We start from the raw sequence: 57,671 nt of genomic DNA, 5'->3' as shown, positions 1-57,671 counted from the left end.
ATTGGAATAAGAATACTACATTGTCAAAACAAGAAGAGCGAATTTGTACTAAATTAAAAAAGAATGGTAAATTATTTGTTTTTTTACGTATAAATAGACATTTAATATTTACTGAAGAAGTTCATAAAAAATTATTATCTATGTACAGTGACTATCCACGAGGAAAACCTGTTGTTTGTCCTTCATTACTCGCAATGGTTTCAATTTTACAGGCCTATGAACAACTATCTGATCACTCTGCTGTGCTTGAAACTGTCTTTGATCAACGATGGCAAATGGTACTTGGTTGTCTTGGAACTGAGGAATCAATATTTTCACAAGGAACTCTTTGTGATTTCAGACATCGTTTAGTCAAGCATAATTTAGACGTGATGTTGCTTGAATGTACAGTCAAAGTTGCGAAAGAGATTGGAGGTTTTTGTCATAAGCAGCTGAGAATTGCTTTAGATTCAGCCCCATTGGAAGGCGCTGGGCGTGTTGAAGATACATTTAATTTAATAGGGCATGCCTTAGAGTTGTTAGTTGATTGTGCGGCACAAATAAAACGCATCACTGAATCTGAAATTATAATGGAGTCTGGTGCTCGTATCATTGGTAAAAACAGTATAAAGGCCGCGTTAGATATTGATTGGTCAGATGCTCAAGAGAAAAACAAAGCCATTAATATATTACTTGAAGATGTTGCGGCCATACGGAAATGGTTAAAAAAGCAACCTGCATTTGTAACAGAGAATCAATATTTAAAAGAGGCATTATCCTTGTTAGAAACAGTATTAACTCAGAACATTGAACCAGATCCGAATGGTGGCGGCTCTAAAATTGTAGATGGCGTTTCAGCCGATAGACGTATTTCTATTACGGACGACTCCATGCGGCATGGGCGCAAATCAAGCTCGCCATTAATGGTTTTAAGCAACACATCGCTATCGACCTTGATCATAAATTGATATTAGCCACCACTGTTCGCCCGGCTAATGAACCTGAGCATGAAGCAACTCGATGGCTAAAACCAAAGGTAGAGAAATACGGAACGGTTGAGTCGAAAAGCATTGACCGCGGATATCTCGCTTCAGATTGGACTGCTGAATTATATGCACAAGGTAAGAGAATTGTAGCCAAACCATGGAACCCTGCAGCACACGGAAAATATGGTAAAAAAGATTTTAGCATAGATTTACATAACTCTGTTGTGACCTGTCCTGCCGGGAAAGTACAAAAAATTACCGGTAACCCCGGTAGCTTCAGAGCAAAATTTTCTGTTAAAGTTTGTGGTATTTGTCCAATAAAAAACAGTTGCAGTGACTCAAAAACTGGTAGAACTATAGCCATACATGATCAAGAAGCCATGCTTCAAACATTAAAATATTTTGTTGAAACACCAGAAGGACGAAATGAAGCCCGAGAACGTGTTAAAGTTGAACATGCTCTTGCATCTATTTGTAATCGAAAAGGTCCAAGAGCCAGGTATTTCGGATTAAGACTGAATGAGTTTGATTTAAATAGAACTGCTATGGTAACAAATTTACATATTGCTACAAAATTGGCTGCGTAAATTTAAATCATATGCTGCTCTAGGAGAGCGCACCGAAGAAGAGACAGAGTCCACTCTGGAAGCATTGCCTGCCAATTCCACGCAAGTTGGGTTTTATTCTTATGGCGAATTATGCCCTTACAGCTTTGGTGATTGCCAGTTACATAACCAAACCATGACATTAACAACCTATGCCGAATCATAAACCATGGAAATTCACAAGTTACTCAAACGACAACTTAATCGAGCCAATATCACAATAGATAAATTACCTGCGGATATAGAAAAGTGGCAGGAATTCATTTTACGCATTAACAAAACTTATCAAGAAGCAGACCAGGAACGCTATTTTCTTGATCGCTCAATGGCTATTTCATCACGGGAAATGATGATGTTAAATGAGAAACTTGAACGGGCTCAACATATTGCGCAGCTTTGCTATTGGCAGTATGACGATAAAACAGAACGGATTATTTGGTCAAAAGAATTCTATGAGCTGGTTGAATTAAGTCATGATGCTGCACATACCTTCGATGCGTTTCTACAATTGGTTCACCCTAAAGAACGTATCGATATGGAAAACCACATTAATAAAGCACTGCAAGAACATATCAGCTATGTGTATGAATTAAGATTAAAAAATTGTAAAGGCCAGTACAAATGGTATCGAATTGTTGCCCGCTATGAAAAAGAGGAAAAGGCATTATCAGGAGTTTTAATAGACATTGATCAGGATAAAAAAAATGAGGGGAAAATAAAGGAATTAAGTAAAAAATTATTAATTACAGCACATCAGGCAGGCATGTCAGAGATAGCAACCTCAATTTTGCATAATATCGGTAATATTTTAAATAGCTCGAATATCTCTATCAATTTGATTAAAGAAAGCTTTGAAAAGCCTTATTATCAAAAATTTTGCAGAATTATTGAAATGATTAAGGAGAATTTGGGTGAAATAAACCGTTATTTAACTGAAGATGAAAAAGGGAAGCTAATTCCTGAGTATCTTATTCATTTAAGCGATTTAATTGCTAACGAACATCAGGAAAATAAAAAAGAAATAGTAAGTCTTGATAGGGATCTGCAACACATAAAAGATATCGTCTCCATTCAAAATACGTTTAGTGGGATGTCGGGCATCCATGAGCGAGTTTTTATCCCGGAATTAATGGAAACCGCGTTGCAAATGTCAACAAACACCTTTGAAGATAAGCTTATTGAAATACATAAACATTGCATAGAGCCACATTTCGTTTTTACAGATAAATCAAAACTGCTGCAAATTCTTGTTAATTTAATTAAAAACGCTAAAGAAGCGGTATTAAAAAATGCAAAAAATAAAAGTAAAAAAATAGAAATTGTTGTGAAAGCAAAAAAAAATAAAATTAACATCTTAGTTAAGGACAATGGCGTTGGTATTCTTCCAGAGAATCTGGAACGTATTTTTTCTTTCGGCTTTACTACTAAACCTCAAGGACATGGATTTGGTTTACATAGCAGCGCCTTGTCCGCTAAAGAAATGGGGGGGGCTCTCGAAGCCCAAAGCCTCGGAATTGGACTTGGCTCCGTTTTTATCCTGACGCTACCGGCAAAGTCTGCTCAAAAAAGCAAAGGGGTATTCAATGAATGAAATAGAACTGCGTATTATCGTCATTGACGATAATCCATCCATTTTTCAGGATTTCATTAAAGTACTGACGACGACGCGTACCTCACAAGAATTTGACAAATTAGATGAACAATTGTTTGGCGAGGAAAATGATATCTCCCCTCATGAGGAAATTTTATTACCTAAATTTACAATAGATACTGCATCACAAGGACGCGAAGGGGTAGAAAAAATTAAAAAAGGCTTAAAGCAGGGAAGTCCTTACGCACTTGCCTTTGTCGATATCCGCATGCCACCAGGATGGGACGGCCTTGAGACAATTCAGCATATATGGAAAATTGATAAGGATATTCAAGTGGTTATTTGTACAGCCTACTCTGACTACACCTGGGAGGAAACCATACGAAAACTGGGGATGAGCGATAATCTTTTAGTCTTAAAAAAACCCTTCGATAAGGTGGCTGTCAGGCAGCTTGCATGTGCCTTAACCAGGAAGTGGCTACTAGCCAGGGAAGCAAAAAGCCATACTGAATCACTAAAAAGAATCGTTGCAGAAAGAACCGAATCTTTAAATCAGTCGCTTTCCTTACTAAGGGCGACTATTGAATCATCGACTGATGGCATCCTGGTTGTCGACTTAAAACGAAAAATAGTAGATTACAATAAGCAATTCACCAGAATGTGGGGAATCCCTCCCCCAATGCTGGAATTAAAAAACGAAAATCTATTACTGGAATACATGATAGACAAGATTCAGAACTCTCAGGATTTTTTAAATCAAATTAACTACCTCCATAAAAATATCGATGAGAGCAGTCTGGATGTTATTAAATTCAAGAAGGAGACAATTATTGAATGTTATTCCCAGCCTCATCGTATCAATACGGTAACCGTGGGCAGGGTCTGGAGCTTTCGTGACATTACCGAGCGTGCTGTTCTTGAACAGCAACTTGAACATCAGGCAACCCATGACTCCTTGACTGGTTTACCCAATCGAGTACTACTAAATGAGCGCATACAGCATGCCATTGACTCAGCAACCTACCGAAAAAATCATTTTGCCATTTTATTTCTTGATGTGGATCGTTTTAAGCTGGTCAATGATAGCTTGGGCCATGAGGTGGGGGATACCGTATTATGTGAAGTAGCCAGGCGCCTTTCTGCTTTATTACGCACGGAAGATACACTGGCAAGGATTGGAGGTGATGAGTTTGTAATGGTAATCCCTGGACTTAAAAAGATAGATCATATAGTTACCGTTGCACAAAAAATCCTTAATTCTTTCAATGAACCCATCACACTTGCACATCAGGAATTTATCTTAACAACCAGTGTCGGTATTAGTATTTATCCTTCTAATGGAAGGACTATTACTACATTATTAAAAAATGCAGATTTAGCAATGTACCAGGCTAAAGAACAGGGAAGAAATCAATTTAAATTATACACACCACGATTAAATCAAAAGACTAACAAGCAATTAAAACAGGAGTCAGAACTAAGACGAGCGCTTGCAAACAATGATTTTTTCTTGCTGTATCAGCCACAATTTGATTTAGAGACACACAGTTTACTGGGGGTGGAGGCCTTGATCCGCTGGCAACACCCTAAAAAAGGAATGATTTTACCCTTGGACTTTATTCCTGCCGCTGAAGAGTCAGGCCTTATCGTTCCTATTGGTGAATGGGTTATCCGGGAAGCTTGTAATCAAATTGTAACCTGGCATAAAAATGGTTTGCCTTATGTCAAGATTGCGGTCAACGTCGCCACAAAACAATTAAAACAAGCCAATTTTGCAGAAACTGTAAAAAATATTCTGCAAGAGTATGAAGTCTCTCCTGACTACCTTGAGCTTGAAATTACGGAAAACGTAATCATTACTAATACAGAAGTGCAGAAGATGATTCGTCGTCTTAAACAAATTGGTATCAAAATAGCCCTTGACGATTTTGGCACGGGTAACTCCAGCTTAAATTACCTCAAAACAATACAGGTTGACCGTTTGAAAATAGATGAATCATTCATAAGAAACATATCTCATTCACACACAGATGAAATTATCATTGAAGCGATTATTGCGATGGGCCGCAGCTTTAATTTCAAAGTTCTGGCTGAAGGCGTTGAGAATAAAAAACAAATCAAATTTTTAAAGAGCCGTCATTGTGATGAACTTCAGGGTTTTTTCTTTAGCAAGCCTTTATCAGCCGAAATTATTGCCAACATTATCAGAGAGACTGATATCGCAAAAAAATAAAGGCCCAATTTGGTGAATAACAGCGACATCAAGAAATTAAAGAAGGTTTTCCTGATATCAGAAAAACCTTCTTTTTAAACAATGTTGACTACCACAGCCTGGATAAACCGGCGTTTAGATATTGCCAACCCACTTAACGCCTGCATAAGGGCCATGCAGACCGAAATCAATGTCATTCCGGATTCTTTGAATTGTATCAAGAAGCAGATCACTTTGGTGAAAAGCATTAAAGTAGTTAACCACCATATAACCGGCATCCACAGTCAGATTGCCCTGTCCCATACCCCAGGTATATTTACCACCCAGTTTCGCTTCCAACTCAGGTACAAGGCTAGTGTAGGAGGAATGTACCGGCCTGTTTAATGCATTGACAGGAGCATTATTGGAATAGCGGTTCTGTCCTACCAGGAGTGCTGCTGCAACATTGCCATACAGGGAGAAACCGCTATTAAAGTCATAAGACAAATCTGCGCCAACCCGGGGGCCTAAGGCATTTTGCTCAAATTTGTCAGTAATAGCAACTGTACCATTACTGTCTGCCAGGAACCCTGTTGCTCCTGATGTTGTCCGCTCTAATGTCAGATGAGTGCCAAGTGCCGCATATTGAAGTCCTGCATGAAAACGGATATTTTTATGCTCGCCAAAATCCACATGCTGCCCCCATTCCAGATTTACAGCATCCAATTTGGCATCAGCATAAAGTCTGGTCAATAATGATGCAGTTAAATCAACAGCAGCCCGTGCTGCTGGCGGAGCCAATCTAAGGCTATTGTCGTCGCGCCAATGGGTCCAATTGAGATTCAAGTCACTGCCAGTGCCAAAATGGTAAGAGCCTTCAACTCGGAAACCCCATTCAAAATCGTAATTTAATGCATCAAAAATTCTGGTGCCGCTGGCACTGCCGATATTATAAGCGCTAAGATCATTGTTATTATATAGCGATTTTAAATAAAGAGCCTGAATGCCGAAATCCCAGGCTGTTGATTCACAAGGTACCGTCACATTACCCGGAGCACACACAGGCCCCATCGTTCCAGCAAAACCACATCCACTTCCTAATAGTAAAGTTGCAATCACCGTCTGCTTAAAACCAGTCATGTCTTTATCCTTAAACATAGTATTCTTGGGTACTCTCCTTAATGGAGAAACTAATCATGCTAAATCAAAAAGTTAATGTCAAACTTAATGAACTGCAGGAGGAACCTAAGCTAACTCACCCAATGCAGCCAACTCTTTTTTGATTATTATTCGCTTAAAATGAAAACATATTAATCAATAAATAAGGCCGGCATATTTTTTATGACCGAATTTCACATAAAATCAGCAATCCGCTTAATAAACTATTAAGCTTGGTCAATTACAATACCCTGAAATAAACCTGACTATTTATCATATCGTGGTAATTACTGACCTTGAGCAATTTGCGGCATATCTGAGAGGAGCCAGATCTCAATCTCTAAACAACCATATGAGTTATTATGATAATAAGAAAGACGAGCTTAAACGAAACTATCATTCAACAAAAATAAATTCTAATCCCCGAATTATCGCTAAGATTAATGTCCTGTTAAAAAATCTGAATATCCCTGAAAAAACATGGACTAATTACCATGACCTTACAATCTATGACTGTTTGCAGACACTGAAAAGTCAAGGCCATTCACAAATTGACTACATCCTCGAATTAATTGAGGAAAAGGCAGCTGCCGATAAATTTAACTTTATCTTGGGCGGCACCCTGGCAATAACTGTCGTTTCTTTCCTGCTAACCTTACCTGCCTTTTCTACTATTCTGGCTTTACTTGAAGGTTTCCTGATGTCGGTAACCGGCTTACCCATCCTGGGTTTGATTTATACGGTTGGAAGTGCCATCTACTATTTTCAAGATAATCAATTCGATAAAAAACGGACTTTATTTAACAGGCTGCGTGACAATTCCTTCCTCCTGGCAAATACAGCGCTTAATGTTACCGCTTACGGCCTATGGATAAGTGCCGCACTACCGATGACCCCTTTAGTAGGTGCTTTATTCATAATAGCCTCAACTGTCGATGTCGTTAAAGAAATATTTTCCCTGGCGCAACTGGCTTACCGATATTTTTATCCCCCTCTTCTTAATGAATCAGAGCCTTTGATTGTCCATCAAAATCATGCACGAAATGTATATGGGCTAAAGCAACACAGGAATGCCTTGTTAATAAACTTAGCCGCTTCCATTTTATTAGTAGGTATTATGGCTACCTGGTGTTTTGCCCCGGGTGGAATTTTCCTGGCAATTGCCGCTATTGCGGCAATCGGGATAGTTTATGGCGTAAAATCCAGGTTATTAAAATACAATGCATCAAGAATCAGAGAGCGGCTACAAAATGAATTGGCAACTCTGGAAACAAGCTACTCATCTCCTTGCGAGGTGACAGTCAGTAATGAACCATCCGAAAGCCCTGTAACAAGTCAGACTCTCTGTCAAACCAGTAATAAAAAAGACTTTCGCCATAAAAAGACTGTTCCGGCAGCTGAGCGTCCATTTTTCCGAAACTCAAATGACGTTGGTAAAACGGCAATAACACTCGATTCTGCCTTTCAACCCGATTAACAATAGCCATCCGACATGTTATTCTTTTCCTGAAGCGAATTATCTTAACCCCATATAACATAAATCGACCGGGTTCAATAACAGCCCGGAGACTTCAGGAGCAAGGAAGTCAGCGATACTTTAGAGGAGAGCCTGCCGTACTCCTAAGGACTAACATGTATGTTTTTCGGCGAATCGGCTTTCAAGCCCTCAAATGGGTTTATTCGATAACCTTAATTTTCCGTTTTGTTGGCCATTTATCTCATAGTCTGCAAGAGATTCTGTTTCGTCGGTTGTCTGTTTCGTGGTCAAGCATGATAGATATATTATTCCATGCAGGTGTCAAGCTGGTAATCCCTCTGCTCTTTATTTGCCTGCTCCTCGGATTGTCATTGGCGCAGACGATCTACCTAATCCTAAGTGGTTTTCATTTGCATCATCAAGTTTTACCCGTAGCACAAAATATTGTGACCCATGACATACTTCCTTTGCTGTTAGGTTTTTTATTATGCGTACAAGTGGCATTGCACTTGATTACCACCCGGATTAAGGAACTGCGGCGAACGCCTGAAGAAGTGATAGTAGACCACATATTACCGATTATAATCGGGATGAGTATTACTTCATTGCTTCTATACATTTACACCATAACCATAATTTTCGTTAGTTTTTACTTATCTTTCCGATTTACACTCCATTTAACAACCTATGAATTCCTTATCCATATCGCAAGTATAGAAACCATTTATGATTTAATTTATTCTGCTCTTAAGACCTTGTTGTTATGTACTGTGGTAAGCTTGGTTGCAGGCTATTATTATTATGAAGCGGCTGTTCACCACATCACATTAAGGAAAGCTGTCTCGCGAATTATGACCCGAGGCTCAATCTGGCTTATTGCAGTCAGTGTTTATATCAAATTTATGATCTAAGGACAGAAATGCGTCAGGAACGTTTATATACGCTGGTAGGTATTTTTGTTGTAGGGGCACTATGCCTGCTGCTTATTGGTGCAGCCTTCTATTATGAGGAATATAAACGCGCGCAGGTTCAGACCTTTGTCATGTTTTTTAGAGGCTCGCTCAAAGGTTTAGTCCCTTCCTCCTCAGTAACCTATCGAGGGGTTAAAATAGGTGAAATCAAACGGATAGAAGTTACAGAAAATAAAGCAAGAACACAGGTTAGAATCCCGGTTTATGTACAATTTTTTGTAGAAAAGACATTTGGCTTTCATCAAGATCCCATCCATCTTCTAATTAGCAGAGGCTACGTCGCGAATATAACTAAACCCAATTTATTAACCGGTGTTGCTGAAATTGAATTAATCCCCTCCCCTTCACCGCGAAAATTCAAGCAAACTTACTACCATAACTACCCTATCTTTCCTACAACGACGGCTATTGAAGAATATACCAGCATGGAGGATGCGCTAAGGGCTGCCAGGAAAACGTTTGAAGACATCAGCCGACTGGTTAGCTCCAAAGACGTGCAGAATACCATTAACTCTGCGAAGATTATGGCTGATAGCCTCGAACAGCTGGCCAACCGCTTGAATCAAAATGTTCCCACAGTGGCAGCCTATCTGAATCAGAGCTTAAAACAAATCGCTAATGCAGCCTACTCGGTTCAAAATTTAACGGATTATCTCTCCCGATATCCTGAATCATTATTGCGAGGCAAAAAGTGAACATATCCAGATGGCATATCATTTTATTAATCAGCTTCACACTCCTTGCCTGCAGCCGAAGCAAAGACACGCAGATGTATGTATTAGCCCCTATCCCGCCACAGAAACATTCTGTCAGCGAATATAAGAACTTAAGGATAGGAATAGATAGCGTTAATATTCCCGCTTATATTGAGAAGCCTCAATTGATGCTCCACACGACATCGCATCGCCTGGAGCCTGAAGAATACCACCAATGGGCTGAAGCGGTGGATAAGAATATCATGCGGGTCGTTGAAACTGATCTTTCCACATTATTACCCGGATCAATCGTAGAAAGCTCTCCCTGGGATAGTAAATTTAAGCCCAATTATCATTTGCAAATTGACATTTCACAGTTTGAAATGGACATTTGCGGCAGCAGCAAACTGCGCGCAGAATACCTCATCTACTACAAGGAAGCCCTGATTAAACGGGGAAAGGTTTATTATCATAGCCAGGTTCCCAAAGTAACTATCGAAGCCCTGGTTATGAGTATGAATGCAAACCTGACCCGCTTGACTCGCTCAATAGCAAAGGTTTTCTCTGGCTAAAACAGAGTTAGCTCGTTAATACCCGATTTACTTCTGATAATTCCTTACCTAAAAGCCTGGCTTGTGCCGCAGGATCGGCTTTTAGCCTAAGAACCTCACCCAGTTCCTTTGCTTTCATATCAACAAAGTGCTTATACTCCTTAAAAACTGTTTCATGGAGTGAGGTTTTGCTATATTTAACTGATTTTCCCGGCTTGGCTATTTCCTTTTGCACATCAACACTAAATGGTGAGATGACATGAACTGCCTCGATATTAAATTTCATCTCAGGAACTCGCTCACCCAAAATAACCAGGGCTGTCCATAAGTACTTCGCCCATTGTGCATTCTTGGCAGTGACTATCGCGGGCTTATCAGGAGACGGCGCCTTATCTGCACCAGCAAGAAGAGTACTTGCTATTGCCAGCGAATAACTCAACATGGAAAATGGGTTATTTTCATCAATCGAACCGTCTATGGCAGTAAGCTTAAAGCCAGAGTCTGTATGAGGAATTTTTTCCTGTACGAACATCACCTCGGTGTCTGTCCCTCGCTTTGAAGGCACATCATCGACATAATGAACCCGACAATGGCCGGAAGGAATGATTGGTGCTAAAAACTGGCTATCCTGAGTAACATCCGTTGAAATATGTACCGACTTATGAGCGGCAGGCTTACTATAATTTTTCAGGTTATTTTTTTCCTCCAGGGGAATATCCACATAACCGTCAACATAAGGAAGAAACTGAGGATGGTTCTCACGGACATACCGTACAGTCTCCTCTCTGGTATCTTTCGATTCTTCAATCGTTGCCTTTAGCGAATCCTGCAAGTGCTTACAAAGTGATAATCTTTTTTGCAAAAATTCTTTTGTCCTAGGTTCTGTACAATTAGCAATTTCTGCTTCTAACACTGCGATCCGTTCTTCTCCTACAGCCGCCTGCAGCTGTAATTTTCTTTCCTTATCCTTATTAGCAGGGTTTGCAAAAAACCCAGTCAGGCGAGTTAATTTAATAAAATTGAAGTGGGAAGAATGGCTAAAGTATTTCTCATTCTTTTTAGTCGTAATCACCTGACCCGTTAACGCCTTTGTGTGCCGGCCAACGCTATCATACCATTCATCCAAGGGCAGGTTCGTTTCGTGTTCTTTCCAATAGTTATAGGCTCTGGCTGTCATGCGAAGGAAATCGCTTCCTTGTTCCTTCCCTTCCAGGTTATCCTTATCACTGCACTCTATCCAGCCACCCTGCTCTTTTTTCAGATAGATCAGATCATTTATTACGGATAGAGTAAGCTTTTCGCGGCTGAATGACTTATAAAATTTCTTGAATAGTTTGGTTCCCTTCAATCCGTAGCCAAAGTACTTGGGCTGGTATATTTTTGATTCGCACCCCAGGTCGCGGTTATTCATCCTGATATCAGTTTCAATATTACCTTCACCAAATTTCTTGTAGCGCCAGGCTCTGGAGAAACCCATATTTTTCACTGAAGTTCTGAAACGCTCAAGGTATCCCTTTTCTGCTTTTACCTCACTGAATACTTGAAAATACTTCTTCTTCTCATAATCGCGAAATTCATCCTTTATAACCCTTGAGTCTTTGACAAGCTCAGGGATAAGCAGCTCAACAAAGGTATCAGGAATGACCAGGTGAAGATCCTTTTCTTTTAAAGCAGCATTTCGTACATATTGTTTTGCTTCTAAAGCCTTACTATGTTTATGTAAATCCTTAATGCCTTTATAGCCGGCTGCTAAGGCAAACTGCAGCACCATTTGCCGCATCTGCGATGTTTCCCGCTCAAAACTGCCATCGACTGAGACAACGGTGTTACCACCTACTTCCTGAGTCTTTTCCAGGATCTCGCTATCCAGTTTTTCAATAACCCCCTTGGCACCATAGGTTTTTCCTGAGCTTGAAGGCCCCCCAACCCATAAAACCAATTTCTTAGCCCATTTATTGCCATTAAAACGCTTTGAGGCTCGGAAAAATACCGCTTCCCGAAATGCCTTACTCCCATTTTCTTCTTCCGCAGCAGCCTGGTACTTGGCGAGTCCATCCTCACCCAAAAATTCAGCCAGTTTAATGGTTTTATTCTGCCTGGAAGCATCCCAGGTGAGATTTTGAAACTTATCGCCCAAAAAAGCGATAAAATCTTCTCTCGCATCTTTAGATTCTACATCATGAGTATTCTGGTAAAGTGCATCTCTTGCTGCTTTGGTTGGAAGATAAGCATTAATATCCAAGGCAGCGTCAGCAGCGATGCCCAATTGCTTTTTTAATTCTGTATCGGTATCCAGCTCATAATTACCAATTCGTCTTTTCCATTCATTTATAGTCGCTGCATCAATCATTTCAAGACCCTTAGAATACTTAATCTATCTAGGGTCACAGACCCTGGAAAATTCATTTCGTTCTTTATGGCATTATAGAACAGTTTAATAGGTGACTATTTGTTAATCACTTTAGCAAAGTTAAATTAGTGAAATATTAAGAAGTGCCTTCAGTCGATGGTAAAAATACGAAAAAGGATGCCGTCTGATAAGAGTCCGCAGAATAATTTTGCTGACCTCTACTTTTTCACCCTGATTAGCCGCCTCATGAAGGGTGATGTCTGGTCCAAAGTTGGCTTCAATGATGAGCCATTTCGTCTTATTAAACGATTGCCTGATATCCTCACAAAGCACATCAAAGCCAACAAGCTCCAATCCTGCCAGGCGAGCAGCACGACGCAAGTAATCCGCATTATGAGGATGGATGCTCCTGCCATGAGAATACAAATCGCCGCCATGGGCAGCATTAACGGTATAACCTAACGGAATAATCTGGGCAGGATGGGGAATACTATCCATTGACAATCCCTGCTCTTCCAGAGCCTGTCTGCATTCTTCATCAAACTCAAGCGGCGAGAGGGTCAACAGCGTTTCCTGCATTCTGTGCTGGTTACGCCTCTCGATCAGTTGCCTGATAGAAGATTTCCCATCCCCAATCACCTTGGCAGCAAAGCGTTCAACAACGCCAATGATCCGCTCATGAAAAACTAACACTCGATACTCTTTCAAGTCTTGATGAAATTCCTCTACCTGCATGAAGGGATACTTTTTGAATGCCCCCTTAAGGTAGGCGTTTAATGACTTCATGTCCTTAATGTTGCACAAAACATCTTTACCCCCATGAGTATCTTTCATAGGCTTGACAACGACAGGAAAATGAATCGGCTGTATCCGTTCCTCCAACGCATGCTCGTCCAAATCTGCTTTTTTAATGGCAACTGCTTTGGGTACAGGAAATCCTGAACGTTCAAGTAACTTATTTAACAGATACTTATTCTTGGCAATGCAGATGCTCATTGCATTATTAAAGGGGGTTATTGTTTGAAAAAAATGATAGTTATAACCAGCCAGGGTAATTTGCATGGTATCAATATTTGGCAAATAGCGAACTGGCAGATGCAAGGCTAATGCCCTTTGGTAATAAAGTCTAAGTGTTTTATCCATACCACCCGTATCGTAATTTTATTAAAGTCTGTTGACATTTCAATTTAAACTGCCCACTTCCCGCGCTTTATGCGCGGGATCCACGCAAACCACACGAAACTAACCATCCTCTTGACAAGGTTTGAGACTAGATTCCGCGCATAAAGCGCGGAAGGTAGACTCTGGTTCCAATTGTCAACAAACCCTATTAATAGCAGCCTATGCATTCACTTTGATGATAGGTCTAGGTTCTGTGTACTTATCGCTAGCTTGAGTCAAAAAGCCTTGATTGGCGAGCACCGAAGCGGAGCATACATAGAAGCATGTGAGCATCGGAGCGCAGAAAATCAAGGCTTCTTGGCCAAGATAGTAGATAAATACACAGAAGCTAATATTTTATTATAATCTTTTATATACAAAGTTCGCTGGAGAAAGCAATGACAAGTTTTGATGACATCATGACTGGTGAAATGGATTTGAACCAAATTTTATCTGGACCATTAAGGAAATCATTACAGAATGCCGATTTTAAACTCCAGTTAATCAATGAGGAGGAAGAGGAGACTAGAGACGCCGATCTTTTGATTGAAGCGGTATTTCCTGAAAATGAAGCCGAGGAATACAAACCAGGTAATATACTCTCTTGCCAAAAACAGGTGATTTGTTTGGCTTGCTTAAAAAATGGGATTGTGCTCGGCTGTATTACAGCCAGTTTTGATTTGGAGGAAAACACGGTTAGCCTGCACTCATTAGCCATTGACAAGGAAGTTCGCAACAAGAAACTTGGTTCGGTTTTGATGCTGGCAATGCATGATATCTGTTTTCCGCTAGGGATTAAGTCAATGTCATTGATTTCATCAGAATATGGAAAATCATTTTATAAAAGCTTTGGTTTTACAGAAATGGCACACCAATCTTATGAAACCTCCCTGCCGTTTAAAGAAGAAATTATCAGGCAAAAAATATCAGCTTTTGATAGCATCAATCAACAAAATTCTACTGCTCATGCGAATGAGACAGAGCTTGGAAAAAATAAACGACGCCGTGAACCCAAGCCATCGATGGTGTTTTTTAATAATCATGAATCAGATAGCGTGGAAGACTTATCAACCAGGAAGCAAAAATGCTCAAGAACGCTTTGAAAATTCACGATAACAAGCACAACGTGCATTCATATGCGGCTTATTTTTCTCGAATCTGACGGTTTTTCCTTGAAAATTTTTTGGTAATATTCAGTTAATAATCTAGAGTTATAATGAAATTATCTTTTATCGCTTTCAGGTAAACAAATGGTAAATGACATTTTAACAGCCCAAGCAAAAACCCAAGCAGCTTACCTGGAATATTTAATATCCAAAGCTCAGGAGTTAGTTAACGCCACAACGTCTTTAGCCTTCGACCCGCAAGGCCGTGTTTTGGTGGACGTCAAAACAGATGTTCCGGAGCTTCTTGAATTTCTAAAAAACAAGAAAAAGTTATCCGGGCTTGACAGCGAAGAGGAATTAGTCAGGGCGCTGGGCTTTAATCCTAGAAAAGTGACGACCGTAAGTCTCGATACCCCGACATTGAATAATGCATTTTATGAGCAATTAAGGTTAACGGCTAACTTCAGTAACCGATTTCTTCCGATTGAAGGTATTATTGGGGCACTTCAAGAGCAGCCCCGTGGCAGCATTATTGCCCTGCAGCAGGAATTCCACTTCCATCTAGCCCTGGTCAAGCGTGTCTATCAAAAAGCAGCAGCAGAAGATCCCCCTCTGTTTTCTAATGCCAAGAATCTCAATAATCAGAAAGCGATGGATAATGCTTATCAGGGAGCCATGGTTGAAGTAAACAGACTGGTAATGGCAGCCTATATCAATGCATTAGATGACGCTTATGATAACAACAGACTGGATGGCAGTACTTTGAATATTGCCAAGCTCAACAAGGCATTGGATAAGGCCCGAAAAGAAATAACCCCCAAAGCCCATGCTATTTTTATGAAAGAAATTGTCAAAAATACAGGGGTTATCCTCGATCCAAAAGAATTAAAAAAGGCAAAATCAAAAATCAAGGCGCTTGCTGAAGAAACCACGGCAACTGCAAACGACGTTCTCCATACAGACCATGACCTGGGCTTGGCAACCCTGACAGAAGGCTCAGAAAATACCGCTCACCATCGAGTAGTGGGAACCGAGTTTGCTCACCGACAAATAATAACCCATCATCTGGCCAAGGATTTAACGGTTACTGCCCATGAACATCCCCGTATCCAAATTCGCACACCTGAACCTGTTGTTAAGAAAGGGCTAACAGAAGCTGAGTATATCGAGGATGTTGTAACCAAATTCGACCATATCACTAAAAAGTACGGCTTAGCCGACAAATTGAGTACAGTCGGTGAAAGGCCAAAAGCCTTCATCTACAACCGCTACACAGCACTTAATGACACTTTGGGCGACATCAACGGCAACCTGCAGACTCAAAGTGCAAAACACATTATGCAAGGGGTTCACCGTTACAATGAGGAACAACTTGAGTCGTCCGAAACGCCTGTTCTCTGCTTCATTGAAAGTATTTCAGTCAACGGCTTTGGCGATACCTTAGGCTATAACCAGAAGAGCAAAATAACCGAAGAATCAACGCTGATGACTGAAATGGCACTGCTTCATACACTTTATGAAGCCAGTAGTTCAGATCAACGAACTAAGATTAATGATGTTTTTACAAAGTATAAAGATTTTCTGTCTGGGAATCCGCGGGAAAAATATTTTTCTCTTTCGCCTGAAGGCCAAGAAGCAATTGGGTTAATAAAAGCCATTAAGGATTCATGGAAAAAAGAAGCCTATGAGAGCAAAGACGATGTTTTTCAAGATGCCCAGCACAGCTTGAAAAACCTCATCGCCCATGACCTTCATTTTACCCATGATTATGCCAAGTTAATTCAGTCGCTGTCGGTATTTGTCGAAGAAGTCTCTTTGGGAAGCTGCAAAAGCGGCAATGAACGCACCCAGGCAATCAATGGCCGGGTCGCCATTCTTGATGCCGTATTAAAAACCCAAAATGACAACTTGACGGAAGATGGGAAACGCATTAAAGAGGCATTAGCTGACGTTGCCAGAGTTGAAACAGCGGAAGAAGCCGCTGATGAATTAAAATCGGCCATTGATGCGGTTTATAACAAATGGGCACTGCAAGCCGGAGTATCGATCATCAGTCTGATTGACCAGGGTGCTGCAGCGAAAGTAGAAGCAAAAGAACATGATCATCATGCTTCGAGGAACTATGGTGAAGAGAAATCACTGACTAATTTGCATCAAAGCAAGGCTGGCGCAATGCAGGCCCATAAAGGGTTGTCCAAAGCCATGATTGCCGCCTGGTCCGGTTTTCCTTCTTCTCCCTGGCAACGCATGAAATCCAAACTGGGTACAGGCGGCTCCATTGCACTGCTGGCAAGCAGCCTCCTGATTCTTCCTATCGTAGGGTTGCTGGTATTTACCGCTTACAGTGCTTTTGATAATTATTCTCGCAAAAAAGCAACCGAGTATGAAAATTTCCACATATTCAGCACAGAATACCATGAGGAAAACCTGCCACAAGATGAAGAAGAAAAGCCAGAAGATGATAGTAACGTAAAGATGATTCAACAGCTGGGCGGTGCCGGAACCGAACCTGTTTCAACTAATAAGCAAGCGGTTGGTAATACGGGTAAAAAGACCGAGTTCAAACAAACACCTCCTGCCAAAGATGAGTTAGACGCAAAAACATCTTATGTCGTTGGTTTTAACCCGGGCAAACACTAACCTGGTTAGGGTCTACGCATTGAAAATTAAAATAGAATTTAAATTATGGCAGATGTGGAATTAAGCCCCTATTGTTCCTGGCTGCCATGGCGGCCAGAAATTCAAACTCCAGTTTAAAATCTTTTTACAATCAGTTAATTTCTTACGGAAAGAAAAAAATGGTCGCTTTAACGGCTTTGATGCGAAAAATTATTGTTATCGCTAATGCCAGAATAAGAGATTTTAACTTGGGATTACTTTGCGCAGGATGATTAAATAATTTTAATTAACAACTTTGATAGACATAGTTGATCCGGGTTCGGAGCTTGATAATAATTCATGCCCCGGATTTCGCTGGCGTTCCATCCAGGCTTGCTCTTATCAAGTTATTTTTTCCTGGAACAAACTAAAAATCCTCTCCTGCGGAGTATGGTTTTCAAGTACCTTTTTTGCACATGGCTGGTTAATTTGTTATGCTGGGTTGCTTGAAATGTAATTTAGGAACCATTCAAGCGTATGAAAAATTCCAACCTGACCTTCTTTAATACCACCATTCATCCGGGAGAAATCTCAAATCTCGCCCTGCCCCTGCCTGAATTTTATTCCTGCTCCTCCTTCCAAATGCCAATTAAAATTATTCATGGCAAGCAGGCAGGCCCTTGTTTATTAATTTTTTCAGCAGTCAAGGGCGATGAACTCAATGGACTGGAAATAATCAACCGCTTGCTCAAATTAAAAGCCATACGCCATTTAAGGGGAACATTGATTGCAATCCCTGTGCTGAATGTTCTGGGCTTAATCAATCACCCCAAAACACTTACTTATGAGACAAGCCTGGAACGATGCTTTCCAGGCCACCAGCTGGGATCTTATGGCGAGCGGATCGCTCATTTATTTACTCAGGAAATCCTTCCTAAAGTCGATCACTGCATTGAGCTACAAACTGGCTCATTAAATCATGACATATTACCCCAGATTTACTGTAACCTCGAAAATCCGGATAGTCGGCGTTTGGCTCAACAGTTCGCAGCCCCTGTCATCACGCATGTCAGCAAAAATGACAATTCATTGCGCCAGACAATAGAAAACTTAACGATCCCCTTATTAGTTTATCAGGCCGGTGAAGCCATGCGTATTGATGAGACAGCCATCTCCCTGGGGCTTTCCGGTATTCAAAATGTTATGTACCAGCTGGGCATGTTAAAACAAGCTCCTTTCTCTGATAATAAGGACTACAAGTCAATTTTCTCTCAGGATCAGGATTGGCTGCGCGCCCCTCATAGCGGGGTTTTACATAGTGATATTGTCCTGGGACAAATGATTAAAAAAGGGCAGACACTGGGACTCATTAGTGACCCATTCAGTGCTGATACCATTGAGCCGGTTAAATCGCCTCGTGATGGCATTGTTGTGGGGATTAACCGCCACCCACTGATACATGAAGGGCAAACACTGTTTAAAATTGCCTCTTTTATTGATAACGACAGGGCTGAAATTGCTCTTGAAGCCTGGAATGAGGTTCTGGAAAACCAATGAATAGCACGAAAATAACATTTCGCGGCCTTACAGTCTGGTTAGTCTGTGCTTCGTTTTTCATGTATGAATTTTTATTAAGGACTGTCCTGGGTACCTTCCAGGAGCCTATTATGGCACAGCTGCATCTGACACCTGTCACCTTTGCCCTGCTCAGCTCCACCGCATACCAACTTATTTATAGCCTGATGCAGATTCCAGTCGGCCTTGTCACCGAACGATATGGCTTGAAAAAAACATTGTTAGCCGCAGTAATGGTTTGCGTCATTGCTGATATCGGGTTTTCACTGGCCTCTTCATTTTATGTAGCCATTACCTTACGGGTATTAATGGGTTTTGGCTCTTCATTTGGTTTTGTTTGTCTGTTAGTAGCCGTCTATGACTGGATGCCTCGTAAGAACATTGCCTTATTTATTGGATTATCACAACTGGTCGGTACGCTTGGGCCAATGCTGGCTGCTGGTCCATTAAACATGCTGGCAGAAAACTCAATAATAAGTTGGCGTGGACTTTTTGGTAATTTAGCAGCCATCGGATTAGGAATAGCAGTCCTTGTTCTCCTGGTAGTGGATAAAAACAAGGAAAATACCACCAAATCCTTCGCTCTTACAAAGCCCACTCCTGTCTCCAAGCTCCTGTACCAGTTTATTTACCAAAAGCAAATCTGGTTTATTGCTGTTTATTCCGCCTTTGTTTATTTCAGCCTTGAGTATTTATCTGAAAATGAATGCAAGGCATTCCTGGTTAGCAAGGGTTTTTCCGTCAGTTTTTCTGGCTATATGATTACCCTGGGCTGGATTGGATATGCCTTCGGCTGTGCAATCTTGGGATTTATCTCTGACAAAATACAACGGCGTAAGGTACTGATGTTACTCGGTGCACTTGCAGCATTACTTGCCCTGACCGGCATTGTCTATTTGCCTCTCAATAAGCCGACGACCGCGCTATGTTTCTTCTTTCTGGGAATTGGTGCAAGCGGCCAAAGCATCGGTTTTGCTATCATGGCTGAACAATGCCGCGAGAATCATTTGGCAATAGGGTTAGGTTTTAATAATGCAATGATTGGCTTTTTCTCAGCAATCAATGCGCCGCTAATCGGATTTTTCCTGTCGAACGCCAACAGTACAGCTACCTTGAACGATTATCAGCACGCTTTTTTTATCATGATTGCTTTTTTAATCACTGCCGTCATCCTTGCAGGCTTCTTTATTAAAGAAACCTTCTGTAAATCCATGCGTGAAAATACCCTGCTGATAAGGCCAATGTATAACCTTAACTCTGATTTACTAAAGCCAGAATAGTACTAAAGCAGGAATTGCAGTAAAAAGGACAATTAATTCCACAGGGATGCCAAGCCATAAATAATCAAAAAACTTATAACCGCCAGGTCCTAATACAAGGGTATTGTTTTGATGGCTGATTGGTGTCAGGAACGAGCAGGAAGCACCTATACTTACAGCCATTAAAAAAGGATCAGCGTTCATATGAAGTAATTCCGCCAGATCCGTCGCGATTGGTGCCATGACAACCGCAGTTGCCGCATTATTCATGAAATCAGATAAAGTCATTGTAACCAGGAGCAATAATCCCAAAATCAGGATAGGTGAAGCTCCCCCGGTAATTGAGATTAATGTACTGCCTATTAACTTTGCCGTACCTGTAGTTTGCAAGGCATCCCCCAAAGGAATCAGGGCAGCCAGCATAACAATAATTGACCAGTCAATGCTTTTATAGACCTGACGCATGGGTATGATATTAAAAATAACCATAACCACGACAACAAGAATAAACGCAACCTCCACTGGCAAAATCTGAAAAGTAGCAAGTAAGATACCACCTATAAAAAGGATGATTGGCAGCAGCATACTACGTTTAAAACCAACATTAATCATTCTGTCTGCCAAAGGAACAAGGCCTAAATTAACGACATTCTCCTGCAAATTTTCGCTGCTGCCCTGAATCAACAGTACATCACCCGGATTAAAATTTACATGATTCAAGCGGTTTTTTATCGCCTTGCCGGAGCGAGCTACCGCAAGCAAATTAAGTCCAAACCTGGAGCGGGCACGCAAACGTTGCCAGGAACGCCCCTGCACCCGTGAACCCTGGGTCACAACCGCTTCAATAGTACTAATGTCTTCACCACGCAGGCTTTCAGGCGAGATTACCTCCCCATGCTGCAGTTGCAACTTACCTTTGATAATTAAATTATTCAGCTCCTCATGAGAAGCCTCAATAATGAGGATGTCATTTGCTTGTAGTTCTTCATCGCAAGGAAGGACCAGTTTTTTCTTCCTGCCTCGAATAAGTCCTATGATCGAAAAATCACCCTCTATAAAATTTTCTAATTGTCGGCGCTCCATGCCCACCACAGGAGAATCTTTGGGAATAACAATCTCGCTAATATAATCCTGAATCTGATAAAGCTCGGATGTATCACCAGATGCTTTACGCCGCTCAGGAACCAGGCGCCAGCCAAGCAAGATGATAAAAAATAATGCGCTAATCGCCACAGTAAGACCTACCGGTGTAAAATCAAACATAGAAAACGAAACGCCTGTCAGGTTCTGCCTGTAAGCTGAAATCAGCAAGTTGGGCGGTGTCCCTATTTTACTGATCATACCGCCAAGAACCGTTGCAAAGGAAAGAGGCATCAATATTTTTGAAGGGGACATTTTTGCTTTTATAGCAGTTTGTATAGCAACAGGCATTATTAATGACAGAGCACCGACATTATTCATAAAAGCAGATAACATCGCACCTGCCAGGCAGGTAAAACCAATAAACAGCAGGGGGGAAAACAACAAAGACTCCATATACTCCAATATCTGTTCGACAAGGCCGGTTTGGATAATAGCTGCTGATATCACCATCACAGCAGCAACCGTAATTACGGCAGGGTTGCTAAAACCGACAAACGCATGATCAACAGATACCAGCCCTGTAAGAACAAGGGTAGAAAGCCCTATCAAAGCAACAACATCATAACGATAAAACCCCCAGATAAACATGACTAGAATCAACGCAAGGATTAAGAATAAAAGATAGATATCATACATTTAAAAATCCCTTTAAGGGTTTGAGATCTCATGTGCATATGCTCAGTCTGCCACAAATAATTTCAGGAAGGCATAGCTGTTTAAAACTTTTATTCCATCATACCATCACCAGAGTAAGGCGATAAGATTAAGTGAGAAACCAACGTACCAATGGCTGCTATGGAAATGATAATACAGTTAACTCAGCAAACACCTGAATTTTATGCAAGGGAGCCTTTAATTAATATTTCCTTAAGATTAATGAGCGAAAATGGTTAAATTTTATTCATTCCAGTGGAAGATTATGAACGAAGACATCATTAGCTCAGCACCAATTGAAATTTTACTTAAGCTATTTTCCTATCTTAGTCCTGAAGAGGTTATTAGACTAAGCTCTCTAAATCGTTCCTTAAGCCAAGCTGCCTATGAAAATTCATTATGGAAGGATCTCTATAACAAACATTTCAACCACCGCAAACCTTCCAATCAAGAGAATAAAAATGAGTATGATTGGTATCAAGAATTTAAAAACGCTTATATTGAGGAATACAAAGACGTACCTGAAGGCAAAAAAGCTTATTTTTCACTTGTAAAAGAAGGCAATATTGAAAGCCTAATGAACGACAAGTTTGATCTCGCTGACCTGGACCTGGTTGATATACACGGTTTGTCAATCGTAGACTGGGCAATACAAATGGACCTACAGAAGTTGTTAGATCATTACTACCAACAAATAATAAAATCTCAGGATAAGATGAATGCTAATGACCAAACGCCAGACAAACGAACAATTTTATTCTGGGCCATTCGCCTGAACCAAAGTATAGAGTGTATTACGGAACTTCTATCAGCGAACAACGAGATTGAGTATCTTAAGGATAAACAACTGTTAATTACCGCTGCTAAACAAGGGCAATGCGATATCATCAAATTGATTCACGAAAAGGCAAACGACTTAATTGACGAGGTTGATGAGTATAATCAAACTCCGCTACTTTGGGCTGCGGCAAAAGGGCATGAAGATATTGTAAGATACCTGATAAGCAAAGGAGCCAGTCTTAACGTAGCAACTAGTAGAACAGATTCGCATTTCAATGGTTATACTCCTCTTGACTGGGCTATTGAAGGCAATCATGGAGAAATTGTTAGTCTGCTTATGAAGAATCAAACATGGACTCAACATCCTGTGCATATTGCAGCCCAAAGGGACAAACTTGTTATTGTAAAAATGCTTATCGAAAAAAACCCCCATTTAATTACCCTTCCCGATACAGAAAATAAGACCCCACTGTACTGGGCTTCAAAATATGGCCATAAGGATTTTGTACAATACCTTTTGAAAAAAACCGTACTTAAGGAGCCAGCTGAATTACAAGCTCATAAGAACCAAGCTCTTGAAGGTGCGATTGCAGGAGGTAGCTTAGAAGTTGTTAAACTACTTATCACGCAAGGCGCAGCTGAAGGTTTAACCAAGCACCCTATTTTTATGGCAATAGAATCACGTGACCTGGATATTGTAAAATACTTTACCAGCCCTGAATTTCAATTACTGGAAATGCCCCCTATTAAGGAGTTGTTCTATTCAGCAGTGACAAATATCGATCCATTGATTTTGGATCATTTTTTTCGGTTGGCAGACCCAGAAAAATCAGCAACCCTGGATACACTTTTTAAAGAATTTGATCTGTTTTCTGCTCTTCAGCACGCCGCAACTAATGGCTATATAGATGTTATTGATGTGGCCATTCGTAGATACCCCGAATTACTTAATAGCACTAATGGCTTAAATCAGACTTTATTACATTTTGCAACAAATAGTGGGCAAGAACAAATGGTTAGATTTCTTTTAGAAAAAAGTGCCAGGACGGATATAGCCATCAATTTTCCTTCATCCCCGCATCACGGCAAAACTCCAATCGATCTGGCTAAGGAAAAATACCCTGAATCCATATATAAAATTCTTGTTGGGGCAAATACTGCTTCCAGTCGTTCACCTCTGATTGCTCAAGAAGACCCAATCATACTGTTAGGCGGTAACCCACCCCAAAATAGTATTAATACAGAAGATATAACAAAGAAATTATCAGCTAAATTTGACAGCTATAAATCCGAGCGTAAAATAACTTACAGTGCAGATAAAAATAGTATTCTTCAAACCTTAAAGAATAACTTACAGAACTGTGAAACCAACCAGCAGCTAAATGACCTAATAAAACAATTTAATAATGAGGGGCTCTACAATCAGCTAAATAATCATCGTTTTAGTTTCTGGAGCCATGATAAAACTCGGTCAGCAATAGTAGCTGAGGCAATGATTGAAGCGTGCAAGGATACCTTGCAAGTATGATAATTGGTAGTTTAAACGCCAGATGACAATATCCATGTTTTTATGATGTCATGCAGACAAGCCTTTTTGGAGCATTGTATGAACATCAAATACATCGTAAAACTAAACGAGTCAGAACGAGAATTGTTATTGAATTTGATTTCTAAAGGTGTTGCTAATTCAAGAAAATTAATTTCAGATAGGCTCAAAGATAAATTGGCTATATGGGAAAGTATCAAAAATAATGAAAAGGCAACCATTAACTGGATGTTTGATTTGGATAAGCCCGTACAAAATTGATACGAGCTTATGAAGTACTCAATCGGCCATACTCCTTTGAGGGCTACCAAGGTCTGTTGAAAATTCACCTATAAAGCTGATTTTAAGCTTCTTTAAGGCCAAATACACAGAGATCGCCAATCGAGTATTTTTTCTACATCATGGAACAACTACTGTTTCGTACAGAAGGCCCCGGTTGTAAATTTTGCTGATTTCTATCTATGTTAAAGTTATAATAAAGCTCGTTCAATTTATCCTCTAATTGATCTGGCTGCAATTTACTTAATGCATTATTAAGAATTAAATTGATATATGCTTTTAAGGAAATTTTACTTATTTCGGAGTCTGAATTTTTCTCGGAAGTAATCGTATCATTATTATGATTATAAATTAAAGAATGAATTTCCAAACTATAAATATTATTATTTGAATTATAAGTCTTTTCAAGTGTATAAACCGAGCTTAATTTTAGAATATCTTTATCAGTTTTCTCATAAATAGTGATCGATAACCTTTCTTTTTCCTGATCATTATAAATTTTTACTATTTCCCTGCTTGTTTTGTATATTTTTAAATTCTGATTACTTGAAACGCTATATTCCGAACTTACCTCAGAATCTAATTCATGGTTTGCTTCAGGTAAAGCTTCGCTGATTAATTTTGCAATTTCATGAAAAAGAAATTTATTTTTTTCATTAGCTAAATTATGAGCTGAAACCAGATCTTCCTGTTGTTGGATAGAATTATATTTGTGGGTACTCTCTCTAAGAGATTTAAAAAAATTATCGCAAAATTGTTTAATCACTTCTTCCTTTGAAGAATGAGTTGATCCTGCATTTTTTCTCTTGGCACATTTAAAGAACATTAGCTTACCTTTTGTTTGTTAGTTTTTAATTTTTAACACAATTTTTAATATTTGGACTGAATGTAACAAAAAAAACAAGACTGTTCAACTACGAAGTAGCACAACAGCTAAGATGGTTACTTCATCGGGAGCCTTTCGATAGAGATACAGCAGATGCTAAATGATTATTTTATTTAATCGCCCATAGGATGAGTTAATTTTTCCACGTGGTATGGTAAAAATTAACAATAACAAGCCAGCCAGGATGCTGGCAAAGGCTGCCAATGAGGTTGTATCATAGAGAAAAGGAGTAATAAACAAAACCGTTGCAAAAATTAAATTAAGCCACCGCACCGCACGAACAATTTCCGCAAAAGAAATAATGCTGATAGTGATGATGAGCGAGCCCAGCAGGTGATCCGCATTCGCCATCTCAACTGTTGCCGATAAAGTAACACGAGTAAACATTAACCATAAGCCTATCAATAAACAACCGACCAATCCCCAGGAAAACGACAGACCAGTCGTTAAACCTTCCTTGATAATAGTCCGGGGAGAATGCTCAAAGTTATCAGCTATTGTCTTATCCCGAGAGCCTTCTGCATCACCCACAAATAAAATACGCAATAATGGTCTTCCCGCTTTCCAGCGTCTCCAGAGAAAGGTAATAGTGGCCATAAATTCATCAATTGCATAAGGGATCTGCAGTAACATGGCGGTTGCAGCAATCAGGCAAAGCGTACACCAGGTGCCCAACAGGATTGGTTGAATAACAATAAATGTAATCGATACTATCCCTAAAGGAATAATCAAAAAAGCGAATAATAATACCGACCAGGGTGATGTGCGCCAGCGATTTGTACCTCCGCTTAATCCTAATAAAATCTCAAGTAGATAGACAATCGCCCCAAGGCCCGCATCAGGAATCGGAAACGCCATAGAAATGTGTGAAGTAATAATTTCTTCCGTGCCATTTTTAGAATCAGACAAACTGCCTGTAAAAAAAGGATCCCATGCCTGATGAATATAACCTAGCTGGTATGCTGCAAGATAAAGCGAGATAAAAAAACCAATAAATGCAAGGACAATAATTGGCATGCGATTCGACCAGCTCGATGGGGAAAAATCCCACCCAAGGGGAATATCCGCTCCTTCAACCCTGGCATTAGGCGCCACACCTATTTCAGGGCGGGTTAATAAGGAAAAGCCTACGACGAATGCCCCCAGAAGCGTATTATTAAGGTAAGCAACAGCCGTAGGTGCCCAAAATACAAGCGGAGAGAAAAGAAGCCAAATGCCCACGGTGGCGCAAAACAGCCTTGCCGTTGCATATCGCCAGGATAAGGATAAAAATCCAGTCATTATAATCAGCGATCCACTTCCTGCATTACTGAAAATAAGATTGTTTGACTGATATCCAAAAATAAAGGGGCTGATAATTAACCAAAAACCCAGTGCAATAGTTAAAAAATGCGCCCAAAGGGTTTGCTGATGTGCCTTGCGGAATGCCTCTTCACAATGAGAACGGACTTCCTCAGGATGTCTGGACTTTAAGGCCGCCATCCAATCAGGTAAAATAATATCATGCCGGGCATACCATTTCTTCGGATCTTTTTTCAGGGCATGAATTAATTCAGGCAGCGTCTCTTTAATCTGATGTTCAGGTTGCCAATGCAGTAATTGACGCGCCTTGGCAATATCAAGCTCATAATGATCGGAAGCCCTGTCAATCATGAAAGGGCGAATGAAGGGCTTCTCCCCCTGGTCTATGTCATCTGGAACCAGCGGTTCAGATTTTTCCTCAAGCCAGGCTCCTGTTTTCGCAACCGGTGTCGGCAACAGATAAATTTTTGATTTTTCCTCATGAATCAGTTTAACTATTAATTTCTGCAGCGTCTTATAACTCACTGATTCAGGTTCCCCTGCAAGAATAATTTCTTCTTCCGCCAGCTCATTGCGGTACTGGATCGCTTTCTTAAACAAACTTAGCAAATCAGCTTCATGGATGAAGGATTGCCCTGCTTCTATATCCCCGGCATAAAAGTTACTTTTTAAACGGCGCTCATAAACTCTGACTATTTGCTGCGCCAGGGTTGGAATGCAGGTTTCATTACTATAAAGCCCTGCCAGACGTACTATTAAATAAGGGATATTACCGTGGTATTGCTCGATTATTTTTTCAGTCTTTTCTTTTGATCGCGGATAGGCCCACTGAGCCTTAACCGGACTTTGCTCATTAATTAAATCACCAGGTTCCCCCGGCTCATGCACTAACATAGTACTGCTATAGATGAACCGCTCAACTTCAAATCGCTGTAAAATCTCAAGAAGCCTTTTTGTACCTTTCTCATTGACTTGCTCATATAGCGGTGATTCTTCACCAGTAAAATCAAAATAAGCTGCCAGATGAATTACTACAGCAATTTTCTTCCCATATTTTTCCTCAAACCGATTAAACGCCCGCTCGACAGATGCGTCAGACGTTAAATCCAGTGCAATATCACAGCGCCCTTCATCCTGGTCTAAACCTACAATTTGAAATTCGCTTTTTAATACATTAGTAAGTAACTTACCTATATTTCCTGAGGCTCCAGTAATAACAATAATCGGTTTTTCCTTATCCTTAACCATTCTAATTCCCTTTACTAACTCCTGCTATTAATGGTATTGGTAATGAACCCAATAAACTTCCCGTACTTTTAGTATAGGTTCAATTAAGGCTAAATTGGCCAGTGCCGCCAATTTTAATGATTGCTTTTTATGCAAAATTCAGCATCACTTAAACGCGCCCTCCCCTTGCCGATCGTCATTTTTTATGGCTTGGGCACAATATTGGGTGCGGGAATTTATGTCTTGGTAGGTAAGATTACGGCATTGGCTGGCTTTTATGCACCCTTTGCTTTCCTTCTGGCTTCTTTTATCGCTTTTTTTACAGCGATTTCTTATGCGGAACTCGGCTCACGCTTTCCCAAAAGCGCCGGTGAGGCTTTCTACGTTCAAAAGGCATTTCAGAAAAAATGGTTATCTGCCTTAGTTGGCTGGCTTGTGGTCTTTACCGGCGTAGTTTCTGCAGCAGCGATCACCCGTGGCTTTGTAGGTTATCTGCATCTTTTCGTTATTATTCCATCCTGGCTTGCTATCCTGTTGCTAGTACTCATCATGGGGGGGATTGCCATCTGGGGAATTAACGAATCGGCAATATTGATTACCCTCATTACCCTGATAGAAATTGGCGGCTTATTGCTCATCCTGTTTCTTGCAAGAGACAATGTAAAGCAGCTACCCGATTTCTGGCAACAATTATCCCCTTTAACCATACAAAACCTGCCAGGGATTTTTTCAGGTGCCTTTCTTGCCTTTTACGCGTTTATTGGATTTGAAGATATGGTTAATATCGCTGAGGAAATTAAAAATCCCGAGAGGAATTTACCTTATGCTATTTTTATCTCATTAGGCATCGCAACCTTATTATATTTCTTCGTCGCATTAGCCATGCTCCTGGCGCTTCCCCTACAGGAACTTGCACACAGCGAAGCCCCGCTGGCTGTTTTTTTTGAAAAGAAGGGATATTCACCGGCTTTAATCGGGTTAATCAGTTTAATAGCCATTATTAATGGGGCGTTTGTTCAAATTATAATGGCCTCCCGCGTTATCTATGGCATGGCCAAACAGCAGACGGCACCTGAATTATTTTCCCATATCAACAGGCGGACTCAGACTCCTGTTGCAGCAACCTTGTTAGTAGTCGCTATCGTCTTGACACTCGCTTTATGGCTGAAAGTAGAATCACTGGCGAAGATGACAAGTGCCGTTATTTTATGTGTTTTCATTATGATCAACCTGACATTGGTTATTCTAAAACTAAAAAAAGAAACCAGGAAGGAGGGGCGCTATCCTATTTTTTTTCCAATTACAGGATTTGTTTTATCCTTATTATTTCTGCTGGCGCAAATAATTAGCTAAAACCATAGCAAAACCAGGATAAAAGTAGCCTGTTAAGTCTCTGTCCAAAAAAAACTAAAAGCAATATATACCCAATGTAGTTCAAGATCCCTAAAACAAGCATTTTGAAGTACATTGGGTATATAATGAAATTTTTATTTCAAGAGATTAATGATGTCAAAAAAGAGACCTCTCGTCCTGATGATTCTTGACGGCTGGGGACAACGGGACGAGCAAACTTATAATGCGATCGCCGCAGCGAATACACCCCAGTGGGATGAATGGTGGCAAGTACGCCCTCATATTTTGCTAAATGCTTCAGGAGTCGAAGTTGGTTTGCCGGATGCTCAAATGGGCAACTCTGAGGTAGGTCATATGCATATTGGCGCAGGCCGTGTTATTGCCCAGGATTTTACCCGCATCAATGACGCCATCAGCAACGGTGAGTTTGCTGGCAATCGGCTGCTCCTTGAACTTATCAACGATATGAAAAAACAAAATAAGCGCATCCATGTAATGGGTTTGCTTTCTCCGGGTGGAGTCCATAGTCATGAGAACCATTTGTTTGCTTTTTTAGCCTTATGCCATAAGCAGGATTTTAATCAGGTTTGTCTCCATTTATTTCTCGATGGTCGTGATACCCCACCACAAAGCGCACTGAACAGCATTGAAAGGCTTAATCGTCAATTAGAACACTATCCTGTCGCGACTATCAACTCCATTACCGGACGTTATTTTGCCATGGACCGAGACAAGCGCTGGGAAAGAGTAGCGCCTGTCTACCATTTGCTTACCCAGGCGCAAAGCAAATTTAATTTTGAAACTGCTGAGGAAGCGCTTAGCCATTTTTATGCGCAAAAAAAATTCGATGAATTCATTCCCCCTACTCTTATCGGACCGGGAAACATTATCGAAGACGGTGATTCACTGTTCTTTTTTAATTTTCGTGCTGACCGTGCACGCCAGCTGACACAATCGTTTATAGATGAATCCTTTGAAGGCTTCATCCGCAACAAGCAGCCTCAACTCTCCCACTTTGTCAGCATGACCTCCTATGCTAAGAATTTAATGACGGAAAGCGTGTTTCCTCCCATGAGATTAAATAATACCCTGGGTGAAATTATTGCCAATAATGGGTTTAGCCAGTTACGCATTGCTGAAACAGAAAAATATGCGCATGTGACCTTTTTTTTCAATGGTGGCTCAGAACATATCTTTGCCAATGAAGATCGCATCCTTATTCCCTCTCCGCCAGTAGCCACCTATGATCTTCTTCCTGAAATGAGTGCGCCAGAGCTCACTCACTCATTAGTAGACGCCATCGAGAGCGAGGCTTATGATGTGATTATTTGCAACTATGCGAATGCTGACATGGTAGGGCATACAGGAGACTTCGATGCGACGGTAAAAGCGATAGAGTGCCTGGATCAATGCATGCATAAGGTATGGCAAACATTAGCAGGGAAAAAAGGAATGATGTTAATCACAGCAGATCATGGTAACGCAGAGTCCATGTTTGATGTGGGTACTTGCCAGGTTCATACAGCGCATACTTCCCAACCAGTCCCTTTTTTGTTTGTTGGTGAAAATTGGCATTTTATTCGCCAGGAAGGCAGTTTGATTGATGTGGCACCTACTGTACTCGCTTTATTAGGTATAGAACAGCCTAAGGAAATGACAGGTAAACCATTACTGCTAAGAAACCAATAAAATTACATGATGAGAAGGCAATGTCTTTATTAAATGAGCAACCGGAAACTCTCAACTACCGCCAGCAAACCAATAGCAGTCCTTTGCGTACCGGTTTATCTCTCATACGAAAATTTAAGCCAATTGCCTTTAAAGCACTGTTGTCAACCATTGGCAGCCCTGTAAGGTTATGCATTATCCTGATGGCTTTTTCTTTAACAACCGCCTGGGCTGAAAGCACTACCATCATTCAGACCAAAACCAAACTGAAAGAGTTAGATAACCAAATCAGCAAACTGAAGGAAATCCTCACCCATGCCCATGACAAACGTGGCGTACTGAATTTTGAACTTGCAGGAACTGAAAAACAAATCAGTGAAGGAATACGGCAACTACGAAGTATTCAAACAGATATGGAAGCTAAGAAACAAAAAATTGCGGCATTACAGCAACAGGCCGAGCAGTTAAGCAAACAACTGCTTACCCAGCAACAACTCCTGGCCGAACATGTCCGTACACGGTATAAAATGGGGGAGTACCAGCCGCTGAAATGGCTGGTTAATCAGGATAAGCCTTATGCAATTAGTCGCTTGCTTACTTTTTATCGCTACCTGATTCAATCCCGACAAAAAATTATTGATGGCATTGATGCCACAAAACAAAATATTACCCTGAATGAAAACGCTATTCAGGTTGAGATCAGGGAACAGCAGCAATTGCAGGAAGCGCTTCACAAGAACCAGGAGCAACTTGAGCAAGACAAACGCTATCATACTGCGGTTCTCCAATCACTGGATAATGAAATTCAAACAAAACAGCATATGCTGGCAGAATACGAACGCAACAAAGGTAACTTAACCCGTTTACTTAAAACATTAGCTGTACAAAGTATGACCCAGCCTAAACTGGCTTTTACTCAAATGCGTCGAAAATTGCCACAACCCGTGCAAGTCAGCAGGCAGGAGCTACAAAAAATGAACCAGGGGGTGACATTTTTTGCCGTTGAAGGAACCTCTGTCACCGCCGTTTACCCAGGAAAAATTGTCTTTAGCGATTGGCTCAATGGTTATGGCCTGTTATTAATTATTGATCATGGCCAGGGCTTTATGACCCTCTATGCCCATAATCAATCCTTATTTAAGCGAAAAGGCGAATCTGTTTTTCAGGGGGAACAAATTGCCACCGTTGGTCACAGCGGCGGACTTAAACAAAACGGACTATACTTCGAGGTAAGACATCGTGGTAAAGCGATCCCTCCTCTTGAGTGGTTGTCGTGATTTGCCGCTGGCACTTATATTGCTAGATACAAATATACCGGAGCTGGCCGCTTGTTGCGCGCCAAACCACCAAGGAGAACAGTATGCACAACAAACGGTTTTATTTTGGAGCAATAGCTACATTTGTAACGACCGCTTTGATTTTCCCTGTACAAGCATTTACTGCCGGCGAGACAGCAACAACGACACAAACTACGACCAAACAAATTCCAATGGAAGATGTCCAGCGTTTCTCCAATGCCATCGGTCAGATAAAAAAATATTACGTAAAACCTATCGATGACAAGGAATTATTTGACAATGCAATTCGTGGGATGCTTAACGGCCTGGATCCACACTCAACTTATCTGGACGAAAGTGCATTCCAGGAATTACAAACTTCTACCAGCGGCGAATTTGGTGGTCTTGGTATTGAGGTCACCATGGAGGATGGGGTCGTCAAAGTAGTAACACCATTGGTAGATACCCCTGCTTTTAAAGCAGGCATCAAGGCTGGTGATTATATTATCAAACTAGGTAACCAGTCAGTCCAGGGACTGAGTCTAAGGGAAGCCGTTGATTTAATGCGGGGCAAAGAAGGCTCTACACTCGATTTAACTATCCTGCGTAAAGGGGAAGGAAAACCTCTGGTTTTCTCATTGATACGGGAAAAGATTGTTGTCAAAAGCGTAAAAGCAAAATTGCTTGAGAATAACTATGGCTATGTTCGCCTGACTCAATTTCAAGCCTTAACCGGTGAAGATATGGAGAAAGCAATTGCTCAGTTAAAGCAACAGTCCGGAGGCAAATTAAAAGGCCTGATACTTGACCTGCGGAATAATCCGGGAGGGCTGCTTGATTCTGCTATTCAGGTTTCTGATGCTTTCCTTGACTCAGGTAAAAATGGCAAGCAAGAAATGATAGTCTATACGCAGGGACGACTTCCCGGGTCAAAATTTACCGCATTGGCAAATCCAGGTGATATCCTCGACAATGCACCGATTGTTGTACTCATTAACAACGGCTCAGCCTCTGCCTCTGAAATTGTCGCCGGTGCATTAAAAGATAATAAGCGGGCAGTCATCCTCGGCACACAAAGCTTTGGCAAGGGGTCTGTACAAACGGTCCTTCCCCTTGATGAAAAACGCGGGATAAAATTAACCACTGCCTTATATTATACTCCTGCCGGTACTTCTATTCAGGCAAAAGGGATCACGCCTGATATTGTTGTCGAGGAAATAGAAGTTCCAAAATCTGACAATAAGGGGGCGGCTTTTGCAGGTTTCAGCGAGGCAGATCTTAATGGTCATCTGCTCAATAAAGATGAATCAAAAGAGAAAAGCAATACGTCTGTATCTGCCAAAGATAATCAAACCCTGCTCCATGAGGATTATCAGCTTTATGCCGCCCTGACTATCTTAAAAGGTTTGGCAGTTGCCCAGCGATAAAAAACCTCAACCGATATAACCTTAAATCCCACAGCTCGCTGTGGGATTTACATTGATGCTTGTCAGTCCTATGCAAAGAAGCAAAAATCAATTAAGTAACCTGCCATTATGAAATGAATTAAATAATCCGTGCTAATGCTACTCGATCTTTCGTTTTTTATGAGATAATACAACCTGCTTTTATTTTTTGCTTGCTCTTATGCGTTTTTTAAAATTTTGTACACTCCTTCTATGGTTAGCAGGCTGTCAATCCACAGCATTCGCTGATATCAATGATCACTTTAATACAATTAAACAAGATCCCAATGCCTTATATGCATTTTTAAAAAGCATGCCTAAAAGCGGAGAACTTCATTATCATCTGGCTGGAGGTGCTTATCCAGAAACAATGTTGGCTCTTGCAGCAAAGGGTAATTATTGCCTCAATCAAAATACCTTTGTTATCAGTAAAATCATTGAACAATGCTCCGGACTTAATACCAAGGAATTAACAGCTCATCCAGCACTCTACAGTCAAGCGATTAGAGCCTGGTCGATGAAAAACTTTGTTGCGGGAAAGGAGTCCGGACATGATCATTTTTTTAATAGTTTTGGTAAGTTCATGCCAATAGTTATTAATTACAGCCCGCAGCTACTTACCGAGATCATAGAACGCGCCGCAAATCAAAATGAACAGTATTTAGAAATAATGATTCTGCCAGATAATGCCAATTCCACCTCCTTTGCCCCGGCAAAATTTTCACTCGCCCATTTAGCGGAAGCAAAACAACAACTACTCAGTAATCAGGCTTTTCAGGAAAATATTAAATACACTGTAAGTGAAACAGAGCAGCTTTTGAGACAAACAAGGCAGGAGCTGGGTTGTTTTCAAAACCCTCAACAGGATGTTTGCCAACTAACCGTTAAATTTCAATATTATGTGTTGCGTGAGCAGCCTTTGGAGAACGTTTTTGCGCAGGCGCTTAATGGTTTTGCCGCAGCTGCAGTCTCTAATGATCTTGTCGCTGTCAATCTGGTTCAGCCTGAAGATGGAATAACTTCACTGGCGGATTACAGAAAGCAAATGGAAATTTTCTCCTTTCTCCATCAAGCTTATCCGGATGTCCATATTGCCTTACACGCAGGTGAATTATCTCCTGAAGAAGTGAAACCAGCCGATTTGCGCTTTCATATTACCGAGGCAGTCAATAAAGCCCATGCTGAACGTATAGGTCATGGGACAGCCATTGCTTTTGAGAATAAGGCAGAGGAACTTTTACAACACATGGCCAGCAAACCGGTAGCTGTTGAAATCAACCTGACCAGTAACCGGAAAATTCTCAATGTCTATGGCAAAAAACACCCACTGCGCTATTACATTGCCCATAAAGTTCCCGTGGTGCTCTCTACAGACGATGAAGGGATTCTAAGAACGGATCTTACCCGCGAATATGCAGAAGCAGTACTAATCCATGGCATTAATTATCCTGAATTAAAAATGATAAACCGCAATGCCCTGACTTACAGCTTCATGCCTGGCCATAGTTTATGGGAAGATGCTTTAACGGCCAAGCCAGTTCATGCGTGCCAACAATTGGATAGTTCAAGTTGCCGTGAATTTATTAAAACCAATGAGAAGGCAAGATTACAGTGGCGGCTGGAAAACAAGCTCCGTCAATTTGAAAAAGGCTTTTCCCAACGCCATTAAGCTTTTTAATGCAAACAATTAAGCGGGCGTTCTTCAATGTCCGCAAGTTTAAATAAACAGTCACGAATAAGACCCACCAGCCAATGCGAGGACATAATCGACAAATGACTATGCTCCCTCTCGCTAATCAGAAAAGAACCAGGATGTTTTTTAACATAACCCAGTGAAAAAGCGTCTATCATTCTGACAATCCAATCTTTTTTGGCAGCAATAAAATAATATTTCCTGTTCGTTTGTGCTAATTTTTCATTAAGGGTCTTCAGAAATTCACTGTTATTTTCCATTTGTAAAACCGAGTGAGAAAACCAGGAAAGAGGCTTTACAGCCAAATAAGAACCGCCGAAAGGAGAGCAGATATTAACCACCAGATGCACGTTAATTCCCCGATTGCCGGCATACTCTTCCGCAGCATAGCTGGCAACCAAACCGCCTCGTGAATGACCCAAGAAAATCACCTGCTGGTGACCATTTTTTTCAATCTTCTCCATAAGTTGCCGAGAAAAATAATCAATTCCGTTTCCTTGATACCTTCCTGCAAAAGAAACAAGATGAATTGAAGAGATAAAATCTGGCAAACCTTGTGCAATTAAACGTTCGGCAATGCGGGAAAATGAGGCTGACTGATCAAAAGTGCCGTGAATACAGTAAATAGCTATTCCTTGACTAAAAGCACTATCTGCTGTCTCTGGCACCTTGAAATCCGGGTTATGATAAACCGTATCCTCTGAGCCTGAGGTAAGCCAATAATAACTATGTGCAATCGCTCCTGTCGTAGCAACTGGCTGATTTTCCTGAACTAATTTAAAAAAAGAAGCAAACATCGTAACCTCCTGTTATGATGCTCTCTTAGAGGCTATCGTCATCCTACAGTAACAAAATTAACAGCCCACCAGCATATTATAAAGCCAGGATCTGCCATCTTTGGCAAGTCCTGGCTACGTTTTTAGTCTGCAAACGGATCCCGCAAAACAATGGTAGAATCGCGCTCAGGACCTGTTGACAGCATATCTACTGGCACGCCAAGCAGGGTTTCAATACGCTTGATGTAAGCGATGGCGTTAGCCGGCAACTGATTGATATCCGTGACATCAGCCGTTGATTCAGACCACCCGGGCATTTCCTCATAAACAGGCTCCAATCCCTCAAAATCTTCAGCAGCTTGAGGAGGACGGGATAATAGCTGGCCATTAACATCACGATAGGCAACAGCAATTTTTATAGTTACCAGGCCATCCAGAACATCAAGCTTTGTCATGCATAAGCCAGTAATACTATTCAGTTCAATGGAGCGACGCAGAAGCACTGCATCAAACCAGCCACAACGGCGAGGCCGCCCTGTTACTGCACCGAATTCATTACCCCGGGTAGCCAGGCCTTCCCCAATATCATCATGCAGCTCCGTAGGAAAAGGACCTCCCCCTACTCTTGTAGTATAAGCTTTGGTGATCCCGAGAATATAATCAAGATAACGGGGACCAAAGCCGGCACCATTAACCACACTGCCTACGCAAGTATTTGAAGAAGTGACAAATGGGTAAGTACCGTGATCGATATCCAAATAAACCCCTTGGGCACCTTCAAACAGGATAGCATCCCCTTTTTCCCGATGCTCATGCAGGCAGGTGGTGACATCACAAATCATGTCTTTTAGCTCAGCCGCCCATAGATTTACATCTTCCTGTACCTGTCCTATATCGATTTCAGGTTGGTTATAGTAATTTTTCAAGACAAAATTATGGTATCGCAACAGCTCTGCGAGCTTTAGATTAAAACGTTCAGGATAAAAAAGATCACTTATCTTTAAAGCCCGTCTTGCCACTTTGTCTTCATAAGCGGGACCAATCCCCCGCCCGGTAGTCCCGATCGCAGCATCGCCCTTATGGCTTTCACGCGCTTTATCCAAAGCAATATGGTAAGGTAAAATTAAAGGGCAAGCCTGACTAATATGAAGTCTGCTACGGACGTCTACACCTTTACTTTCCAACTCTCTGATTTCATCAAGCAACGCTTGAGGAGAAACAACAACTCCGTTACCAATATAGCATTGCACATGAGGCCTTAGTATCCCTGAAGGAATCAGACGTAAAACGGTCTTATCCCCCTTAATCTTCAAGGTATGGCCAGCATTATGCCCTCCCTGGTAACGGACAACCGCCTGTGCGTCATGAGTCAAGAGATCGACAACCTTGCCCTTACCTTCATCTCCCCATTGCGTACCGATTATTACAACATTTTTACCCATAATGGACTCTTTTTAATCTACAAATTGATGAACCACGGTGAGAAGAATTACCCCCACCAGCATGCTAAAAAACCCGGTAATGCGCAATACCTTTTCATCTTGCTCAATAATTTTGCGCAATAATTTCTTCCATCTTGAGGGCGAAGCAAATGGCATTAAACCTTCAAATACAAACACCAAAGCAACAGCCGAGAGAAAATTAACAAGCACTACAATCTCCAATAAACAAGCACGTCAACTCTTTAATAAATAATTCACTGTCTCCTCAGAGAGTTAAAGCCAAAGGTAATAATTCAACCGAAAAGATACCTTAACTTATGCACGGGAAGAATCGACCAGTGCCACAACAAACTAGTACCGTTTCCATTTAGTTTTGACAGGTTGTTTGTCATTCCCGCGAAAGCGGGAATCCATTTTTAAGTCGCTCCGTGCTATATCCTGCATCGATCCCCGCCTTCTCGGGGATGACAAAAAAAGAACAATTTGCTCAAGACAACCTGTCAAAACTAAATGGAAACGGTACTAGAGCATATAACTTTCTTTTTAGACGCCTGCTTTACAATAAAAAAGGGCTAAGCACGCTTAACCCATTTCAGCAAAATTGGTAATTATAATCAGGTTTTAGCCTGAGTACCATTATCTTTTGTTAATCCATGCTTAAAGTATTCAAAAAAAGCATTGCTTTGATCTAGAACCAGGATGTCCTGCTTACTGTTTAAGCTGCCCTCATAAGCCTTTAAGCTGCGGTAAAATCCAAAAAAATCCTTATCTTTGCCAAATGCATCAGCATAAATTTTGGCCGCCTGAGCCTGCCCCCCAGATCGGATGACCTGTCCTTCACTTTGTGCTTTAGCAATTAATACGGTTACCTGGGCATCTGCCGCCGCTCTGATAGCCTCTGCTGCAGCATTACCATCCGCACGATGACGGTTAGCTATTTTCTGCATATTGGCTCGCATAAACTGGAATATATTATTAGTGGTATTTTCAGGTAGCTCAATTCCTTTGATTCGTACATCAACAATCCGAATACCTAATTGAGATGCTTGCTCCTCTGCCTTGTCTCTTAACGTCTCCGTTACATCATCACGTCCACCTGAAACCATTTCAGAAATAGTCCGTTTACCAAACTCTGCACGCAATAAAGTGTTTAACTGTTGTTCAAGCAAGGTTTCTGCCTTGAATTGATTACCGCCAGTTGACTTAAAGTAACGAGCCAAGTCCTGAATTCGCCATTTTACATAATAATCGACAATCACATCCTTCTTCTCTTTAGTGACTATTCGTGAAGATTTGATATCCAACGTTTGGATGCGAGTATCAAAAATACGGGCACTTTCAACAAAGGGAGCCTTTATATGTAAACCAGGCCCAAGGATTTTGACCCTGTCCGTATTGCTGTCGGTTACCAGTCGGCCCAAGCGAAGCAGAATACCATGCTGGCCCTGAGTAATCGTAAATACACTCGCAAGTAATATCATTAAAATAACAAATGCCAGAATGCCCAGGGTTGTTTTTGCTGCATTCATTTAGTTACCCCTCCCTTGACGATAGGTTCGTCTGCCAATATTGCGATCTGTTATCATGTCTTCCGTTTCTTTCGTCATAACTTCATTGTTAACCCCATCTGTGTCAGTGGGTCTAACCAGCGGAACATCCGTCATTGATAATTTGTCCAGAGGCAAATAGAGTAAATTACCGGCCTTGCCATCGACAATAATCTTACTGCTATTATTTAACACTTTCTGTATGGTTTCTAAATACATACGTTCAGAAGTCACTCTGGGAGCCCGGATGTACTCAGGCAGTAACGCTAAAAATTCAGCAACATCTCCTTTGGCACGCAAGATAACCTGCGCTGCAAATGCCTGCGCCTCTTCCAGAATACGCTTCGCGTTCCCTTCAGCAATAGGAACCACGCGAGCCTGATAAGCCAGCGCTTGTTCCTTAAAACGCTTCTCGTCTTCACGCGCCTTAATTGCATCATCAAAAGCATCCTGCACTTTTTCGGGTGCACGCGCCGGCTGAGGGGAGACATTCACGATGACAATACCAGTCTTATACTTCTCAAGCATTTTGATTAGGGTATCCTGAACATTCGTACCCCAGGCTTCACGGCCTTCAGTAATGATCTGATCGAAGGTAGTATTACCAACTACCTGCCTCAAAGCGCTTGACGTAGCCTGTTGTAAGCTTTCTTGCGGGTCTGCTACATTGAATAAATAATCTTCCAGATCGCCGATACGATATTGGACTACCAGAGAAACAGAAACCAGGCTCTCATCCATGGTCAGCATTTGTGCTGCATAAGAGTAGTCGAGAACCCGATCAACGTTTTTTACGATTTTTGTAGAAATGATGCGCGGAATCCAATGAGGGCCTGGACCAACGGTTTCCACATACTTGCCAAAACGCAAAATCACCGCCTGCTCAGCAGGATCGACAATAAAAATGCCGGCCAATGCCCACAGGATGAATACAACCAGGCCAATCATCAGCGCCAGTAAGCCTCCGCTTTTACTGGAAGAAGAACCATCGCCGCCAGACTTGTTAGCCCCACCCAGAAACGTTTTTTTAAGTTTCTCCTGAAAACGCTTTAATGCTTCATCCAGATCTGGTGGCTGATTTTTTCCACTCCATGGATCCTTGCCCTTATCCGGCTCATTCCAACCCATTTAATATCTCCCGCCTTACAGAAAACTAGAATTCTATGGGGTATGCTCGCTTTAAGCAAGTTAATGCCAAGAATTGGCTGCGATTAAAGCTGCGGTTGGTGTTAATTAATGAAGGCATTGTGTTTAACTCAACAGATAAGGTTAACGCTTCTTATGGATCAGATCCCATACCCCATGACCTAATTTGGTTCCTCGTTGTTCAAATTTAGTCAATGGCCTGGTTTCAGGACGCGGTGAAAAACCACCTTCTCCCTGGGTATTGGCCAAAGAAGGTTCTGCTGATAAAACAGTCAGCATATGGTCTGCATAGTCTTGCCAGTCTGTGGCGCAATGAATAAAACCACCCACCTTAAGCCGCCGACATAATAAATTAACAAACGCTGGCTGTATCAAGCGGCGTTTATGGTGACGTTTCTTAGGCCAGGGATCCGGGAAGAAAATCTGTATCCCCGCAAGACTGTTTTCTGCTATATGATGTTTAAAAATTTCAACCGCATCATGAGGAACAATACGTACATTACCAATGCCATGCTCATGCAGATCAGCCGCCAAACTGCCAATACCCGCCTTATGCACCTCTATCCCAATAAAATTCAGTTCAGGATATTGTTTTGCCATAGCCAACAAGGAAGCCCCCATGCCAAAACCAATCTCCACAATAGTTTCAGCTTGCCGGTCAAAGATCGTCTGAAAATTCCAGGGAGACTGGTTTAGGGCTAAAGCATAATGCTCCAGACTTTGATCTAACGCCTGCTGCTGCCTGTTACTGATACGCCCGGCACGTAATACGAAACTCTTGATTGTACGCATCCAATTTTTCTCACTGCTGTCTATTAATAATGTATGCCTCTTGCTGATCATTCCTGGTTGCCAATCAGACTGAAACATTGCAAATCGTATCTTTTTTTGTTATAAAACCGCTCTTGTATTTTACACCCGGTTAATTCGCCTGCGAATGCCTTGAATTTATACAAAACTGTATTATAATTTATCGAACATTTCGGAGTAACACCATGTCAAGAGTATGTCAGGTTACTGGCAAGCGACCTACTACAGGTAACAATGTATCGCACGCCAATAATAAAACAAAACGCCGCTTTTTACCTAATATTAAACGCCACCGCTTCTGGGTTGAAGAAGAAAATCGTTTCGTCTGCCTGAAAGTGAGTACTAAAGGCATGCGCATCATTGATAAATTAGGCATTAAGGCTGTTCTGGATAAGCTCAGAGCTAACGGCGAAAAAATTTAATTTTAAGAGGATAAAACCATGGCAGCTGTCACTATCAAAGTTAAGATGGAATCCACTGCAGGTACAGGCTACTTTATAACCACGACCAAAAATCCACGTAATCATCCTGAAAAGATGGAGTTTAAACGATACGATCCTGTTGTTCGTAAGCATGTGCTTTTTAAAGAGAAAAAAGTTAAATAACGCCCTTATCATGACCCTTGAAGGGTCAACTCCTTTTCATCAAGGACACCTGCCTGAGATTATATAAAGCTGTCATATGGCAAGTGTTCTTGTGAGCCTGGTTCAGTTTTTTTACCTGAATCATCTCTGCATCATCTTTACAATCTTCTCTATATTCAAGATACTTCAAAATGCCAAGTTTTAGATGAACCTTAGCATTTTGAAGCATCTTGGGTATATACTTTGATAAAAACATAAGAATATTTCAAGCTACTGGATAATCGTTTTGAATCAGTTACACTTGTAAAAAAGCAGTAGGAACAAAGAGGATTTGCATGAAACCATCGTTGCAGTTAAATATTAACCAGCAATTAACCCTGACTCCCCAACTTCAACAAGCTATTCGTTTATTACAATTGTCTACTCTCGATTTGCAACAGGAAATCGAGCAGGTGGTTGAATCCAACCCTATGCTGGAAATAACAGCCATTGAAGAAAAAGACGAGACCAGGCTTGAAGGTAATTCAAAAGAACATGATGAATTTAATGACTTTCAATGGTCCCAACTTTACCTTAATCAGAGCAAAAGAGGCAGCTTTGACGACATTGATTTTAATTATGAAAATTTCTATTGTACAACAACCAATTTACAAGACCATTTACGCTGGCAATTAAATTTGACTCCTATGTCTGATGTAGACAGGGTAATTGCCACCGCAATAATTGATGCAATCGATGATGATGGGTTTCTCACCCTCTCGATGACTGAATTGCATGCAAGCCTGGATAGCACAGATCATCCGCTGGACATAGAGGAAATTGAAGCAGTCCGTCATCAACTGCAACATTTTGACCCGATAGGCTGCGCCTCAAGCAATCTCGCAGAAAGTCTGCTGATTCAGCTCAATCAACTGCCTGATGCTAACAATGATATTGCTTTAGCCAAGCAAATTATTGGTGAGAATATTGAATTACTTGGCCAGCATAATTATCGGCAGATAATAAAAACTTACCAAATCAATGAAACGATTTTAGGTAGAGTGTTACAAATTATACAACGCCTCAATCCCAAACCCGGCAGTTTAATACAGCAAAGCACAACAGAGTACATTATTCCGGATATTATTGTTAAAAAAATTAATGGTGCCTGGGAAGCCACCCTCAACCAAAACACGTTACCTCGACTTAGTATAAACACGCAATATGCATCACTCATACAACGTGCTGATAACAGTGCGGATAACCAGTTTTTGAAAAACAACCTGCAGGAAGCACGATGGTTTTTGAAAAGTATACAAAGTCGGCAAGAAACCCTGCTCAAAGTTGCCCAGTGCATTGTGGAGTACCAGCAAGATTTCCTTGACCATGGGGAAGAAGCCATGAAGCCCCTGATCCTCAATGACATCGCCCTGGCTTTAGACATGCATGAGTCAACCATCTCCCGCGTCACCACCCAAAAATTTATGCATACTCCACGCGGCGTGTTTGAGCTAAAGTACTTTTTCTCCAGTCATGTGACTACCGTAACCGGTGGAGAATGTTCCTCTACAGCGATTCGCGCAGTAATCAAAAAACTGATTGCCGCGGAGAATCGTAAAAAGCCACTAAGCGACAGTAAGATTGCCCAATTGATTGGAGAGCAGGGTATTCAGGTAGCTCGGCGAACCGTAGCAAAATACCGTGAAGCGATGGGAATTGCACCATCTAATGAACGCAAGACAATTCGTAGTTAGTGTTAGTCAATGAGGAGAGCGTTATGCAAATCAATTTCAAAGGTCATAATGTCGAGATTACCCCGGCTCTAAGAGCCTTTACGATTGATAAATTCAATAAACTTGAACGTCATTTCGATAGAATCAATTCTGTCCATGTGGTTTTTGATATTGAAAAATTAAATCAGATTGCCGAAGCTTCTGTACAGGTTGCCAAAGGAGAATTGCATGCTCGAGCTGAATCAGAAGATATGTATGCTGCTATTGATGCCCTGATAGACAAACTGGACAGGCAACTTATAAAACATAAAGAGAAAATTCGTGACCATCGCGAATAATTCTTGAAAAAATTATCCATTGATTATAGAGTTGGTCATTATCGTTAAACGATAATGACCAAGCTCAACCCAAGGCTCACTTATTAAGATAGACTCTCCCGGACTCAGTACTCCGAGCTAACTGGTGCAATTAAACCTGCGGATTTTCTAATTTAAGCTTTACGCTGAACAATATTCAAAGCCCCTCTCAATTACTCCTGAAATTACTCTAAAAATACACATTTTTTGAATTGTCAGGTAAAATGACCCCTTTTGTTCTGGCCTTTAATTATGCAACTTTGTCAGGTTATTAAACCAAACTGTATCCATATTGATTCTGTTTCCCAAAGCAAAACAGCCGTCTTATTAAAAATAAGCCATCTCCTCAGCCAGGCTTATCCGGAATTAAATGCCGAAGAATTGTTTGATGCCTATTGGAAAAGGGAAAGTTTGGGAAGTACCGCTATTGGGCAAGGGATTACAATTCCTCATATACGCACAACCAGCATCTCCTCTCCGAAAGGCTGTATTATTAAATTACAAAACCCTGTTGATTTTGGCGCCACCGATAAACAACCTGTCGATTTGGTAATTGCTCTTGTTGTACCACAGGAACAGATTAACCAACATTTAGAATTATTAAATACAATTATCAAGCAATTCAGTATTCCTGAATTTCGTGATTCCTGCCGGGGCATGACTTGCAGCAAAGCATTCTACAGTTTACTGAGCGAAAACGCATCCGCGATTGAAGCCATGTAGTATCTTGGGTATATTTATGGTTAACAAGTAGTGAACTTTTTATTAATTTTGTAAAGATCATGAAATCGCATTGTGGAAAATTATAGCGCGTGTTACATTGCATTCTTATGATTAGAACCAAGATTACGATTATTAATAAATTAGGTTTGCATGCACGCGCTTCTGCAAAACTTGTTTCAACTACGTCAAGATTCCAAAGTCATATTGATGTCATCAAAGATACTCAGGTAGTTAACGGTAAGAGCATTATGGGCGTTATGATGCTTGCTGCCAATAAAAATACCGAACTCACTCTCCAGATTGAAGGGCCTGATGAAAAAGAAATGGAGCAAGCGATTGTTACGTTAATCAATAACCGCTTTGGCGAACCTGAATAATTCATTGACTATTTGCTATTCTCGCTGGACGAATGTTTTCGCTGCCTGCGTAGGCGCTGCAAGGCAAGCAGCGTTTGCACCGGTCCTGATAAAGCATAAGCAACAAAACTGGTAAATAAAACCACTGAGGGATTTGCAGCGATAGCCACAAACAAAATAACCATCACCAAAAGGTATAGAAAGGGAACTTTGCCTTTAAAATCAATTTCCTTAAAGCTATAATAGCGTATATTACTAACCATCAGAACTGCGGCAATCACAGTAATTACAGCAGTGAGTATGGCAATTACAAAATGAGTCAACTGATTTTGATAACAAAACCATACAAATGCAGAAACAATAGCAGCAGAAGGCGGGCAGGCAAGCCCCTGAAAATAGCGCCTGTCTGCCGTTTCACTTTTGGTATTGAAACGAGCCAGGCGTAAAGCAACCGCAGCGGTATAAATAAATGCCACCAGCCAACCTACCTTACCTAATTGATGGAGATTCCAGCTATAAAGCAGCAAGGCAGGTGCCACACCAAAGGTAACCATATCTGACAGGCTGTCATATTGAGCCCCAAAGGCAGTTTGAGTATTGGTCAGGCGGGCAATCCGTCCATCAAGGCCATCGGCAAGCATGCCAATAAAAATTGCGATCGCAGCAACTTCATACTGATGCTTTAAGGAAGCGACAATTGAGTAAAACGCAGCAAACAAACTCGCAGTGGTGAAAAGATTCGGCAGTAAATAGATACCTGAATGGCTTTCTTTTTGATTCACGAGCAAACATTCTCTTAATTAATATTAATCACATGCTAACATATTACACTCCTGCTCGCTATTATCTCAGGACAGGAGCCAGGGTAAACGCATCTAAAAGAAAGATATATAACCAAAATGTCTGCGCTCCAATCTTTATGCACATAATCTATGTGCTTGCTTTGGTACAAATCATATGGATACCGTGCATAAAGCACGGCAAGTAGGCAAGATGAAGCAATTTTATGTTCAAAGAGTAGATGCGTTTACCCTGGGACAGGAGCATCAAAGTTTGGTATTAATACCACCTATAGGATAAAAGACGAATAGACCCATTTCATTACAACTATCTAAATGCTTATTAATTAAACTTTAATGCGACTGCGCTGGCTATTATCTCGTTGTCTCTACAATATGATGCTATACTAGGCATACTGTTTTTAAAGTACCGCAGCCAAATGACCAACTCCGAAAACAAAAAGATTGTTATCGAAGGGATTACCGAACAAGGTAAACCTTTTCGACCAAGCGATTGGGCTGAACGGATGAGCGGAACTTTGGCAAGCTTTAAGAACCGACGCATCCATTATTCCCCCCTTTTACAGCCCAGTGTGCATACAGAGGGTTATAAATGTGTATTGCTTGACCCAAAACTTAAAGAATCAAGTCCCCAAGTCTATCAAGCGATTATTGATTTTGCCAAAGCCAACAATCTTAAAATTTGCGGAGAGAATGACTAACGAATAACCCGGTAATTTTTTACCTTTGTTTACAGCATCGGTTAATGCTGTTGGATATAAATAGAATTATTCACAACAGCATTAACCGATACGCTGTAGCGGCAGCGCCTTACTTTATATTTTTAGTGACACTGTTTATATTTTAATAGCCTTGATAATTCTTTATTGTGAACGTTAATTGCTCCAACTGCTCCATAATGGCATTCAGGATATTCGCCGTGTTTTGAAAATTCATGGCCAGGACACCAGCACAAAGAAAAACCAATCCTTTCGGACCCCACTGTATTCCTGGTTCACTTGCATGAACAAGAAGCACACAACCCCGAATAAACCAGATAATCCCTGCTGTCTGGATCAACAACCCCATTGAACTATAGATGTTATAGGGGTTGAAAGAACTGTATCCTAAAATATTTCCAGCCCCAAAAGTGGTATTTGCCATGATCCCCGCAACGGTTGGCAAAAATAAAAGTGCCGCTGCCCCTGCAAAGTAAGCCAGAGGCACAAAAACTCTTTCCGATGAACCACGCCCTGAGCCGGCAATTTTTTTTAACTTGGATATAGCCGTTATAAGTAATACAATACCTATAAGATAGGCACCACCTGTAAGAAGGTGTTGCACAGGATAGAGGGAGCGGCCGATATTGCCGATGATGGTAACTAAATCAGTGCTGTTCATAATCTAATTATATACCTAATTTTTTGTGCCCTCTTGCAATGGATAATTTTTCGCCTATATTAATCAATTTACTTATTATGTTGTAATTACTATGCAAGTTAATACCTTTCCTGTCACTTTGGAGGAAGCTTTTATGCTCTCCCCAAAGGTAAAACATTTTATCTTTCGTGCTGAAAATTCACCGCCTTTTGATTATATTCCCGGGCAGTTCATTACCATTCATTTTGAACGAGAGGGTAAAATGCTCAAGCGAAGCTATAGTATCGCTAATGTACCTGCCAAAGACAATCGTATCGAATTTGCAGCAGGGTATGTGGCTGGCGGGCCTGGAACAGAGTTATTATTTAACTTACAACCCGGTGACAAAATCCATATCAATGGACCATTTGGCCGTTTGATTTTAAAAGAATCCCCTAAACGTTATGTTCTGGTGGCAACCAGTACTGGCGTAACCCCTTACCGGGCAATGCTTCAGGAGTTAGCCTCTCGTTTGCAAATTGACCCGACGTTAAAAGTGGTCATCTTGCAGGGGGTACAAACACATGAAGAAATTCTCTACCCGGATGAGTTTCTTGCTTTTGCCTCCGAGTATCCACAAGTTAGTTTTCGCGCTCACTTGAGCCGGGAAGCAGAAAACAGTTTACAGGCCCATGAGTATCCCGGTTATGTACAACATGCTTTCCCCGAGCTTTCGCTAGATCCGGAAAATGACATGGTTTATTTGTGTGGGAATCCCGGTATGATTGATGAATCTTTCAATTATCTGAAAGAAAAGGGGTTTGGCATGCAACGCATTATACGTGAAAAATACATATCAGCTCCCGGCAAATAAAACTGGAGCTGCAGCCTGATAACAAGAGGAGAATAACGATCATGCATTATGATGAACTATCCGCAACCATGGAACAGCTGCTACAAGATGGCAAAGGGTTCTTGGCTGCCGATGAAAGCAATGGAACCATCGGCAAACGATTTGATGCCATTGGCATAGAAAACAGCGAAGAAAACCGTCGCAACTACCGCTTGCTGCTTGCCACAACGGCTGATTTAGAGCAATACATCAATGGCGTCATTTTATTTGAAGAAACATTTCAACACAAAGATGAGCAAGGCACGCCGATAGCTGATTTATTCGCGCAAAAAGGGATTATCCCCGGAATTAAAGTGGATAAAGGTTTAGTCAAGCTTGCCAATACCGATGATGAAAAAATTACTCAGGGTCTGGACGGCCTGATAGAACGCCTGCAGCATTTTAAAAATCTCGGTGCTCGTTTCGCAAAATGGCGCAATGTTTACTCAATTACGGAATACACCCCCAGCCTGACTGCAATTAAAGCAGGAGCAGAAGTTCTTGCCCGTTATGCTGCAGCCTGCCAGTCAGTCGGTATTGTCCCTATTGTTGAACCTGAAGTACTTATGGATGGCGAGCATGCTATTGAACATTGTGCAGAAGCTTGTGAAATGGTCTTGCACGAGCTATTTCATGCCCTGTTTATCCATCAGGTGGAATTGGAAAATATCGTGTTAAAACCCAGCATGATTACTGCCGGTAAAAGCAGCAAACCTTTTAGCACCCCTGAAGAGGTTGCCGAGTATACAATCAGCGTATTTCGTAACAATGTCCCTGCCGCAGTGCCCACAATCAATTTCCTTTCCGGTGGACAGTCTCCCCAACAGGCAACTGCCAATTTAAATGCCATCAATAATACCGGACATCAACCCTGGTTATTAAGCTTCTCTTATGGACGTGCCCTGCAAGAGGATTGCCTGAAAATCTGGGGTGGTAATAAAGAAAATGTCAGCGCCGCACAAGCTGCCTTGCTAAAGCGAGCCCGCTTAAACAGTGCTGCCTGCTTTGGCGAATATGAAGAGAGCATGGAGTAGGGCCCTTACACGGAGCTTAACCTAAAACACCCGGCTTACTTTAGGCTCTGTGAAAAAATTGGTTAACAGAGCCTAGTACAACGTTTCACTGATTCTGTCTTACACTGTCATTCCCGCGCAGGCGGGAATCCATAACCCAATTTAGCTCCTCACTTCACCTGAGAGATAGATTCCCGCCTGCGCGGGAATGACAAACTGGACAGATTCAGTGAAACGTTGTACTAGGCTCTGTTATACAAACTCAAAACGGGCCAGCAAGGGAACATGATCAGACAGTAACCGCCAGGGTTTTCCACTCAGGCATTGCACATCAGATACCTGCATTCCGCGAAAATAAATACGATCCACACAAAAAGCGGGCTTTATCGCAGGAAATGAGCGCGCATGCTGTCCCTCCAAACTATAAAATGCCTCATGAACACCCAGTTCTTCAAATAAGGGTTTGGATAAATGGTGGCGCCAATCATTAAAATCACCTGCCATCAGTAAAGGTTCATTTTCAGGAACCGCTTCATTGATACGATGCATTAGTGCCTTGCACTGTGAAGCCCTTTCAGCTTTAAACAGGCCCAAATGAACACAAAGCAAGTGGATAGTAGTCGGTGATTCACCTAAAATTTTTATTTGCCCATGCAAAATACTGCGAGATGCCCTGCTCATGGTTGATAAATTAATATTTTCAAAATCTTCAAAGGCAAATTTACTTAAGATGGCATTCCCATGATGCCCTGATTGATAAACAGCATTTTTTGCATACAGATAATGCGGCCAGATTTTCTCTGCAATATATTCAAATTGAGGTAAATCAGGCCAGGCATCAATACGTTTCTTACGGCGGCGATGCTCCCCCTGCACCTCCTGCAGAAAAACAAAATCAGGATTCAACGCTGACAATGCTTCTCGCATCTCAGGAAGCAAAAAACGGATTTTACCTAAACCAAATCCCTTATGGATGTTATAGGTAATCAGGGAAAAACTTCGCTTTTTTTGTTGCATATAGTTACTAAGAGTTAGCTTCTCCTTATAAGCATACACCAAGGTCTGCCACTAAGGAAAAATAAGACTCATCTTTCAGCTTAAGTCTACTATTATCATCCAGCGAAACCCTGACGGTAATCACTGCCGTCTTTACCTTTGGCCAAGGCAAAAAATACTTAAACAGCCACTCCGCTTGCAATAACAACGGGTAGATAAGTCAATATTTCTGGCTTTTTTCTCTGATTATTTACTGTAAAATTAATAATAGGCTAATTATAAAATTTTTTACTAATTTATGAAGAACTTCACCCTCTCTATCCCAGGATTTACAATTGCCGGCAAAGCATGGGGGAATCCTGCCCACCCACCTGTACTTGCCCTGCATGGTTGGTTGGACAATGCAAATTCTTTTGACTTATTAGCGCCCTATCTCGAGAAACAACTTTACCTGCTTGCTGTCGACCTTCCAGGCCACGGCCTTTCTTCTCATTTGCCGGAGGGCTGCCATTATCATTTTATTGATGGTCTTCTTACTGTCTTACAGATTATCAAAGCATTGCGTTTCAAACAGGTACATCTGTTAGGCCATTCGATGGGTGCCTGCCTGGCAAGCCTTGTAGCAGGTGTTTATCCTGAGCAAATTTTATCTCTGGCGCTGATTGAGGGATTGGGGCCGTTTTCCAAGCCTGAAGAAAGCTGCCGCAAGCAATTGGCTCAATATTTTCAACATCTTTCCTATCATTACAAAAACATGGAGGCGAAACCTTACCCATCAATTGCCGCAGCAGCAGAAGCACGAGCGAAACGAGGTTATTTATCCGTCGAGCATGCGGAAATCCTTTGCCAGCGGGGAGTCCATAAACAGAACAATGTCTTTTATTGGCGGCATGACAGACGGCTATTGACAGCGAATCCGTTGCGGATGACAGAAGGACAGGTTCTATCCTGCTTAAAGAATATCACCGCAAAAAGTTGCCTAATCTGGGCTGAAGGGGTCTCCATATTTAATGAATATGATATGAATACCAGAATAAAAGCCGTTGCTAATTTAACAATTTATCAATTAAAAGGAGGGCATCATATTCATATGGAACAACCAGAGGCAGTGGCAGATTATTTGGCTGGATTTTATGGGGTAAACTTAAATAATTAGCGTTAATTAACGAATCCTGCGGTCGATACCGCAGGATTTCACCAATAGAAAAGAACAACTACTGTGGTTTGAAGTTACAAAAATCATACTTGACAGCCACTTCTGCAAGCGATTCCCTCACATCATCTAATGGGTAATCCAGATCTCTTGCTGCACTAAGAACCCCGCAGCCTCCTTCATTAAAAGTTGAGTTAGGAGTCCAATAGTCCATATTGGCCTTTACCATAACATCAAAAGCCTTGCGGGTATCCCAGCCCGGCCTGGTTGCCAGCAAATAAAACAAGCGATTGAATACACCACTGGAATAATGAACATCCAAACCGCCATAATAATCATCAGCAGTGTCGATAGAGTCGCCATCCTTACTCGGCTTGTCCATATAACGCAAGGCTTCCCAACCGCTCTCTTCTTTCATAATTTCAGGACCAATTTGCCAACTGTTTTTACCGGTAGAGTAAAATTCAGCAGCTTGGGCTGCCATGTCGGAAAAGGCTTCATTGATACCGCCTGACTGCCCATAGTACTGTAAATTAGAGTGTTGTTCGGTAAATCCATGACTAATCTCATGCCCCCCTACCCCTAAAGAGACCAGGGGATACATCATATTTTCACCATCACCAAAAGTCATTCGCTTGCCATCCCAATAAGCATTCTCATAGCCCTCACCATAGTGGACACGCATGACTAGCTGCATAGGGGTGCCATCTCTTTTGGTTAACGCTTCAACCCCATACCAGTCATGATACATATGCTTGATAACATGACCCGCATAAAGCGCATCATTGGTTGGTGAATAAGCGCCGTTCTCTTTATCATAACCATCGCCATTATAGCCAGTCCAAAAAATAGGCATATCATCAACGGCTTGCTTACACTCAAACTTCATCGGTTTGGTCTTGGAAAAATACTCATGTTCCATATCAACTACCTTTACTTCCGTATTTTCCATATAACAATTGCCTTTTTTATCACGAGTCAGATGCAGTAAAGGATAGTCTTTACCATAAGCATACTCGCCAACTTTGGCGTTACCTCCAAATCCCATGCCTTCAACCGGGGTTCGAACGGTTTTGATGTCATTCCATTGGATAAAAGGCTTGTAAGACGCAGCATCGATAATTGCTGTCGGCCGCTCGGGAATTTTATCCTTATGACGAATAAATACACTCACCCTATAAGCCCAGTGTGCCTGCTTCTGTTCATCAATATAAATGACAGGGCTTACCTGTTCTTCACTGAGATCCTTATTTTTAAATTGCCCTGTAAACTCTTGCAGGGCAAGATTACCATTCTTAACAAAATTGGCAGCAGGCTGACCCAGCTCTTTTTGCAGCCCTTGATAGACAACCCCATTCATCATCACGTCTTTTTGAGCAGCTAACGTGTCAGCGGTATTTCTGCTATGCATAATCGCATAGCCACCAGTCACAGGAAATCCCATGTACTGTTGCTGCATGCGAATATGAGTCATTTGATTGCTGTCGGTTCTTTGCTGGAGAAATTGCAGGCTATCAACTGGAGCAGCGGAAGTTTTCTTAACTCCAGGAAGCAAAAGATGGAATTGTTGTTGCAGATTTTTAAACGACTCCTGTTGTAATGGCAGGGCTTCGGCAGCCTTGGCTGAGGTGGCCATAGTGAGAGCCAGGCAAGCAACTAACGGGGATAAATAAAAATTTGGGTGCATTAATCTACTCCTTTAACTAATTGAGGCGATCTCATCCGGGAGAGCCCTGTGTTGTTAGCTTATTTTTGCTTAACTTAACCTCTTAAAGCGTTATGGAAAGCGGAGTAACAACTATCCTTTGAACCTACCCGTTGAGTTGGACATTCAGATTTTAGATTAAGCATGCTTCGAGGTTGGCTTACTAAAATCCGAATGCAATCTTAACAGGGTATTGGTCAAACTAACATAGTTTTCCTTTTTTTAAAATTAACTTATTTTTAATTTTTGAAATTAATATCGTTATTAATTAAACTATGATCTAAAATTATCGATGAGAACGAAATTTTAAATTACGGGGGCAAAAGTACGGTTTTCCAAGTTTAGCGTTTTATTCTCAATAATACTCGCCGTCCGTCGCTTGACCGCAGGACGTCAACTAAGAAACCGCATTTAATCACACCGGTTAATACTTTACTTTGCGCTTTGCTTAAGGCTAACTCAACTTTTATCTATGAGCACTATTACTACAAATATCGAAATGGCTTTATCCTGTCTCAGGCAAGGTGACATCGTTGCTATCCCTACCGAAACAGTTTACGGTCTGGCAGGAAACGCTGAAAATGAGGCCGCAATCCGTAAAATTTATGCCATGAAGAAAAGGCCGCTAAATCACCCATTAATCATGCACGTTGCCGAGCATTGGGATCTGAGGCAATGGGTAGCGTTTATCCCGGATTATGCCCAGGTATTAATTAATCATTATTGGCCAGGCCCACTGACTCTGGTCATGAAGTCCAGACCGGAAAAGGTCAGTCCTTTAGTGACAGGCGGGCAAGATACCGTCGCATTACGTTGCCCCAAACACCCTGTCGCCCAATCGCTTTTAGCTCAACTCGGCGCACCATTGGTCGCTCCTTCAGCAAACCCCTTTGGCAAGATAAGCCCCACCACTGCCGAACATGTAAGAGATAGTTTCAAGGAGGAAAAATTGTTGATCCTCGATGGAGGACGATGCCAGGTAGGGATTGAATCAACAATTGTTGCCGCAATTAAACCAGAGGGCTATCAAATCCTGCGGCCTGGAAACATTGATGAAGCAGACATTAATAAACTTCTGCCTTCAATGGCATTAAAAGAAAATAGTCCCATTCGCGTACCGGGAAAACTAGCCAGTCATTATCAACCTGAAAAGCCTTTACATGTTTTTTCTGATCTCAAGGCACTTGAGAATTTTTGCCGACAAGCCAATACGCCGGTTTATGTGCTCTCTTTCACTCGTATCCCAGAATATCCTTGTGAGTTCTATTATCAGCTTCCTGCTTCAGCCGATGAAGCCGCCTTTGAACTTTACTATCAACTTCGCCGTGCCGATCAATCCGCTGCAACCGCTATTGCAATTGAATTACCTCCAGAGTCCGAACGTTGGCAGGGAGTGAGGGAACGCATCTTAAAAGCAGGCCATCGTGGCTGAGCTGGTTTGGGCTTTAGTCACCAGCCTTGGCCAAATGCATTAATACCTGCGCTGGAGTTACTTTATCGCCCTTTTGGCAAAAAATGCTCTCCACCGTACCATTAAAAGGCGCATGAATCTCCGTCTCCATTTTCATCGCCTCAAGGACAAACAATACCTGCCCTGCCCTAACCTTTTCACCGGCCTGAACATTGATATTAATGACAGTACCCGGCATGGCCACTGTAATATCCCCTGCAGCAAGTGGTTTTTTCCTGCTCGTAACAGCTGTCATCGTTTCTTCTTCGAGATTGATTACCACTTCTTCAGGAACACCATCCAGCCATAAAAAACAAGCCCGCTGATTGCTCTCTCGCTCGCCATAACCTGCAATTTTGACATGGTAACTTTCGCCATGCAGGGTGATATCAAATTCCGATAGGGTACTGCCTTGGTCAGATATATTAGTGGTTATTAAAGGCTCTGGAAGCAAGGAATTATTTTTTCGCTGCTCCAGAAACTGCCTACCTACCTCAGGAAACATGGCGTAAGTAAGTACATCTTCATCACTTGCTGCGGTTTCACCAATCTCTTTGCTCAATCGCGTTAATTCATCAGGCAGCAAATCAGCCGGCCTTACATCAATGATGTCAGTCTGGCCTATCGCTTTCCTGCGTAAACCTGAGCTAATCTTTCCCGGTGCAGCACCGTATTTTCCCTGGCAATAAAGTTTAACCTCATTGGTGATCGTCTGATATCGGACACCAGTTAATACATTCATGACCGCCTGGGTGCCTACAATTTGCGAAGTCGGTGTAACTAACGGCGGATAACCCAAATCTTTACGCACACGCGGGATTTCTTCATAGACAGCATTAATTTTATCCAGCGCCTGCTGTTCCTTCAATTGGCTGTAAAGATTGGATATCATCCCTCCAGGCACCTGATAAAGCTGGACTCGAGGATCAGTTTCACTCGCCTCACTTTCAAACTGCTGGTATTTTTTCCGCACTTCCTTGAAGTATTCACCAATCTCCAGCAACAGATTTAAATTTAACCCGGTATCAAACGCTGTGCCTGCAAGTGCAGCGACCAGTGACTCTGTCGCTGGATGCGATGCACCTCCTGAAAAGGAAGAAATCGCAGTATCAATATGGCGACAGCCAGCAATCACCGCCTGATAATGGCACATGCTGGCAAGCCCCGAAGTGGCATGGCTATGCAAATGGATGGGTAAGCGGGTTGCTTGAGCTAAAGCAGTATACAACTCTACCGTTGCCTGAGGTGTTAATAAGCCTGCCATATCTTTAATGGCGATGCTGTCGCATCCCATATCAGCCAGGGCTTTGCCCATATTGACGAAGCTTTTCAAGGTATGGACAGGGCTTGTTGTATAACAGATGGTTCCCTGAGCATGTTTTTTGTTTGCCTTGACTGCCTTTAAGGCCGTACGCAGATTGCGTACATCATTCAATGCATCAAAAACACGAAAGACATCAATCCCGTTTTTTGCTGCTAAATTGATGAAAGCTTCTACAACATCATCGGCATAATGACGATAACCCAGCAGGTTCTGGCCACGCAGCAGCATGGATAAAGGCGTATTAGGTAACGCTTTCCTTAGTTGCCGCAAACGACCCCAGGGATCTTCCTTTAAAAACCGCAAGCAGGCATCAAAGGTTGCCCCTCCCCATACCTCCATCGCCCAAAACCCTACCTGATCCATTTTCTTACAGGCAGGCAGCATATCTTCTGTGCGCAGTCGGGTTGCGATTAAACACTGATGGGCATCACGTAAAGTGACATCCGTTATGTATGTGGCAGCCATAAATCAATCCATTGTTGTTAGAATTAGCAATACTGCTTTATTAGCAGACTATCTCATTCGCATATAATCCAGAATGTAGTGATCTCTTAATTACCTTATTTTAATTCTTTCAGGATTTTTAAGCGCCCTATGCACAGCACTATCCACACATTTTGTGGATTACTGGCTTAAGGCGTAAAAGCCCGGACGCAACGAACCCGTCTGAAAACAACCTTAGACTCCATGAACAGAGTGCCTGTGGTAAAATCAATCTCAAAGACATCCCACTCCGGGTCAGGATCTGAGGCTAATGCAGTGGAACTCCAATAACTATTAGGGCTAAAACCGCCAATAGCAATCTGCTCATCATACAGGCAACTGAGTTGGTCTGTAGCTGGCAAAAACCAGTCGTTATAACAGGCATTCCCTGCCTGGCAAGGGGTATTGCCTTCTGAATCCACGGTGAAGTCATTACAAAGCTGGGCGGCATAACTGCCCCCACCTAATGCGCTAATAATGGCCGCAGTGTTGGCAGCGCCATCAGCAGGACTTGTTGCATTGGTTATTACACCATCCATTATAACTTCCGCCCATCGAATACCTACGCTGTTATCGGCAGTGGCTGCAATCAGATTATTCAGCCCTCCGTTCAAGCAAGCAATGGTACCACCCCCTGAAGACTGTCCTACTGCGGTGGCCACGTAAGTATAGCCATTAGCCAGTGTGGCGCCACCTGCCGGTGTGTCAATCACCACATCCACAACCCCTGGTGCATGGTCAGGCGTGACGCCAGTCACCGTCGTAGAATTGACCACATTAACACTGGTCGCTGCTATCCCGTCAAAGGTGACGCTTGTCGCACCCGTTAACCCGGTTCCGGTTAAGGTGAAACCTGTCCCCCCAGATGCCGTGCCTGAAGCCGGGTTGATGGCGGTTAGCGTACTCCCTGATTGAATCGCAATGGCTGCCGTCAGCGCATTGGTATTGGTGCCCTGGATGGTGAAATTGGTTTGCGGCACCACCGTATTCCCTGGTGTATAAGTCAGTGTGCAATTGCCTCCTGGCGGTACATTCCCACAGGTATTCCCTGTTTCAGTGACATTGCCATCCAGGGCTGTCCCTGTGAAATTGGAGGTGATGTTGGTAGCAGCCACTTGCGTCGATGTGTTGTTAATCGTGAGCTGTCCTGTTGCACCATTAACTGTAAGTGTTAAAGGAGACCCTGTGACGCTAATCACCGCATCCGTTATCGCTGGCGCCTGAGAAATGCGTAAAATATTGGCGCTACTGGGCCGATAACACTGGCTGGTAGAGCCTTGTTGGCAAACCACTGGCCCATCGGCAATAGGGCTGCTTATCTGGCTGCCAACTATTTGTAAAGACAGAATGCAGGAACTTTTGCCCCTGAGCACAAATGGATTGCCACAAATGCCCAGTCCAGAGTTGGTTTGGGTAACGCCACCAATGGATTGCATCACCAACGTCTTCGGCTTGCTCGATTGATTAGTCACCCGGTATTGCACCATCGCCGTACCATTGGCAGGCACTGCAACCGTGGTCGCTGTCAGGGGTTCAAAGATCCACAAGGGAGTCCCTGC

Annotated in this window: 47 protein-coding genes and 1 pseudogene (1 of these 48 running past the window's edge); 30 read left to right on the top strand and 18 right to left on the bottom strand. The window is 41.8% G+C overall.

The genetic code is table 11. The features are described from left to right. The 3 genes and pseudogenes from E1O65_RS03775 to E1O65_RS03760 all read left to right on the top strand — a co-directional run. Positions 1–1,552 (top strand): annotated as a pseudogene (locus E1O65_RS03775) (transposase); it begins 16 nt to the left of the window's first position. Positions 1,553–1,739: 187 nt separating this feature from the next. Then, positions 1,740–3,161, top strand: coding sequence for an ATP-binding protein (locus E1O65_RS03765; RefSeq protein WP_133132257.1), 1,422 nt, complete (start codon positions 1,740–1,742; stop codon positions 3,159–3,161). Continuing rightward, positions 3,154–5,394 (top strand): EAL domain-containing protein, encoded by a 2,241-nt coding sequence (locus tag E1O65_RS03760; RefSeq protein WP_133132256.1) that lies wholly within the window; start codon positions 3,154–3,156, stop codon positions 5,392–5,394. The genes E1O65_RS03765 and E1O65_RS03760 overlap by 8 nt, the downstream gene beginning before the upstream one ends. Before the next feature lie 114 nt (positions 5,395–5,508). Here E1O65_RS03760 and E1O65_RS03755 read toward each other — a convergent pair whose 3' ends face one another. Further along, positions 5,509–6,492, bottom strand: coding sequence for an Lpg1974 family pore-forming outer membrane protein (locus E1O65_RS03755; protein ID WP_133132255.1), 984 nt, complete (start codon positions 6,490–6,492; stop codon positions 5,509–5,511). 370 nt (positions 6,493–6,862) lie between these two features. On the opposite strand from E1O65_RS03755, the gene E1O65_RS03750 reads away from it, so the two are divergent. From E1O65_RS03750 to E1O65_RS03735, 4 genes are all read left to right on the top strand, one after another. Next, positions 6,863–7,987, top strand: coding sequence for a hypothetical protein (locus E1O65_RS03750; RefSeq protein WP_133132254.1), 1,125 nt, complete (start codon positions 6,863–6,865; stop codon positions 7,985–7,987). A 155-nt stretch (positions 7,988–8,142) separates the two neighbouring features. Then, positions 8,143–8,898 (top strand): ABC transporter permease, encoded by a 756-nt coding sequence (locus E1O65_RS03745; protein WP_133132253.1) that lies wholly within the window; start codon positions 8,143–8,145, stop codon positions 8,896–8,898. An 8-nt stretch (positions 8,899–8,906) separates the two neighbouring features. Beyond that, the gene (locus E1O65_RS03740; RefSeq protein ID WP_133132252.1) at positions 8,907–9,653 is read left to right on the top strand and encodes an MlaD family protein; all 747 of its coding nucleotides are present in this window, start codon (positions 8,907–8,909) and stop codon (positions 9,651–9,653) included. Beyond that, complete coding sequence (locus E1O65_RS03735; protein WP_242601531.1) at positions 9,650–10,225, top strand: PqiC family protein; 576 nt, start codon at positions 9,650–9,652, stop codon at positions 10,223–10,225. The genes E1O65_RS03740 and E1O65_RS03735 overlap by 4 nt, the downstream gene beginning before the upstream one ends. A 7-nt stretch (positions 10,226–10,232) precedes the next feature. Here E1O65_RS03735 and E1O65_RS03730 read toward each other — a convergent pair whose 3' ends face one another. Together E1O65_RS03730 and E1O65_RS03725 are read right to left on the bottom strand one after the other, a co-directional pair. Next, entirely contained in the window at positions 10,233–12,554 is a 2,322-nt protein-coding gene (locus E1O65_RS03730) for a hypothetical protein (protein WP_133132251.1), read from the bottom strand. A 120-nt stretch (positions 12,555–12,674) separates the two neighbouring features. After that, a complete protein-coding gene (locus tag E1O65_RS03725) occupies positions 12,675–13,697 on the bottom strand; it encodes a UDP-N-acetylmuramyl peptide synthase (protein WP_133132250.1) in 1,023 nt (340 codons plus the stop codon). A 416-nt stretch (positions 13,698–14,113) separates the two neighbouring features. On the opposite strand from E1O65_RS03725, the gene E1O65_RS03720 reads away from it, so the two are divergent. The 4 genes from E1O65_RS03720 (at position 14,114) to E1O65_RS03700 (ending at position 20,274) form a co-directional block, all read left to right on the top strand. Next, the gene (locus tag E1O65_RS03720) at positions 14,114–14,818 is read left to right on the top strand and encodes a GNAT family N-acetyltransferase (RefSeq protein ID WP_133132249.1); all 705 of its coding nucleotides are present in this window, start codon (positions 14,114–14,116) and stop codon (positions 14,816–14,818) included. A 147-nt stretch (positions 14,819–14,965) separates the two neighbouring features. Continuing rightward, the gene (locus E1O65_RS03715; protein ID WP_133132248.1) at positions 14,966–17,461 is read left to right on the top strand and encodes a hypothetical protein; all 2,496 of its coding nucleotides are present in this window, start codon (positions 14,966–14,968) and stop codon (positions 17,459–17,461) included. A 495-nt stretch (positions 17,462–17,956) separates the two neighbouring features. Next, positions 17,957–18,976, top strand: a complete 1,020-nt coding sequence (locus tag E1O65_RS03705) for a succinylglutamate desuccinylase/aspartoacylase family protein (RefSeq protein WP_133132247.1) — start codon at positions 17,957–17,959, stop codon at positions 18,974–18,976. Then, the gene (locus E1O65_RS03700) at positions 18,973–20,274 is read left to right on the top strand and encodes an MFS transporter (RefSeq protein ID WP_242601530.1); all 1,302 of its coding nucleotides are present in this window, start codon (positions 18,973–18,975) and stop codon (positions 20,272–20,274) included. The genes E1O65_RS03705 and E1O65_RS03700 overlap by 4 nt, the downstream gene beginning before the upstream one ends. Here E1O65_RS03700 and E1O65_RS03695 read toward each other — a convergent pair. Next, entirely contained in the window at positions 20,260–22,032 is a 1,773-nt protein-coding gene (locus tag E1O65_RS03695; protein WP_133132246.1) for an SLC13 family permease, read from the bottom strand. The genes E1O65_RS03700 and E1O65_RS03695 overlap by 15 nt on opposite strands. 283 nt (positions 22,033–22,315) lie before the next feature. Between E1O65_RS03695 and E1O65_RS03690 the strand changes: the two genes are divergently transcribed. Next, on the top strand, positions 22,316–24,358 hold the full coding sequence (locus E1O65_RS03690; RefSeq protein ID WP_165474892.1) for an ankyrin repeat domain-containing protein: 2,043 nt from the start codon (positions 22,316–22,318) through the stop codon (positions 24,356–24,358). 78 nt (positions 24,359–24,436) lie between these two features. Then, positions 24,437–24,637: a hypothetical protein gene (locus tag E1O65_RS03685; RefSeq protein ID WP_133132244.1), complete on the top strand. Its 201-nt coding sequence runs from the start codon at positions 24,437–24,439 to the stop codon at positions 24,635–24,637. A 133-nt stretch (positions 24,638–24,770) separates the two neighbouring features. On the opposite strand, the gene E1O65_RS03680 is transcribed toward E1O65_RS03685, so the two are convergent. Together E1O65_RS03680 and E1O65_RS03675 are read right to left on the bottom strand one after the other, a co-directional pair. Further along, the gene (locus E1O65_RS03680) at positions 24,771–25,481 is read right to left on the bottom strand and encodes a hypothetical protein (protein WP_133132243.1); all 711 of its coding nucleotides are present in this window, start codon (positions 25,479–25,481) and stop codon (positions 24,771–24,773) included. A gap of 156 nt (positions 25,482–25,637) precedes the next feature. Next, the gene (locus tag E1O65_RS03675) at positions 25,638–28,091 is read right to left on the bottom strand and encodes a vitamin K epoxide reductase family protein (RefSeq protein ID WP_133132242.1); all 2,454 of its coding nucleotides are present in this window, start codon (positions 28,089–28,091) and stop codon (positions 25,638–25,640) included. A gap of 129 nt (positions 28,092–28,220) precedes the next feature. On the opposite strand from E1O65_RS03675, the gene E1O65_RS03670 reads away from it, so the two are divergent. The 5 genes from E1O65_RS03670 (at position 28,221) to E1O65_RS03650 (ending at position 35,482) form a co-directional block, all read left to right on the top strand. Next, positions 28,221–29,423, top strand: coding sequence for an amino acid permease (locus E1O65_RS03670; protein WP_133132241.1), 1,203 nt, complete (start codon positions 28,221–28,223; stop codon positions 29,421–29,423). Positions 29,424–29,576: 153 nt separating this feature from the next. After that, complete coding sequence (gene gpmI, locus E1O65_RS03665) at positions 29,577–31,112, top strand: 2,3-bisphosphoglycerate-independent phosphoglycerate mutase (protein WP_133132319.1); 1,536 nt, start codon at positions 29,577–29,579, stop codon at positions 31,110–31,112. Between the two features lie 182 nt (positions 31,113–31,294). After that, positions 31,295–32,368: a peptidoglycan DD-metalloendopeptidase family protein gene (locus E1O65_RS03660; RefSeq protein ID WP_133132318.1), complete on the top strand. Its 1,074-nt coding sequence runs from the start codon at positions 31,295–31,297 to the stop codon at positions 32,366–32,368. A gap of 83 nt (positions 32,369–32,451) precedes the next feature. After that, positions 32,452–33,795 carry a S41 family peptidase gene (locus tag E1O65_RS03655; RefSeq protein ID WP_133132240.1) on the top strand — a complete coding sequence of 448 codons (1,344 nt, stop codon included), beginning with the start codon at positions 32,452–32,454 and terminating at the stop codon, positions 33,793–33,795. A gap of 199 nt (positions 33,796–33,994) precedes the next feature. Continuing rightward, positions 33,995–35,482 carry an adenosine deaminase gene (locus E1O65_RS03650; protein ID WP_133132239.1) on the top strand — a complete coding sequence of 496 codons (1,488 nt, stop codon included), beginning with the start codon at positions 33,995–33,997 and terminating at the stop codon, positions 35,480–35,482. A 5-nt stretch (positions 35,483–35,487) separates the two neighbouring features. On the opposite strand, the gene E1O65_RS03645 is transcribed toward E1O65_RS03650, so the two are convergent. From E1O65_RS03645 to trmB, 6 genes are all read right to left on the bottom strand, one after another. After that, positions 35,488–36,303, bottom strand: a complete 816-nt coding sequence (locus E1O65_RS03645) for an alpha/beta hydrolase (RefSeq protein ID WP_133132238.1) — start codon at positions 36,301–36,303, stop codon at positions 35,488–35,490. Between the two features lie 122 nt (positions 36,304–36,425). After that, positions 36,426–37,724: an adenylosuccinate synthase gene (locus E1O65_RS03640; protein WP_133132237.1), complete on the bottom strand. Its 1,299-nt coding sequence runs from the start codon at positions 37,722–37,724 to the stop codon at positions 36,426–36,428. A 12-nt stretch (positions 37,725–37,736) separates the two neighbouring features. Continuing rightward, a complete protein-coding gene (locus tag E1O65_RS03635) occupies positions 37,737–37,934 on the bottom strand; it encodes a DUF2065 domain-containing protein (protein ID WP_133132236.1) in 198 nt (65 codons plus the stop codon). A 404-nt stretch (positions 37,935–38,338) separates the two neighbouring features. Further along, a complete protein-coding gene (gene hflC / locus E1O65_RS03630; RefSeq protein WP_133132235.1) occupies positions 38,339–39,253 on the bottom strand; it encodes a protease modulator HflC in 915 nt (304 codons plus the stop codon). Beyond that, positions 39,254–40,399: an FtsH protease activity modulator HflK gene (hflK, locus tag E1O65_RS03625; RefSeq protein WP_133132234.1), complete on the bottom strand. Its 1,146-nt coding sequence runs from the start codon at positions 40,397–40,399 to the stop codon at positions 39,254–39,256. Between the two features lie 141 nt (positions 40,400–40,540). Further along, positions 40,541–41,209 carry a tRNA (guanosine(46)-N7)-methyltransferase TrmB gene (trmB, locus tag E1O65_RS03620; protein WP_242601529.1) on the bottom strand — a complete coding sequence of 223 codons (669 nt, stop codon included), beginning with the start codon at positions 41,207–41,209 and terminating at the stop codon, positions 40,541–40,543. Between the two features lie 203 nt (positions 41,210–41,412). On the opposite strand from trmB, the gene rpmB reads away from it, so the two are divergent. From rpmB to E1O65_RS03590, 6 genes are all read left to right on the top strand, one after another. Beyond that, a complete protein-coding gene (gene rpmB, locus E1O65_RS03615; RefSeq protein ID WP_133132233.1) occupies positions 41,413–41,649 on the top strand; it encodes a 50S ribosomal protein L28 in 237 nt (78 codons plus the stop codon). Positions 41,650–41,667: 18 nt separating this feature from the next. Then, entirely contained in the window at positions 41,668–41,832 is a 165-nt protein-coding gene (gene rpmG / locus E1O65_RS03610; RefSeq protein WP_133132232.1) for a 50S ribosomal protein L33, read from the top strand. 314 nt (positions 41,833–42,146) lie between these two features. Next, the gene (locus tag E1O65_RS03605; RefSeq protein ID WP_133132231.1) at positions 42,147–43,544 is read left to right on the top strand and encodes an RNA polymerase factor sigma-54; all 1,398 of its coding nucleotides are present in this window, start codon (positions 42,147–42,149) and stop codon (positions 43,542–43,544) included. A gap of 23 nt (positions 43,545–43,567) precedes the next feature. Further along, a complete protein-coding gene (gene hpf / locus E1O65_RS03600; RefSeq protein ID WP_133132230.1) occupies positions 43,568–43,861 on the top strand; it encodes a ribosome hibernation promoting factor in 294 nt (97 codons plus the stop codon). A 270-nt stretch (positions 43,862–44,131) separates the two neighbouring features. Beyond that, positions 44,132–44,602, top strand: coding sequence for a PTS sugar transporter subunit IIA (locus tag E1O65_RS03595; protein WP_133132229.1), 471 nt, complete (start codon positions 44,132–44,134; stop codon positions 44,600–44,602). Between the two features lie 107 nt (positions 44,603–44,709). Beyond that, complete coding sequence (locus E1O65_RS03590; RefSeq protein WP_133132228.1) at positions 44,710–44,979, top strand: HPr family phosphocarrier protein; 270 nt, start codon at positions 44,710–44,712, stop codon at positions 44,977–44,979. 8 nt (positions 44,980–44,987) lie between these two features. Here the strand turns inward: E1O65_RS03590 and pssA are convergent, their stop codons facing one another. Beyond that, on the bottom strand, positions 44,988–45,740 hold the full coding sequence (gene pssA / locus E1O65_RS03585; protein WP_165474891.1) for a CDP-diacylglycerol--serine O-phosphatidyltransferase: 753 nt from the start codon (positions 45,738–45,740) through the stop codon (positions 44,988–44,990). Positions 45,741–45,915: 175 nt separating this feature from the next. Between pssA and E1O65_RS12690 the strand changes: the two genes are divergently transcribed. Then, positions 45,916–46,038, top strand: a complete 123-nt coding sequence (locus E1O65_RS12690) for a hypothetical protein (protein WP_278043640.1) — start codon at positions 45,916–45,918, stop codon at positions 46,036–46,038. 139 nt (positions 46,039–46,177) lie between these two features. Then, entirely contained in the window at positions 46,178–46,459 is a 282-nt protein-coding gene (locus E1O65_RS03580; RefSeq protein ID WP_133132226.1) for a DUF3579 domain-containing protein, read from the top strand. 142 nt (positions 46,460–46,601) lie between these two features. Here E1O65_RS03580 and E1O65_RS03575 read toward each other — a convergent pair whose 3' ends face one another. Next, entirely contained in the window at positions 46,602–47,138 is a 537-nt protein-coding gene (locus E1O65_RS03575; protein WP_133132225.1) for a type IV secretion protein IcmC, read from the bottom strand. Between the two features lie 91 nt (positions 47,139–47,229). On the opposite strand from E1O65_RS03575, the gene E1O65_RS03570 reads away from it, so the two are divergent. Both E1O65_RS03570 and E1O65_RS03565 read left to right on the top strand, forming a co-directional pair. Beyond that, complete coding sequence (locus E1O65_RS03570; protein ID WP_133132224.1) at positions 47,230–47,970, top strand: ferredoxin--NADP reductase; 741 nt, start codon at positions 47,230–47,232, stop codon at positions 47,968–47,970. 41 nt (positions 47,971–48,011) lie between these two features. Then, entirely contained in the window at positions 48,012–49,022 is a 1,011-nt protein-coding gene (locus tag E1O65_RS03565) for a class I fructose-bisphosphate aldolase (RefSeq protein ID WP_133132223.1), read from the top strand. 231 nt (positions 49,023–49,253) lie between these two features. Here the strand turns inward: E1O65_RS03565 and E1O65_RS03560 are convergent, their stop codons facing one another. Next, positions 49,254–50,018: an endonuclease/exonuclease/phosphatase family protein gene (locus E1O65_RS03560; RefSeq protein WP_133132222.1), complete on the bottom strand. Its 765-nt coding sequence runs from the start codon at positions 50,016–50,018 to the stop codon at positions 49,254–49,256. A 277-nt stretch (positions 50,019–50,295) separates the two neighbouring features. Between E1O65_RS03560 and E1O65_RS03555 the strand changes: the two genes are divergently transcribed. Then, on the top strand, positions 50,296–51,153 hold the full coding sequence (locus E1O65_RS03555) for an alpha/beta hydrolase (RefSeq protein ID WP_133132221.1): 858 nt from the start codon (positions 50,296–50,298) through the stop codon (positions 51,151–51,153). 58 nt (positions 51,154–51,211) lie between these two features. Here E1O65_RS03555 and proA read toward each other — a convergent pair whose 3' ends face one another. Next, positions 51,212–52,837, bottom strand: a complete 1,626-nt coding sequence (proA, locus tag E1O65_RS03550; RefSeq protein ID WP_133132220.1) for a zinc metalloprotease ProA — start codon at positions 52,835–52,837, stop codon at positions 51,212–51,214. A 490-nt stretch (positions 52,838–53,327) separates the two neighbouring features. Between proA and E1O65_RS03545 the strand changes: the two genes are divergently transcribed. Further along, on the top strand, positions 53,328–54,287 hold the full coding sequence (locus E1O65_RS03545) for an L-threonylcarbamoyladenylate synthase (protein ID WP_133132219.1): 960 nt from the start codon (positions 53,328–53,330) through the stop codon (positions 54,285–54,287). Between the two features lie 13 nt (positions 54,288–54,300). On the opposite strand, the gene oadA is transcribed toward E1O65_RS03545, so the two are convergent. Both oadA and E1O65_RS03535 read right to left on the bottom strand, forming a co-directional pair. Next, on the bottom strand, positions 54,301–56,094 hold the full coding sequence (gene oadA, locus E1O65_RS03540) for a sodium-extruding oxaloacetate decarboxylase subunit alpha (protein WP_133132218.1): 1,794 nt from the start codon (positions 56,092–56,094) through the stop codon (positions 54,301–54,303). 167 nt (positions 56,095–56,261) lie between these two features. Continuing rightward, positions 56,262–57,671 (bottom strand): IPT/TIG domain-containing protein (locus tag E1O65_RS03535; RefSeq protein ID WP_242601527.1); only part of this gene is annotated, 1,410 nt, incomplete at its 5' end.

Source organism: Legionella sp. W10-070 (assembly GCF_900640175.1).
Taxonomy (GTDB): domain Bacteria; phylum Pseudomonadota; class Gammaproteobacteria; order Legionellales; family Legionellaceae; genus Tatlockia.
Note: the sequence above shows the minus strand (reverse complement) of the source record. Positions and strands in the feature narration are given on the sequence as shown.

Excerpts from the sequence above, each read along its gene's own strand:
- E1O65_RS03765 (WP_133132257.1), top strand. The coding sequence starts at position 1,740 with ATGGAAATTCACAAGTTACTCAAACGACAACTTAATCGAGCCAATATC.
- E1O65_RS03760 (WP_133132256.1), top strand. The coding sequence starts at position 3,154 with ATGAATGAAATAGAACTGCGTATTATCGTCATTGACGATAATCCATCC.
- E1O65_RS03755 (WP_133132255.1), bottom strand. The coding sequence starts at position 6,492 with ATGACTGGTTTTAAGCAGACGGTGATTGCAACTTTACTATTAGGAAGT.
- E1O65_RS03750 (WP_133132254.1), top strand. The coding sequence starts at position 6,863 with ATGAGTTATTATGATAATAAGAAAGACGAGCTTAAACGAAACTATCAT.
- E1O65_RS03745 (WP_133132253.1), top strand. The coding sequence starts at position 8,143 with ATGTATGTTTTTCGGCGAATCGGCTTTCAAGCCCTCAAATGGGTTTAT.
- E1O65_RS03740 (WP_133132252.1), top strand. The coding sequence starts at position 8,907 with ATGCGTCAGGAACGTTTATATACGCTGGTAGGTATTTTTGTTGTAGGG.
- E1O65_RS03730 (WP_133132251.1), bottom strand. The coding sequence starts at position 12,554 with ATGATTGATGCAGCGACTATAAATGAATGGAAAAGACGAATTGGTAAT.
- E1O65_RS03725 (WP_133132250.1), bottom strand. The coding sequence starts at position 13,697 with ATGGATAAAACACTTAGACTTTATTACCAAAGGGCATTAGCCTTGCAT.
- E1O65_RS03720 (WP_133132249.1), top strand. The coding sequence starts at position 14,114 with ATGACAAGTTTTGATGACATCATGACTGGTGAAATGGATTTGAACCAA.
- E1O65_RS03715 (WP_133132248.1), top strand. The coding sequence starts at position 14,966 with ATGGTAAATGACATTTTAACAGCCCAAGCAAAAACCCAAGCAGCTTAC.
- E1O65_RS03705 (WP_133132247.1), top strand. The coding sequence starts at position 17,957 with ATGAAAAATTCCAACCTGACCTTCTTTAATACCACCATTCATCCGGGA.
- E1O65_RS03700 (WP_242601530.1), top strand. The coding sequence starts at position 18,973 with ATGAATAGCACGAAAATAACATTTCGCGGCCTTACAGTCTGGTTAGTC.
- E1O65_RS03695 (WP_133132246.1), bottom strand. The coding sequence starts at position 22,032 with ATGTATGATATCTATCTTTTATTCTTAATCCTTGCGTTGATTCTAGTC.
- E1O65_RS03690 (WP_165474892.1), top strand. The coding sequence starts at position 22,316 with ATGAACGAAGACATCATTAGCTCAGCACCAATTGAAATTTTACTTAAG.
- E1O65_RS03685 (WP_133132244.1), top strand. The coding sequence starts at position 24,437 with ATGAACATCAAATACATCGTAAAACTAAACGAGTCAGAACGAGAATTG.
- E1O65_RS03680 (WP_133132243.1), bottom strand. The coding sequence starts at position 25,481 with ATGTTCTTTAAATGTGCCAAGAGAAAAAATGCAGGATCAACTCATTCT.
- E1O65_RS03675 (WP_133132242.1), bottom strand. The coding sequence starts at position 28,091 with ATGGTTAAGGATAAGGAAAAACCGATTATTGTTATTACTGGAGCCTCA.
- E1O65_RS03670 (WP_133132241.1), top strand. The coding sequence starts at position 28,221 with ATGCAAAATTCAGCATCACTTAAACGCGCCCTCCCCTTGCCGATCGTC.
- gpmI (WP_133132319.1), top strand. The coding sequence starts at position 29,577 with ATGTCAAAAAAGAGACCTCTCGTCCTGATGATTCTTGACGGCTGGGGA.
- E1O65_RS03660 (WP_133132318.1), top strand. The coding sequence starts at position 31,295 with ATGGCTTTTTCTTTAACAACCGCCTGGGCTGAAAGCACTACCATCATT.
- E1O65_RS03655 (WP_133132240.1), top strand. The coding sequence starts at position 32,452 with ATGCACAACAAACGGTTTTATTTTGGAGCAATAGCTACATTTGTAACG.
- E1O65_RS03650 (WP_133132239.1), top strand. The coding sequence starts at position 33,995 with ATGCGTTTTTTAAAATTTTGTACACTCCTTCTATGGTTAGCAGGCTGT.
- E1O65_RS03645 (WP_133132238.1), bottom strand. The coding sequence starts at position 36,303 with ATGTTTGCTTCTTTTTTTAAATTAGTTCAGGAAAATCAGCCAGTTGCT.
- E1O65_RS03640 (WP_133132237.1), bottom strand. The coding sequence starts at position 37,724 with ATGGGTAAAAATGTTGTAATAATCGGTACGCAATGGGGAGATGAAGGT.
- hflC (WP_133132235.1), bottom strand. The coding sequence starts at position 39,253 with ATGAATGCAGCAAAAACAACCCTGGGCATTCTGGCATTTGTTATTTTA.
- hflK (WP_133132234.1), bottom strand. The coding sequence starts at position 40,399 with ATGGGTTGGAATGAGCCGGATAAGGGCAAGGATCCATGGAGTGGAAAA.
- trmB (WP_242601529.1), bottom strand. The coding sequence starts at position 41,209 with ATGCGTACAATCAAGAGTTTCGTATTACGTGCCGGGCGTATCAGTAAC.
- rpmB (WP_133132233.1), top strand. The coding sequence starts at position 41,413 with ATGTCAAGAGTATGTCAGGTTACTGGCAAGCGACCTACTACAGGTAAC.
- rpmG (WP_133132232.1), top strand. The coding sequence starts at position 41,668 with ATGGCAGCTGTCACTATCAAAGTTAAGATGGAATCCACTGCAGGTACA.
- E1O65_RS03605 (WP_133132231.1), top strand. The coding sequence starts at position 42,147 with ATGAAACCATCGTTGCAGTTAAATATTAACCAGCAATTAACCCTGACT.
- hpf (WP_133132230.1), top strand. The coding sequence starts at position 43,568 with ATGCAAATCAATTTCAAAGGTCATAATGTCGAGATTACCCCGGCTCTA.
- E1O65_RS03595 (WP_133132229.1), top strand. The coding sequence starts at position 44,132 with ATGCAACTTTGTCAGGTTATTAAACCAAACTGTATCCATATTGATTCT.
- E1O65_RS03590 (WP_133132228.1), top strand. The coding sequence starts at position 44,710 with ATGATTAGAACCAAGATTACGATTATTAATAAATTAGGTTTGCATGCA.
- E1O65_RS12690 (WP_278043640.1), top strand. The coding sequence starts at position 45,916 with ATGGATACCGTGCATAAAGCACGGCAAGTAGGCAAGATGAAGCAATTT.
- E1O65_RS03580 (WP_133132226.1), top strand. The coding sequence starts at position 46,178 with ATGACCAACTCCGAAAACAAAAAGATTGTTATCGAAGGGATTACCGAA.
- E1O65_RS03575 (WP_133132225.1), bottom strand. The coding sequence starts at position 47,138 with ATGAACAGCACTGATTTAGTTACCATCATCGGCAATATCGGCCGCTCC.
- E1O65_RS03570 (WP_133132224.1), top strand. The coding sequence starts at position 47,230 with ATGCAAGTTAATACCTTTCCTGTCACTTTGGAGGAAGCTTTTATGCTC.
- E1O65_RS03565 (WP_133132223.1), top strand. The coding sequence starts at position 48,012 with ATGCATTATGATGAACTATCCGCAACCATGGAACAGCTGCTACAAGAT.
- E1O65_RS03560 (WP_133132222.1), bottom strand. The coding sequence starts at position 50,018 with ATGCAACAAAAAAAGCGAAGTTTTTCCCTGATTACCTATAACATCCAT.
- E1O65_RS03555 (WP_133132221.1), top strand. The coding sequence starts at position 50,296 with ATGAAGAACTTCACCCTCTCTATCCCAGGATTTACAATTGCCGGCAAA.
- proA (WP_133132220.1), bottom strand. The coding sequence starts at position 52,837 with ATGCACCCAAATTTTTATTTATCCCCGTTAGTTGCTTGCCTGGCTCTC.
- E1O65_RS03545 (WP_133132219.1), top strand. The coding sequence starts at position 53,328 with ATGAGCACTATTACTACAAATATCGAAATGGCTTTATCCTGTCTCAGG.
- oadA (WP_133132218.1), bottom strand. The coding sequence starts at position 56,094 with ATGGCTGCCACATACATAACGGATGTCACTTTACGTGATGCCCATCAG.